At 56.1% G+C, this 56,421-nt stretch carries 57 protein-coding genes (2 of these 57 only partly in view); 35 read left to right on the top strand and 22 right to left on the bottom strand.

Going from position 1 to position 56,421, the window contains the following annotated elements:
* The 5 genes from AC236I_RS19555 to psiF all read left to right on the top strand — a co-directional run.
* Positions 1-760: the 3' portion of an MFS transporter gene (locus AC236I_RS19555; protein ID WP_015585052.1), read on the top strand. Its footprint begins 530 nt before the window's first position; 760 of the gene's 1,290 nt are visible here — the last part of the coding sequence; its start codon lies off the left edge, out of view; the stop codon is at positions 758-760.
* 65 nt (positions 761-825) lie between these two features.
* The gene (gene idnR / locus AC236I_RS19550) at positions 826-1,818 is read left to right on the top strand and encodes a DNA-binding transcriptional regulator IdnR (RefSeq protein ID WP_004858486.1); all 993 of its coding nucleotides are present in this window, start codon (positions 826-828) and stop codon (positions 1,816-1,818) included.
* Between the two features lie 229 nt (positions 1,819-2,047).
* Positions 2,048-2,308, top strand: a complete 261-nt coding sequence (gene iraP, locus AC236I_RS19545) for an anti-adapter protein IraP (protein WP_004858488.1) — start codon at positions 2,048-2,050, stop codon at positions 2,306-2,308.
* Positions 2,309-2,395: 87 nt separating this feature from the next.
* A complete protein-coding gene (phoA, locus tag AC236I_RS19540) occupies positions 2,396-3,826 on the top strand; it encodes an alkaline phosphatase (RefSeq protein WP_032717165.1) in 1,431 nt (476 codons plus the stop codon).
* Between the two features lie 91 nt (positions 3,827-3,917).
* Positions 3,918-4,238, top strand: coding sequence for a phosphate starvation-inducible protein PsiF (gene psiF, locus AC236I_RS19535; protein ID WP_004858496.1), 321 nt, complete (start codon positions 3,918-3,920; stop codon positions 4,236-4,238).
* Positions 4,239-4,313: 75 nt separating this feature from the next.
* Here psiF and proC read toward each other — a convergent pair whose 3' ends face one another.
* On the bottom strand, positions 4,314-5,123 hold the full coding sequence (proC, locus tag AC236I_RS19530) for a pyrroline-5-carboxylate reductase (RefSeq protein WP_004858499.1): 810 nt from the start codon (positions 5,121-5,123) through the stop codon (positions 4,314-4,316).
* 116 nt (positions 5,124-5,239) lie between these two features.
* Here proC and AC236I_RS19525 point away from each other — a divergent pair, with 116 nt between their 5' ends.
* Entirely contained in the window at positions 5,240-5,698 is a 459-nt protein-coding gene (locus tag AC236I_RS19525) for a YaiI/YqxD family protein (RefSeq protein ID WP_004858502.1), read from the top strand.
* On the opposite strand, the gene AC236I_RS19520 is transcribed toward AC236I_RS19525, so the two are convergent.
* On the bottom strand, positions 5,695-6,396 hold the full coding sequence (locus tag AC236I_RS19520) for a DUF2076 domain-containing protein (RefSeq protein ID WP_004858508.1): 702 nt from the start codon (positions 6,394-6,396) through the stop codon (positions 5,695-5,697). The two genes, AC236I_RS19525 and AC236I_RS19520, sit on opposite strands and share 4 nt — an antisense overlap.
* Before the next feature lie 334 nt (positions 6,397-6,730).
* Here AC236I_RS19520 and aroL point away from each other — a divergent pair, with 334 nt between their 5' ends.
* From aroL to ppnP, 4 genes are all read left to right on the top strand, one after another.
* Positions 6,731-7,288, top strand: coding sequence for a shikimate kinase AroL (aroL, locus tag AC236I_RS19515; RefSeq protein ID WP_004858511.1), 558 nt, complete (start codon positions 6,731-6,733; stop codon positions 7,286-7,288).
* 98 nt (positions 7,289-7,386) lie between these two features.
* The gene (locus AC236I_RS19510; RefSeq protein WP_004858514.1) at positions 7,387-7,578 is read left to right on the top strand and encodes a YaiA family protein; all 192 of its coding nucleotides are present in this window, start codon (positions 7,387-7,389) and stop codon (positions 7,576-7,578) included.
* A 251-nt stretch (positions 7,579-7,829) separates the two neighbouring features.
* Positions 7,830-8,507, top strand: coding sequence for an AroM family protein (locus AC236I_RS19505; RefSeq protein ID WP_004858517.1), 678 nt, complete (start codon positions 7,830-7,832; stop codon positions 8,505-8,507).
* Between the two features lie 87 nt (positions 8,508-8,594).
* Complete coding sequence (gene ppnP / locus AC236I_RS19500; RefSeq protein ID WP_002890284.1) at positions 8,595-8,879, top strand: pyrimidine/purine nucleoside phosphorylase; 285 nt, start codon at positions 8,595-8,597, stop codon at positions 8,877-8,879.
* A gap of 65 nt (positions 8,880-8,944) precedes the next feature.
* Here the strand turns inward: ppnP and rdgC are convergent, their stop codons facing one another.
* Positions 8,945-9,856, bottom strand: a complete 912-nt coding sequence (gene rdgC, locus AC236I_RS19495) for a recombination-associated protein RdgC (protein WP_004858522.1) — start codon at positions 9,854-9,856, stop codon at positions 8,945-8,947.
* A gap of 91 nt (positions 9,857-9,947) precedes the next feature.
* Between rdgC and mak the strand changes: the two genes are divergently transcribed.
* Complete coding sequence (mak, locus tag AC236I_RS19490) at positions 9,948-10,853, top strand: fructokinase (RefSeq protein WP_015585050.1); 906 nt, start codon at positions 9,948-9,950, stop codon at positions 10,851-10,853.
* Between the two features lie 48 nt (positions 10,854-10,901).
* On the opposite strand, the gene AC236I_RS19485 is transcribed toward mak, so the two are convergent.
* From AC236I_RS19485 to sbcD, 3 genes are all read right to left on the bottom strand, one after another.
* Positions 10,902-11,264, bottom strand: a complete 363-nt coding sequence (locus AC236I_RS19485) for a hypothetical protein (protein WP_004858526.1) — start codon at positions 11,262-11,264, stop codon at positions 10,902-10,904.
* A gap of 325 nt (positions 11,265-11,589) precedes the next feature.
* The gene (sbcC, locus tag AC236I_RS19480; protein WP_487608595.1) at positions 11,590-14,748 is read right to left on the bottom strand and encodes an exonuclease subunit SbcC; all 3,159 of its coding nucleotides are present in this window, start codon (positions 14,746-14,748) and stop codon (positions 11,590-11,592) included.
* A complete protein-coding gene (gene sbcD, locus AC236I_RS19475) occupies positions 14,745-15,947 on the bottom strand; it encodes an exonuclease subunit SbcD (protein WP_032716742.1) in 1,203 nt (400 codons plus the stop codon). Before sbcD ends, sbcC begins: the two co-directional genes overlap by 4 nt.
* A gap of 209 nt (positions 15,948-16,156) precedes the next feature.
* Here sbcD and phoB point away from each other — a divergent pair, with 209 nt between their 5' ends.
* From phoB to malZ, 5 genes are all read left to right on the top strand, one after another.
* Complete coding sequence (phoB, locus tag AC236I_RS19470) at positions 16,157-16,846, top strand: phosphate response regulator transcription factor PhoB (protein ID WP_004204861.1); 690 nt, start codon at positions 16,157-16,159, stop codon at positions 16,844-16,846.
* 21 nt (positions 16,847-16,867) lie between these two features.
* A complete protein-coding gene (gene phoR, locus AC236I_RS19465) occupies positions 16,868-18,163 on the top strand; it encodes a phosphate regulon sensor histidine kinase PhoR (RefSeq protein ID WP_004858536.1) in 1,296 nt (431 codons plus the stop codon).
* Positions 18,164-18,577: 414 nt separating this feature from the next.
* Entirely contained in the window at positions 18,578-19,897 is a 1,320-nt protein-coding gene (gene brnQ, locus AC236I_RS19460) for a branched-chain amino acid transporter carrier protein BrnQ (RefSeq protein WP_004858542.1), read from the top strand.
* 122 nt (positions 19,898-20,019) lie between these two features.
* A complete protein-coding gene (gene proY / locus AC236I_RS19455) occupies positions 20,020-21,393 on the top strand; it encodes a proline-specific permease ProY (RefSeq protein ID WP_004858545.1) in 1,374 nt (457 codons plus the stop codon).
* A 136-nt stretch (positions 21,394-21,529) separates the two neighbouring features.
* Positions 21,530-23,353 carry a maltodextrin glucosidase gene (gene malZ / locus AC236I_RS19450; protein WP_004858546.1) on the top strand — a complete coding sequence of 608 codons (1,824 nt, stop codon included), beginning with the start codon at positions 21,530-21,532 and terminating at the stop codon, positions 23,351-23,353.
* Here the strand turns inward: malZ and AC236I_RS19445 are convergent.
* A complete protein-coding gene (locus AC236I_RS19445; protein ID WP_004858549.1) occupies positions 23,344-24,246 on the bottom strand; it encodes a LysR substrate-binding domain-containing protein in 903 nt (300 codons plus the stop codon). The two genes, malZ and AC236I_RS19445, sit on opposite strands and share 10 nt — an antisense overlap.
* A 337-nt stretch (positions 24,247-24,583) precedes the next feature.
* Between AC236I_RS19445 and AC236I_RS19440 the strand changes: the two genes are divergently transcribed.
* From AC236I_RS19440 to AC236I_RS19430, 3 genes are all read left to right on the top strand, one after another.
* On the top strand, positions 24,584-25,225 hold the full coding sequence (locus AC236I_RS19440) for a hydrolase (RefSeq protein WP_004858552.1): 642 nt from the start codon (positions 24,584-24,586) through the stop codon (positions 25,223-25,225).
* A gap of 182 nt (positions 25,226-25,407) precedes the next feature.
* Positions 25,408-25,953 carry an antibiotic biosynthesis monooxygenase gene (locus tag AC236I_RS19435; protein WP_004858556.1) on the top strand — a complete coding sequence of 182 codons (546 nt, stop codon included), beginning with the start codon at positions 25,408-25,410 and terminating at the stop codon, positions 25,951-25,953.
* A 24-nt stretch (positions 25,954-25,977) separates the two neighbouring features.
* The gene (locus tag AC236I_RS19430; protein ID WP_160873222.1) at positions 25,978-27,846 is read left to right on the top strand and encodes an amidohydrolase; all 1,869 of its coding nucleotides are present in this window, start codon (positions 25,978-25,980) and stop codon (positions 27,844-27,846) included.
* An 89-nt stretch (positions 27,847-27,935) separates the two neighbouring features.
* On the opposite strand, the gene fba is transcribed toward AC236I_RS19430, so the two are convergent.
* From fba to acpH, 7 genes are all read right to left on the bottom strand, one after another.
* A complete protein-coding gene (gene fba, locus AC236I_RS19425; RefSeq protein ID WP_004858561.1) occupies positions 27,936-28,796 on the bottom strand; it encodes a class II fructose-1,6-bisphosphate aldolase in 861 nt (286 codons plus the stop codon).
* 17 nt (positions 28,797-28,813) lie between these two features.
* Positions 28,814-29,776 carry a carbohydrate kinase family protein gene (locus AC236I_RS19420; protein WP_004858562.1) on the bottom strand — a complete coding sequence of 321 codons (963 nt, stop codon included), beginning with the start codon at positions 29,774-29,776 and terminating at the stop codon, positions 28,814-28,816.
* Between the two features lie 62 nt (positions 29,777-29,838).
* Entirely contained in the window at positions 29,839-31,230 is a 1,392-nt protein-coding gene (gene ulaA, locus AC236I_RS19415) for a PTS ascorbate transporter subunit IIC (RefSeq protein WP_004858563.1), read from the bottom strand.
* A 168-nt stretch (positions 31,231-31,398) separates the two neighbouring features.
* Entirely contained in the window at positions 31,399-31,686 is a 288-nt protein-coding gene (locus AC236I_RS19410) for a PTS sugar transporter subunit IIB (RefSeq protein ID WP_004858566.1), read from the bottom strand.
* Complete coding sequence (locus tag AC236I_RS19405) at positions 31,680-32,135, bottom strand: PTS sugar transporter subunit IIA (protein ID WP_487608594.1); 456 nt, start codon at positions 32,133-32,135, stop codon at positions 31,680-31,682. Before AC236I_RS19405 ends, AC236I_RS19410 begins: the two co-directional genes overlap by 7 nt.
* Positions 32,136-32,563: 428 nt before the next feature.
* A complete protein-coding gene (locus tag AC236I_RS19400) occupies positions 32,564-33,166 on the bottom strand; it encodes a peroxiredoxin (protein WP_004858569.1) in 603 nt (200 codons plus the stop codon).
* 169 nt (positions 33,167-33,335) lie between these two features.
* Positions 33,336-33,917 carry an ACP phosphodiesterase gene (gene acpH / locus AC236I_RS19395; RefSeq protein ID WP_054829079.1) on the bottom strand — a complete coding sequence of 194 codons (582 nt, stop codon included), beginning with the start codon at positions 33,915-33,917 and terminating at the stop codon, positions 33,336-33,338.
* 252 nt (positions 33,918-34,169) lie between these two features.
* On the opposite strand from acpH, the gene queA reads away from it, so the two are divergent.
* The 8 genes from queA (at position 34,170) to AC236I_RS19355 (ending at position 42,344) form a co-directional block, all read left to right on the top strand.
* Positions 34,170-35,240, top strand: coding sequence for a tRNA preQ1(34) S-adenosylmethionine ribosyltransferase-isomerase QueA (gene queA, locus AC236I_RS19390; RefSeq protein WP_032689270.1), 1,071 nt, complete (start codon positions 34,170-34,172; stop codon positions 35,238-35,240).
* A 53-nt stretch (positions 35,241-35,293) separates the two neighbouring features.
* On the top strand, positions 35,294-36,421 hold the full coding sequence (tgt, locus tag AC236I_RS19385; protein ID WP_044347607.1) for a tRNA guanosine(34) transglycosylase Tgt: 1,128 nt from the start codon (positions 35,294-35,296) through the stop codon (positions 36,419-36,421).
* A 22-nt stretch (positions 36,422-36,443) separates the two neighbouring features.
* Positions 36,444-36,776, top strand: a complete 333-nt coding sequence (yajC, locus tag AC236I_RS19380) for a preprotein translocase subunit YajC (RefSeq protein ID WP_004099423.1) — start codon at positions 36,444-36,446, stop codon at positions 36,774-36,776.
* 25 nt (positions 36,777-36,801) lie between these two features.
* Positions 36,802-38,649 carry a protein translocase subunit SecD gene (gene secD, locus AC236I_RS19375; RefSeq protein WP_015585040.1) on the top strand — a complete coding sequence of 616 codons (1,848 nt, stop codon included), beginning with the start codon at positions 36,802-36,804 and terminating at the stop codon, positions 38,647-38,649.
* Between the two features lie 10 nt (positions 38,650-38,659).
* The gene (secF, locus tag AC236I_RS19370) at positions 38,660-39,631 is read left to right on the top strand and encodes a protein translocase subunit SecF (RefSeq protein ID WP_004858587.1); all 972 of its coding nucleotides are present in this window, start codon (positions 38,660-38,662) and stop codon (positions 39,629-39,631) included.
* Between the two features lie 113 nt (positions 39,632-39,744).
* Positions 39,745-41,136: a M24 family metallopeptidase gene (locus AC236I_RS19365; RefSeq protein WP_099144613.1), complete on the top strand. Its 1,392-nt coding sequence runs from the start codon at positions 39,745-39,747 to the stop codon at positions 41,134-41,136.
* Positions 41,137-41,223: 87 nt separating this feature from the next.
* The gene (locus AC236I_RS19360; RefSeq protein WP_064359859.1) at positions 41,224-41,601 is read left to right on the top strand and encodes a VOC family protein; all 378 of its coding nucleotides are present in this window, start codon (positions 41,224-41,226) and stop codon (positions 41,599-41,601) included.
* A gap of 47 nt (positions 41,602-41,648) precedes the next feature.
* The gene (locus AC236I_RS19355) at positions 41,649-42,344 is read left to right on the top strand and encodes a helix-turn-helix transcriptional regulator (RefSeq protein ID WP_032716748.1); all 696 of its coding nucleotides are present in this window, start codon (positions 41,649-41,651) and stop codon (positions 42,342-42,344) included.
* Between the two features lie 51 nt (positions 42,345-42,395).
* On the opposite strand, the gene AC236I_RS19350 is transcribed toward AC236I_RS19355, so the two are convergent.
* Positions 42,396-43,280: a nucleoside-specific channel-forming protein Tsx gene (locus AC236I_RS19350; RefSeq protein WP_004858604.1), complete on the bottom strand. Its 885-nt coding sequence runs from the start codon at positions 43,278-43,280 to the stop codon at positions 42,396-42,398.
* A 293-nt stretch (positions 43,281-43,573) separates the two neighbouring features.
* Complete coding sequence (locus AC236I_RS19345; protein ID WP_004858607.1) at positions 43,574-44,116, bottom strand: SadB/YajI family lipoprotein; 543 nt, start codon at positions 44,114-44,116, stop codon at positions 43,574-43,576.
* Between the two features lie 148 nt (positions 44,117-44,264).
* Between AC236I_RS19345 and nrdR the strand changes: the two genes are divergently transcribed.
* The 6 genes from nrdR (at position 44,265) to pgpA (ending at position 48,494) form a co-directional block, all read left to right on the top strand.
* Positions 44,265-44,714: a transcriptional regulator NrdR gene (gene nrdR / locus AC236I_RS19340; protein ID WP_004858609.1), complete on the top strand. Its 450-nt coding sequence runs from the start codon at positions 44,265-44,267 to the stop codon at positions 44,712-44,714.
* 3 nt (positions 44,715-44,717) lie between these two features.
* Positions 44,718-45,821 (top strand): bifunctional diaminohydroxyphosphoribosylaminopyrimidine deaminase/5-amino-6-(5-phosphoribosylamino)uracil reductase RibD, encoded by a 1,104-nt coding sequence (gene ribD / locus AC236I_RS19335; protein ID WP_015585036.1) that lies wholly within the window; start codon positions 44,718-44,720, stop codon positions 45,819-45,821.
* 213 nt (positions 45,822-46,034) lie between these two features.
* A complete protein-coding gene (ribH, locus tag AC236I_RS19330; protein ID WP_004858618.1) occupies positions 46,035-46,505 on the top strand; it encodes a 6,7-dimethyl-8-ribityllumazine synthase in 471 nt (156 codons plus the stop codon).
* Positions 46,506-46,527: 22 nt separating this feature from the next.
* Entirely contained in the window at positions 46,528-46,947 is a 420-nt protein-coding gene (gene nusB / locus AC236I_RS19325; protein WP_004858621.1) for a transcription antitermination factor NusB, read from the top strand.
* A 76-nt stretch (positions 46,948-47,023) separates the two neighbouring features.
* A complete protein-coding gene (gene thiL / locus AC236I_RS19320) occupies positions 47,024-47,998 on the top strand; it encodes a thiamine-phosphate kinase (protein WP_487608593.1) in 975 nt (324 codons plus the stop codon).
* Complete coding sequence (pgpA, locus tag AC236I_RS19315; protein ID WP_015585035.1) at positions 47,988-48,494, top strand: phosphatidylglycerophosphatase A; 507 nt, start codon at positions 47,988-47,990, stop codon at positions 48,492-48,494. The genes thiL and pgpA overlap by 11 nt, the downstream gene beginning before the upstream one ends.
* 49 nt (positions 48,495-48,543) lie before the next feature.
* Here pgpA and AC236I_RS19310 read toward each other — a convergent pair whose 3' ends face one another.
* The 4 genes from AC236I_RS19310 to xseB form a co-directional block, all read right to left on the bottom strand.
* Positions 48,544-49,518: an aldo/keto reductase gene (locus AC236I_RS19310; protein WP_004858633.1), complete on the bottom strand. Its 975-nt coding sequence runs from the start codon at positions 49,516-49,518 to the stop codon at positions 48,544-48,546.
* 67 nt (positions 49,519-49,585) lie between these two features.
* Positions 49,586-51,448 carry a 1-deoxy-D-xylulose-5-phosphate synthase gene (gene dxs, locus AC236I_RS19305; protein WP_048022748.1) on the bottom strand — a complete coding sequence of 621 codons (1,863 nt, stop codon included), beginning with the start codon at positions 51,446-51,448 and terminating at the stop codon, positions 49,586-49,588.
* A 16-nt stretch (positions 51,449-51,464) separates the two neighbouring features.
* Positions 51,465-52,364, bottom strand: coding sequence for a (2E,6E)-farnesyl diphosphate synthase (ispA, locus tag AC236I_RS19300; RefSeq protein WP_004858640.1), 900 nt, complete (start codon positions 52,362-52,364; stop codon positions 51,465-51,467).
* A complete protein-coding gene (gene xseB, locus AC236I_RS19295) occupies positions 52,365-52,607 on the bottom strand; it encodes an exodeoxyribonuclease VII small subunit (RefSeq protein WP_004858644.1) in 243 nt (80 codons plus the stop codon). It lies immediately after the preceding gene.
* A gap of 302 nt (positions 52,608-52,909) precedes the next feature.
* Here xseB and thiI point away from each other — a divergent pair, with 302 nt between their 5' ends.
* Positions 52,910-54,358 (top strand): tRNA uracil 4-sulfurtransferase ThiI, encoded by a 1,449-nt coding sequence (thiI, locus tag AC236I_RS19290; RefSeq protein ID WP_004858647.1) that lies wholly within the window; start codon positions 52,910-52,912, stop codon positions 54,356-54,358.
* Positions 54,359-54,424: 66 nt separating this feature from the next.
* Here the strand turns inward: thiI and yajL are convergent, their stop codons facing one another.
* Together yajL and panE are read right to left on the bottom strand one after the other, a co-directional pair.
* The gene (gene yajL / locus AC236I_RS19285; protein ID WP_004858649.1) at positions 54,425-55,018 is read right to left on the bottom strand and encodes a protein deglycase YajL; all 594 of its coding nucleotides are present in this window, start codon (positions 55,016-55,018) and stop codon (positions 54,425-54,427) included.
* Positions 54,981-55,892 carry a 2-dehydropantoate 2-reductase gene (gene panE / locus AC236I_RS19280; RefSeq protein WP_064368311.1) on the bottom strand — a complete coding sequence of 304 codons (912 nt, stop codon included), beginning with the start codon at positions 55,890-55,892 and terminating at the stop codon, positions 54,981-54,983. Before panE ends, yajL begins: the two co-directional genes overlap by 38 nt.
* Positions 55,893-56,090: 198 nt before the next feature.
* On the opposite strand from panE, the gene AC236I_RS19275 reads away from it, so the two are divergent.
* Positions 56,091-56,421 carry the 5' portion of a YajQ family cyclic di-GMP-binding protein gene (locus AC236I_RS19275; protein ID WP_004858653.1) on the top strand. 161 nt of this gene lie beyond the right edge of the window, so only the first 331 of its 492 coding nucleotides appear in the window; its start codon is at positions 56,091-56,093; the stop codon falls past the right edge of the window.

The following is a 56,421-nucleotide window of genomic DNA, read 5'->3' as shown; positions in this document are numbered from 1 at the left end:
TCCGGCGGTGCTATGGGCTATCTGCTGGTGGATTCTGGTGCGGGATAAACCGTCGGAAGTCTCCTGGCTGAATGCGCAGGAGAAGCAGGTTCTGCAACAGGCGATGGATAGCGAACAGAGCCATATCAAACCGGTGCGCAACTATGGCGAGGCGCTGCGTTCACGAAACGTAATCATGCTGTGCGCCGTCCATGCGCTGTGGAGTATCGGGGTTTATGGCTTCATGATGTGGATGCCGTCAATTCTGAAAAATGCCGCGCAGATGGATATCGTTGCCGTCGGTTGGCTGGCGGCGGTTCCCTATCTGGCGGCGATTTGTCTGATGCTGACGGTCTCCTGGCTGTCGGATAAATTCCAGAATCGTAAACTGTTCATCTGGCCGCTGTTGCTGATTGCCGCCGTGGCGTTTTTCGGCTCCTGGATGATCGGCAATCAGTCTTTCTGGTTCTCCTACGGGCTGCTGGTTATCGCCGCCGCCTGTATGTATGCGCCGTATGGTCCCTTTTTCGCGCTGATCCCGGAGCTGCTGCCGCGCAACGTGTCGGGGGTGTCGATGGGATTAATTAATAGCTTCGGCGCGCTCGGTGCGTTCCTTGGCGCCTGGCTGGTGGGATATCTGAATGGCATCATGGGCGGGCCTGGCGCGTCGTACACCTTTATGGCCATTGCGCTGCTGGCATCGGTGGTGCTGATGTACAACGTGCGGGCCAACGACGATCGAACGGCTGCGCTGATGACGACAAAAAAGCTTGCGGGTTAACAGAATCGAAGCTGCTGTGGTAAGGTTCTCTGCGAGCATATGAGTCGTTTGTCGCAGAGAACCCGATGAAAAACAACCGGATGACATTACAGGATATCGCGAACCTGGCCGGGCTTAATAAAATGACGGTCAGCCGTTATTTACGAGACCCGGGCCAGGTATCGCAGCGTAGCCGTGAATTGATCGCTAAGGTCATGGAAGAGAACAACTATATTCCTAACCGGGCGCCGGAAATTCTGCTCAATGCCCGCAGTAAAACCATCGGCGTGCTGATTCCCTCCTTTCGTAACCAGATATTCGCCGATGTGCTCGCCGGTATTGAATCCGTCACTTCTGCCCACCAGTATCAGACCCTGATTGCCAATTACGGCTACGATCCGCAGCGTGAAGAGCGCGAAGTGCTCAATTTACTCTCCTACAATATCGATGGGCTGATTCTCACCGGCAAGCAGCACACTGACCGCATGATCCAGTATGTCCGCGCCAGCGGTATCCCGGTCGCGGAGCTGATGGACATCGGCGGGCAGCCGCTCGATATCCAGGTGGGATTTGATAACGAGAAAGCCGGCTGGGATATGGCTCATGCGTTTCTCGAAAGCGGCAAACGAAAAATCGCCTTTTTTGGTTCGATGGACGATCCCCGCGATGTGAGTCGTTTCCGCGGGACTGAACAGGCGGTGGCGGCCTGTGGCCTGCAGGCGTATCACATCACGCCGCGTACCATCTCCTCGGTGGCGCTGGGCCGGCAGATGTTCCTGCAAATGCAGCAGTCGCACCCGGATATCGACGCGATTTTTTGTACCAATGACGATCTGGCGGTCGGCGTGCTGCTGGAGTGTCAGGCGCAGGGGATTGCGGTGCCGCAGGAGATAGCGATTGCCGGCTTCCACGGGCTGGAAATTGGTCGTGCGCGGCTGCAAAAAATCGCTAGCGTCATTACTCCTCGTTATGACATCGGTAAAACGGCGAGTGAAATCCTGATTGCCCGTCTGGCGGGGAAAGACGCGCCAGATAGCGTGAATTTGGCCTATCAGATATATTATGGCGATACGTTATAATTATTACCGGAATAGCAATATTCTTTTTTATTATTATCTATTGAATTTAGTTATGAAAGGTATTGTTCTTGCCTTGAGTTTATTCCTGGTGGCGATCGTCGAATGAGCAAAACGTTTCGCTTATTATATTGAGAGATAAACAACCATTTTTAAAAAATAATACTGGTATCCGATGGCGAATGTATGACATAACTAGCAAATAATGGAACCCGCATAAGGATACAGTGCTGTGAAGAATCTGATTGCTGAACTACTGGTAAACCTGGCGCAAAAGGAGGAAGAAGCGAAGGAACTGACGGTGCAGGTTGAGGCGCTGGAAGTTGTGGTGACGGCGCTGCTTCGCCATATGGCGCAGGATGCGCAGCAGGCACTAATTAACGATATTGAGCACGCTATTGAGCAGGCGAGCCCCGGTCCGCTGGTGGACGATCGCGACGCTCAGCTGCTGCAGCAATATATAAAAAAGCTGTTACGGCATCCGCGTAGTTAGTTCTTTTGACAGGACATGGATGCTGTCATTTTACTGTCATCTCGCTTTTATAAAGTCTCCCTCGTTTTGTTTTTTAAGTATTTTTACATGGAGACGACAAAAGTGAAATTAAACGCCCTCTTTATTGCCCTGTTACCTCTGCTGGGCTCCCCGGTTATTCATGCAGAAACCACGGCTGCCCCGGTTCTGGAAAATCGTGCCGCTCAGGGCGATATCACCACGCCCGGCGGCGCGCGCCGCTTAAGCGGCGATCAAACTGCCGCGCTGCAGGCTTCGTTAATCAACAAACCCGCAAAAAATATTATTTTGCTGATTGGCGACGGGATGGGCGACTCTGAAATTACGGCGGCGCGCAATTATGCCGAAGGCGCCGGCGGTTTCTTTAAGGGCATTGATGCGCTGCCGCTGACCGGTCAGTACACACATTATTCTCTGGATAAGAAAACCGGCAAACCGGATTACGTCACCGATTCCGCCGCGTCCGCGACCGCCTGGACCACCGGCGTAAAAAGCTATAACGGCGCGCTGGGGGTTGATATCCATGAAAAAGATCATCAGACCATCCTCGAACTGGCGAAAGCCGCAGGGTTTGCCACCGGCAATGTCTCCACGGCAGAGCTGCAGGATGCCACGCCAGCGGCGCTGGTCGCACACGTGACTTCGCGTAAATGCTATGGCCCGAGCGTCACCAGCGAAAAATGTCCCGGCAACGCGCTGGAAAAGGGCGGTAAAGGCTCAATTACCGAGCAGCTGCTGAATGCCCGCGCGGACGTGACCTTAGGCGGCGGGGCCAAAACTTTCGCCGAAACCGCGACGGCCGGTGAATGGCAGGGCAAAACGCTGCATGAGCAGGCCATTGCCCGTGGCTACCAGATTGTCACCGATGCCAGCTCGCTGGCCGCGGTCAGCGAAGCCAACCAGGGCAAACCGCTGCTGGGTCTTTTCGCCGACGGCAACATGCCGGTGCGCTGGGAAGGGCCGAAAGCCTCTTACCACGGAAATATTGATAAGCCGGCGATAACCTGCACCCCGAACGGCAAACGTGACGCTTCCGTTCCGACGCTGGCGCAGATGACCGAGAAAGCGATCGATCTTCTGAGCAGCAACGAGAAAGGATTCTTCCTGCAGGTTGAGGGCGCCTCCATTGATAAACAGGATCATGCGGCGAACCCGTGCGGTCAGATTGGCGAAACCGTCGACCTTGATGAAGCGGTACAAAAAGCGCTGGAGTTTGCCAAAAAAGAGGGTAACACGCTGGTCGTTGTCACCGCTGACCATGCGCACGCCAGCCAGATTATTCCGGCCGATTCCAAAGCTCCGGGCCTGACTCAGGCGCTGACGACCAAAGACGGCTCGGTGATGGTCATTAGCTACGGCAACTCGGAAGAGGAGTCGATGGAACATACCGGCACGCAGCTGCGCATTGCCGCCTACGGTCCGCATGCCGCAAACGTGGTGGGCTTAACCGATCAGACCGATCTGTTCTACACCATGAAAGCCGCGCTGGGCCTGAAATAAGCCGCTGCCGATGGTGAATTGTGGCCATCGGCTGGTTTTTTTCCCATCAGCGACCAGACTTACAGAGATTGACTGACAAAAGGATGGTGTGATGAAAATAACATTGTTGGTAACTCTGCTTTTTGGTCTTATCTTTGTGACGGCGGTGAATGCCGCGGAAAAAACGCCCACGCCCCAGCAGCAAAAAATGACGACCTGCAACAAAGAGGCCTCGTCGAAATCGCTGAAAGGGGATGAGCGTAAAGCATTTATGAGTCAGTGCCTCAAGAAAGATGCGCCGGCGCCGGAAAGTAAAGGGCTGACGCCTCAGCAGCAAAAAATGCGCGAGTGCAACGGTCAGGCGACCCAGCAGTCTCTGAAAGGGGACGATCGTAATAAGTTTATGAGTGCCTGCCTGAAGAAACAGGGATAAGCGGGCGCGGGTCGAAGCTGATGGGGTAAAAACGGGTGAGGAGACTCCTCACCCGATATCGACACGAGGCGGGGATCAGGAGCGGCTAAGCTTCTCTGATTTTTCCATGCATTTGACCATGGCCTCGATGACCGCAGAGCGGAATCCTTTCTCTTCCAGTACCCGCACAGCTTCGATGGTAGTCCCGCCTGGCGAGCAGACCATATCTTTCAGCGTCCCCGGATGTTCTCCGCTTTCGAGCACCATTTTGGCCGAGCCCATGACCGCCTGAGCGGCAAATTTGTAGGCCTGAGCGCGCGGCATACCGCCGAGAACGGCAGCATCTGCCATCGCTTCAATAAACATGAAGACATAGGCCGGCGCGGAACCGCTCACGCCCACCACCGGGTGGATCATCGGCTCAGCGATAATTTCAGCCTGACCGAAGCAGCGGAAAATCGTCAGCGCTTCGGCGACCTCTTCGCTGGTCACCAGCGCGTTAGGTGTCACTGAGGTCATCCCGGCGTTAACCAGCGATGGGGTGTTCGGCATCGCGCGTATGATCTTGCGATCGTGGCCCAGCGCCCGTGCCAGCTGATCGAGCGTGACGCCAGCGGCAATTGAGATAACCAGCGAGTCTTTATTCAGGCTGGAGGCGACTTCACTGAGCACTTTAATCATGATCCCCGGCTTGACCGCGCCGAAGATGATATCGGCGACCTGAGCGACTTCCTGTGCGCTCTGCGCGGCATTGATGCCGTACTGGTCGTGCAGGGCCGCCACTTTGTCCGGCGACGGGGTGTAGACCCAAATTTGCCCAGGCTGCACCTGTCCGCTGGCGATCAGACCGCCCAGAATGGCCTTACCCATATTGCCGCAGCCGATAAAGCCAATTTTCTTCTCCATCACCGTTCCCCTTTGCTTATTTTGTCGTGAGTTCTCTAGCTTATCACTCCAGCGCTTCCCCGGGGGACAAAAGCAGGTGACAATGATGCCTCCCTTTTTCGTCGACAGGAGCCGGAATGGCTATTTGGGTTGATGCGGACGCGTGTCCGAACGTCATTAAAGAGATTTTATTCCGCGCCGCCGAGCGTACACAGACCTCGCTGACGCTGGTTGCCAACCAGCCGCTGCGGGTGCCGCCGTCGCGGGTGATCCGCACGCTGCGCGTGCCGCAGGGATTTGATGTGGCCGACAACGAAATCGTCCGCCTGTGTGAACCGGGCGACCTGGTGATTACCGCCGATATTCCGCTGGCGGCGGAAGTGCTGGCCAAGGGCGGCGCAGCCTTAAATCCGCGCGGTGAGCGCTACAGCGATGCGACTATTCGCGAACGTCTGACGATGCGTGATTTTATGGAAACGATGCGGGCCAGCGGCGTACAAACCGGCGGCCCGGATAGTTTGTCGCAGCGCGATCGGCAACAATTCGCCGCCGCGCTGGAGAAGTGGCTGTCAGAGACAAAACGCCCGCAGGGTTAAACCCAGCTGTCGTCATCGCCGCCGAAATCGTCGTCGTTACCCATCCCGGCGTCGAAGTCAGAGTTCCAGGTGTTGTTATCCGCGAGGAACTGATTATCGTCCTGACGGAACGGATCCTCCGCGCCGGACAGTTCCTGCGTCTGGTTGAGGTCGGGCTGCGGTTTTTCTTCAATAATATTGACGATCTCCTGCGGATGCGAGCCGCTGAACATATTGGTCAACATATTGCCCAGCACCACGCCGCCTGCCACACCTGCCGCCGTTTGCAGCGCACCGGCCATAAAGCCGCCGCCGCTGCGCGCCGCCTGCGGCGCATAGTTTTGCTGCGGCATTTGCGGCGCATACTGCGGCTGTGCGCTGGCCTGAGGGCGACCATATTGTTCTGCCCCGGGAATGGGGTCGGAGCCGCGGCTCTGACCGCCGCCAAACAGCCCGGAGAGGAACCCGCCGCTGCTCGGTTTTGCCGCCTGTAGCTGCGTCACCTGGCTTTCCAGCGCCTGGATACGATCGTTGAGCTGCTTGATGGCGGCTTCCTGGATCAGTATCGTTTGCGCCATGTAATAGGGCGCGGCGGGCTGCTCTTTGATGTGTTGCGCAATCCGCTCCTCGGCGCTGGCATCGCGCGAAGCGCTCTGCGTTCCGGCCTCTTTCAGGCGGGAAAACAGTCCATCAATAAGGCGTTGTTCTTCAGATTGCATGGTACTTTCCTCTGTCATACTGGTCGTTTAGCGTCAGAGTGCGACCGAACATGCCATGTTGTAAATATGTTGATGCGTAAAGCTATGCATAAATGTGTTACCGTTTACGCCAGCCAGCGGCTGAAAAATAATCTTTTTGAATAAGTAAATCTGGAATCACACTTAATGCAATGATAGGTTTACGCGATAAATCCTTTTGTTGCCTGTGATGAGCAGGTTTTGCTAGAGCAATGTAACGTTTGTTTTACGCTTATTGCCGGCGATTTTGCCGGTACCATTGCTGACTATTCGTATTCATTTTCCCGCGATATGCGGAACCAGGGGGTCTTCGGTAATGACATTGCCAATCTTTCTCATCGGGCCACGCGGCTGTGGTAAAACGACAATCGGCCATGCGCTGGCGCGGGCGCGTCATTACCAGTTCACCGATACCGATCATGCGCTGCAGGAGCGCGAGCAGCGTACGGTCGCGACTATTGTTGAGCAGGAGGGCTGGGCGCGTTTTCGTGAGCTGGAGTCAGAGGCGCTGAAAGCGGCCGCGCGACCGGAGACGGTGGTGGCGACCGGCGGCGGCATTATTCTGGCTGAAGCTAACCGCCAGTTCATGCGCGAAAACGGCGTGGTGATTTACCTGCAGGTGCCGGTTTCGGCGCTGATCGAACGCCTTGAAGCCTATCCGAAAACCGAGCAGCGCCCGACGCTGACCGGCAAACCGGTGCGCGATGAAGTCGGCGAAGTGCTGGCGCAGCGGGAAGCGCTGTATCGCGCAACCGCGCATCATATTATTGATGCCACCGCGACGCCGGATGACGTCGTCGGACACATTCTGGCGACCTTACAGAATGTCTTCGCGCCGCAAGAGGCTCAATGCGTCGAGGCCGCAAGAGAGTAACGGGACGCCGGCCGCGCTGTGAGTTAAGACTTTACTGACGGTAAACGACGCAGGGGCCCCTATACTTAATAGCTCTGATGGCCGAAGAAGGAAGAGCTATGCCAACCCAACCTCCATATCCGAGAGAAGCGCGTATTGTTGCCGTTGCGAAAGGTCCCGCAGGCCAGGGGGAGACCTGGTATCAGCTGCGTGCCGATTTCCCGACTCCCGATTCACTGATCAGCGAACACCCCACGGAACAGGAAGCGCTGGACGCGAAACAGCGCTACGAAGACCCGGATAAATCATAATCTCGCCCGCCCGGTATTCTCTTTGCTCAGAGCAATTCCGGGCCTCCATCACATTTTTAATTCATCAGCGTTGCTGATGATTCCCTAAGGTACGGATTTTTCAGGCATGCGCCTGAGGCCACATCAATCTTTACATTCAACGGCGGCGGTAAGCTGCTACGCTTCTGGACGGTTGATTTTTAGTCAACGGGGGGGCGAAGTGGTGTGCAGTAAGCCTGTGCTGAAGCAGTGGTAGTGAAAAGGTACGTGATATGAGTACAACGATGGCTATTTTAACCGTTGGCGTGGTACCGGTGGCTGAAGTTTTGCCGCTTTTAACCGAACATATCAGGGAAGAGCAGATCACTCATATTAGCCTGTTAGGCAAAATGACGCGTGAAGATGTTATGGAAGATTATGCCCTTGATTCCGGCGATGAACGCCTGCTGACGTTATTGAATGATAACCAGCCGGCCGAGGTTTCGCGCCAGAAGGTCGAGCGTGATTTAAAGCATATTATCGCGATGCTCGACAGGCAAGAATATGATGTCATTCTATTTTTGAGTTCCGAAATGCTCAGTGGCCTCACGGCGCGCAATGCTATTTTACTGGAGCCGCAGCGGATTATTCCGCCGCTGGTGGCATCGATTGTTGACGGGCATCAGGTCGGGGTTATCGTTCCCGTTGAGGAGGTGCTGCCCATGCAGCAGCAAAAGTGGCTTTCGTTAGAAAACGCGCCTTACTACGCGTTGGCCAACCCGATCAGCGGCAGCGATAGTGATTTATTGAGCGCCGGACGGGCGCTGCTGGAGCAGGGCGCCGACGTGCTGGTGCTGGACTGCCTGGGTTACCACCAGCATCATCGCGACGTATTGCAAAAAGCGCTGGATGTGCCGGTTCTGCTGTCAAATGTGCTGGTTTCCCGGCTGGCTGCAGAACTATTAGTTTAACATGGTCCGATAGATTAATTTTACGTGACAGGGGCAAGGAGCGCCCCCTATATTGAGGCTTCAACAAAAGATCATAAGGGCTTGTTTATGCTTCAAAGCAATGAATACTTCGACGGAAAAGTGAAATCGATTGGCTTCACCAGCAGCAGCACCGGCCGCGCGAGCGTCGGGGTGATGGCAGAAGGGGAATATACCTTTGGTACCGCGCAGCCGGAAGAGATGACGGTGGTGAGCGGTGCGCTGAATGTGCTGCTGCCGGGGGAAACCGAGTGGAAAGTGTATGCCGCCGGTGAAGTGTTCAATGTACCAGGCAACAGCGAGTTTCATCTGCAGGTGGCTGAGCCAACCTCTTATCTGTGCCGCTATCTGTGATTCCTCGCCTTCCTGCCGCGGCAGGAAGGCATGTTGCCCGCTTTGTCGAGCGCATCCGGCGCTGATTAGCGCTGTGCTTCTCCGCCGAGAGCTTCCACCAGATTCTGAATCAATGCCGCCAGTTCGCCGGTCATCAGAATAAAGTCGGCGTCAAAACGCTGAGCGAAATCTTCCCGGTCAATATCTTCATTCTGGTCACGCAGTTCGTCGCAGAACTTCAGACGTTTGATTGAACCATCATCGCACATCAGGAACTGAATACGCTGCTGCCAGTCGAGCGCCAGTTTGGTCACGACTTTCCCGGCTTCAATATGCACGGCGATTTCATCGCTGACCAGATCCTGTTTCTTCGCCCGAATGACGCCGCCGTCTTCCAGCATGGCTTTCAGTTCGGCTTCATCCAGCAGCTGGAAACCCTGAGCGACGCTCCCGGAGCGGACCCATTCGGTCAAGGTCAGCTCGATCGGATTTTCCAGCGCCAGCGGAACGACCGGCAGAGAACCTAAGGTTTTACGCAGCAGCGCCAGCGTATCTTCCGCTTTCTTGGCGCTGGCGCAGTCGACCATGATCAGCCCGTTGACGGTATCGATCCACATCATTGTCTGGCTGAAACGGCTGAAGGCGCGCGGCAGCAGCGAGTGCAGCACTTCGTCTTTCAGCGAATCTTTCTCGGTTTTTTTCAGCTTACGGCCCTGATCGGCTTCCAGCTTGAGGATCTTTGCTTCCAGCGCCTGTTTGATCACCGGTGACGGCAGGATCTTCTCTTCTTTACGTGCGCAGATCACGATCTGACCATTTGCGGTATGCGTCAGCGCATCGCTGTGCGAACCCATCGGCGATACCCAACCGGTCTTCGCCATATCCTGGCTACCACAAGGGGTAAATGTCAGCCCGGCCAGCTGTTTTTCCATCTCCTCGGCACGCAATGAAATCTCGCGGCTGAGACGGTAAACCATTAAATTTTTGAACCACAGCATGATAATTTCCACGGCGTTGTCGTTAAATCCAGCGGGCATGATAGCGAATTGTCGCTATGCTTGCATTGTTAATCGGGGAGAGGAGCTTACAGTGCGTATTGGTATTGATCTGGGCGGCACAAAAACAGAAGTCATTGCTCTGAGTGACCAGGGAGAGCAGTTATTCCGCCACCGTTTGCCGACTCCACGCGAGGATTATCGGCAAACAATAGAGAATATCGCGACGCTGGTCGGGATGGCGGAGGACGCGACCGGGCAGCGCGGCAGCGTTGGCGTCGGGATCCCGGGGTCGATTTCGCCCTATACCGGGGTAGTGAAGAATGCCAACTCCACTTGGCTCAACGGTCAGCCGTTTGATAACGATCTGAGCCAGCGCTTAAACCGCGAAGTACGCCTGGCGAATGATGCCAACTGTCTGGCGGTTTCCGAAGCGGTAGACGGCGCCGCCGCCGGGGCGCAGACCGTGTTTGCGGTGATCATCGGTACCGGATGCGGGGCCGGCGTGGCGATACAGGGCCGTTCCCATATTGGCGGTAACGGCACCGCCGGGGAGTGGGGTCACAACCCGCTACCGTGGATGGATGATGATGAACTGCGCTATCGTGCCGAAGTGCCGTGCTATTGCGGTAAGCAGGGATGTATTGAAACCTTTATCTCCGGGACCGGTTTTGCCACGGACTACCAGCGTTTGAGCGGCCAGTCGCTCACGGGCAACGCGATTATGCAGCGGGTTAGCGAGCAGGATCCGCTGGCCGAGCAGGCGCTGAAGCGTTACGAGATGCGTCTGGCGAAGTCGCTGGCCCACGTGGTCAATATCCTCGATCCGGATGTGATTGTCCTCGGCGGTGGGATGAGCAACGTTGAACGCCTCTACCAGACGGTTCCTGAACTGGTGAAATCATGGGTATTCGGCGGGGAGTGCGAGACGCCGATTCGAAAAGCCGTACACGGCGACTCCAGCGGCGTGCGCGGCGCGGCCTGGCTGTGGCCGCTGTAAATCAGCGTGACCCCGTTGCCCTGGTCAGCTGGGGCAACGAGGAGTTAATCACAGAGCGGGGATCTCATCCAGGTGAGAGTAAATCGTCAGCCCTCTTTTTTTCCCTTCCTCGACATCAAGATCGGCGCCCCGGGACTCCCCCGGTATACGCAAAATCGCGTCGCAGCGGCTAATCAAACGATGGGCGACGGGATATAAAAACTCTTCGCTGATCGGATCGCCTGTTTCCTTTGAACCAGCGGCTTTGGCCAGAGGTAAAGCGAGCCACTCGCCAATCACGGGAATATGCCCTTTACGATAAATATTCAGCGCAACCTGTGCCATGGCGTTCAGGTTGGCAGCAATCAGTTCCGGGCGATCATTGGTGCCGCTGCGGACGGGACCCGCAACCAGGATAAGACAACTTTTCATCTCTCAGACCTTCTTAATATGTGAGCGGGAAGACGGGAAACCCGATGGATATCCGCAAAGGCGTTTTTACCTGGCGCGTATCTGTCGGGGACATTGCTTCTGCACGTTTGTGCACGAATGGCGGTGATAATAGATTTTTTCCGCTTTTAGTGGTTTAAACGTCATGTTGATGCCTGTTTATTCTCTCTTTAGAAAATAAAACGAAACTATCACGCATATTCATGCATGATCAAGATTATTCGTGAAATTGCGGCAAGGATAATGCACCGGAGAAGTGCGACCTTTCCGCGAAAGGAAAGGTCTGCGCAGGGGAAAGGCTCGGGGGTTACTCGATGGAAAACATTTTATCCAGCCGGCTGTAGCCAAGACCGTTGATTTTCTTAACTTTGATCTGCACCGGAATGCGCTCTTTCATTGCTTCAACGTGGCTTATTACGCCGATCACCTTACCGCTGGCATTCAGGGCGTCGAGCGCATCCAGCGCGGTATCGAGCGTTTCGCTATCGAGCGTGCCGAACCCTTCATCAAGGAACAGCGAATCGATGCGCGTTTTGTGACTCACCAGATCGGACAGCGCCAGCGCCAGCGCCAGGCTGACAAGGAAACTTTCACCGCCGGAGAGGGTCCGCGTATCGCGTACCGCATCCGCCTGCCAGGTATCAACCACCTCCAGCTCCAGTGCTTCGCTGGCCTTGCGCTGGAGCTGGTAGCGCCCGTGCAGGCGATTGAGCTGATGGTTCGCCAGCCAGACCAGGTTATCCAGCGTTAGCCCCTGGGCGAATTTGCGGAACTTATCGCCCTCTTTAGAACCGATTAGCGCATTAAGCCATGCCCAGTCCTCGAGCTGCTGCCCGGCAAGCGCGATCTCCTGATGTAATGCCTGCTGGCGTTGCTGGTTTCCGGCATTCTGTTTCAGCTGTTGGCGGATCTCTCCCTGGCGGGCGCTGTTTTCCCGCAGCTGCGGCGCCAGCTGGAGCAGACGGGCCTGGAGCTGTTCCAGCGGTAGGGTGAGGTCGACGTCTGTCGGCGGTCGCTGCTGATGCCGGGCGAGCGCGTCGCGAGCGCGCAGCGCCAGAGCGTTATTTTGCTGTACGGCATTTTCCAGCGCCTGTTTAAGCCGCTCCAGCCGCTGGCGCGTCTCTTCGTCAAGCAGAGCGGCGAGAAAGGCCTGCTGGTCGGCAAACGGGCTGCTGGAGAGGGCGGCAGCGAAGCGGGTTTGCGTCTCCCGCAGCGCTTCCTGCTGCTGGCTCTCCTGCTGGCTCAGCGTCCGCCACTGGCTTTGCAATGCCAGGCAGTCGTCATGCACCTGACGCCAGCCCGTCAGCGGCGCCGGATCGGCTATCTCGTCCGTTGACGGAAGGGGCTCCGGCTCTGTCGGTGGAAGTGTTTCCAGCAGCGGCGTCAGCTGTTGAAGCTGCTCCTGAAGCGCGACGGATTGGTTCTGTTGTTCCTGCCACAGGCGGCTCTCGGCTTCCCGCTGCGCCAGCCACTCCGCCGTCCGATCGGCCTGCGGAACGCTGAGCGCGAAGGGCGAGAGTTCTGTCTCCAGCTGCGCGCGCCGTTGTTCCTGCTCCTGCTGGAGCTGCCTGAGCTGTTGCTCGCCCGCCTGCTGCCGGGCCTGCCAGGCCAGTCGCTGCTGGTGCTGATACAGCTGCTGTTCGCTCTCTTGCTGGGCCGCCAGCCAGCCGGGAATATCATCCTGCGGCTGCAGGTCGCAATGGAGTCCGCTGACGGTTGTCTGCCATTGTGAGGTGAGCGCTTGCTCCTGCTGAAGGAGAGAGTCCAGCTCTTCTTTCTCTTTAACCTGTTGTTTAAGCAGTGCCTCAAGCTGGCCGCGCAGCTGGGCGCCTTCTTCCGCCAGCTGTTTGACTTCACGCTCCAGACTATCCCGGCGGGCCTGATTCACGCCGGGCTCCAGCGCCCGGTATTGTGCGACGGCCGGGTGTTCGCTGGAACCACAGAGCGGACAAGGGGCTCCGGGCTGCAGGCGAGCGCGCTCTTCCTCCAACCCGACAATGCGCGCTTCCAGCTCACAAATAGCCTTCACATCGCTGAATTGCTGATGTTTTTCTTTGTAGGCCAGGCGGCGCTGGGCCAGGGTTGTTTCCAGCTTTTCCTGTTCCTCGCGACGAGCCTGCTCAGTGGTTTGCAGCTGCTGCTGACGCTGGCGAAGCGGCAACAGGCGGCTATGCAGCGTCGAAAGCTGCTGGCGTAACGGGCGGGCGGCGGCGTGCTGCGCCAGGCTGGCGGTGACCTGGTCGGCATCCAGCGTCAGCGTCGCAGGCGGCAGCTCTGCCAGCTTGCGGGCGATTTCCGCCAGGCTCTGTTGCACGACGTTCTGTTGCCGGGCATCGCTCGCCTGCTGCTGGAAGACGGCCCGCCAGCCCGCCAGCGAGTTTCCCCACTGGCGATAGCGATCGTGTTCGTTAAGCCACAGGTTGAGGGCGTGATGGGCATCCTGCAAGCGGGTCATCTGCCGGCTGGCGGCAAGGCGGATCCCGGCGCGCAGCCGCAGCTTGTCCTGTAAGCGAGTATTCACTTCCTCCACCTGGCGGTGGGTTTGCGCCAGCGCGGCGCTTTGTTCCTGCTGTCGGGTCCACAGCGGACGAAGCTGCTCTGCCGGCTGCGCGTTGAGCAGCGCTGCAAGCTGCGGCTGGGCCTGATCCAGCGCCTGCTGCGCGTCCTGCAGCCGGACCTGAGCCTGCGAGGCTTCCGCGCTGAGCTCCTGCTGGCGCAGCAGCCACTGCTGCGCGGCCTGCAGGCGGGCTTGCTCCGAAAGCTGTAGACGCTCTTCATCAGTAAGTGCTTGCAAACTTTGCTGTAGCGCCTGCTGCTGCTCATCACTCAGCAGCAGAACGCCGGAGGCCTGGGCCTGAAGTTTCTCCAGTTCGTTGCGGGCAAGCTTATGCTTTTCAAACACCTGTGCTGAAATTTGGCCGTAGATTTCGGTGCCGGTCAGCTCTTCCAGCAGCTCAGCGCGTTCTTTTGGTTTGGCGTTGAGGAACGCGGCGAACTGGCCTTGCGACAGCAGCATTGAGCGGGTAAAGCGACCGTAATCCAGTCCGGTGAGCGAAGCGGTCAGTTCGAGCTTATCTTTGACTTTATCGGCAAGGATCTGCCCATCGTCGCAGCGGGCCAGCTCAACGCGCGGGGCCTGCAGGTTGCCCTCCGGCTGATTGCGGGCGCGGTTCTGGCTCCAGAAGGCGCGATAGGCCGTCCCTTTGACCTCGAATTCCACTTCCGCCAGACACTCGGCGGTATCGCGGGTCATCAGATCGTTTTGCGATTGCGACACGCTGCTCAGACGGGGCGTTTCGTGATACAGCGCGAGGCAGATCGCGTCCAGCAGAGTGGTTTTCCCGGCGCCGGTGGGGCCGGTGATGGCAAACAGCCCGTTGCTGGCGAACGGTTCTGCGGTGAAGTCGATTTTCCATTCGCCTTTTAACGAGTTGATATTTTTCAGGCGCAAACTCAGAATTTTCACAGGTGCTCCTCACCATTCAGACTATGCAGCGTTTCGTTGAACAGCTGCGTCAGGCGTAGCCGCTGCGCCTCTTCCAGCGTTTCCTGCGCCAGCCGGCGTTCAAACACCTCCTCGACCTGCAGTTCGCTCAGCGTCTCCCGCCGCTCTCCCGCCAGGATGCGTTCACGTTGGGCGCGGCTGCGGCGAACCAGCAGCACTTCCACCGGCAGATCTTCGGTCTGGGCCTGAATTTTTCGCTGAATATCATGGAGATATTCGTCACTGGTAATTTCAATATCCAGCCAGACGACCGGCTCCTGAGGGGCGTCCCGCCACTGGGTAAGCTGTTCGCTGATGCTGGAGAAATCGCCTTTCAGCACTGCCAGCGGCTGCGTCACCGGCACCGTCAGAGGAAGCACCTCCGCCAGGTGCCCGTCGCTGAAGGTCACCAGATTGACGCTTTTGCTTTTGCCCGTCTCATCAAAGCTGAGGGCGATGGGCGAGCCGCTGTAGCGAATATGGTCGCTGCCGCCGATCTTCTGCGCCCGGTGAATATGGCCGAGGGCAACATAATCAACGGGGGGAAAATGGCTGGCGGGGAACGCCTCCAGCGTGCCGATGTAGATATCGCGCACCGCATCGCTCTTGCTGGCGCCAACGGTGGTCAGGTGGCCGCTGGCGACGATCGGCAGCGGACGATCGCCGCGCAGGGCGCAGGCGGCTTCGTACTGCTGCTGATAATAGTCGCTGATAGCGTTCAACAGCAGCTGCTGTTTTTCGCCGCCGGAGTGTCCGGCCTGGCTGGTGACCAGCTCGCGCGGGCGCAGGAAGGGGACCGGGCAAAATATGGCGCCGGGCGTGCCGTCGCGCTGCGGCAGAATAAAGGGAGCATGGCCGGCGCTGGCCACCACCGTGGTTTTCAGAAAGGCCAGAATATCGCGGGATTCATTTAGCGTCGCCACCGAATCGTGGTTGCCCGCCAGCACCACCAGCTGGCAGCCGGTTTGCTGAAGCTGAACCACGAATCGGTTATACAGCTCGCGGGCGTAGCTTGGCGGTGAGCCGGTATCAAAGATGTCGCCGGCGACAATAATGGCATCGACCTCGTGCGCCTGCGCGCTGGTCAGCAGCCAGTCGAGAAAGGCCGAGTGTTCGGCGGCGCGGCTCTTGCTGTAAAAATTCTGGCCAAGGTGCCAGTCAGAGGTGTGGATGATGCGCATAAGTATTCCCTGGCGAAAAAGCATAGGCGCATTATATACCTGTCATCCCGCAGGTTGCCCCTTTAACGCCAGCAGGATCGATTGTTACTCCTTGTCATTATTAAAAATCCGCTATCATATGACGGTCATTTTCTTCATAAATCTGTCACAAAACTGACGCATAATGGCGCCGCACTCTATACTGATGGCTAAAAAATACAGGGTAAATAATGGCGAGAAGAATTCTGGTCGTTGAAGATGAAGCTCCGATCCGCGAAATGGTCTGCTTTGTTCTTGAGCAAAACGGCTTTCAGCCCGTCGAGGCGGAAGATTATGACAGTGCGGTGAATCAACTCAATGAACCCTGGCCTGATTTGATTCTCCTCGACTGGATGCTGCCGGGCGGATCGGGTCTCCAGTTTATCAAGCTGCTCAAGCGTGAGGCGATGACCCGCGATATTCCGGTCGTCATGCTCACCGCTCGCGGTGAAGAAGAGGATCGCGTACGTGGTCTGGAAACCGGTGCCGATGATTACATCACTAAGCCTTTTTCACCGAAAGAGCTGGTGGCGCGAATCAAAGCGGTGATGCGCCGTATTTCGCCGATGGCGGTGGAAGAAGTGATTGAAATGCAAGGGCTTAGCCTTGACCCTTCCTCCCACCGCGTGATGACCGGTGAAAGTCCGCTGGACATGGGGCCGACGGAGTTTAAATTGCTACACTTCTTTATGACTCACCCGGAACGCGTCTACAGCCGCGAACAGCTGCTGAATCACGTCTGGGGGACCAATGTGTATGTAGAAGACAGAACGGTGGATGTGCATATTCGCCGTCTGCGTAAAGCGCTGGAACATAGCGGCCATGACCGGATGGTACAAACGGTCCGCGGCACGGGATATCGTTTCTCCGCCCGTTTCTGAATCTCGACAGGAGTGTGAACCGTGCTGGAACGGCTGTCATGGAAAAGGCTGGCGCTTGAGCTTTTCTTATGTTGTATCCCGGCCCTGATTCTTGGGGCGGTGGTGGGTTATCTGCCGTGGTTTTTACTGGCGGCAGTAACCGGACTTCTCATCTGGCATTTCTGGAATTTATTACGTCTTTCATGGTGGCTATGGGTCGACCGTAGCATGACGCCACCGCCGGGAAGAGGCAGCTGGGAACCGCTGCTCTACGGCCTTCACCAGATGCAGATGCGCAATAAAAAGCGCCGACGCGAACTGGGTAGTCTGATCAAACGCTTTCGTAGCGGGGCTGAGTCTTTGCCCGATGCGGTGGTGCTGACGACGGAGGAGGGGGCCATCTTCTGGTGTAATGGCCTGGCCCAGCAGATCCTCAATTTGCGTTGGCCGGACGACAGCGGACAAAATATTCTCAACCTCCTGCGCTACCCTGAATTTGCTCATTACCTCAAAAACAGGGATTTCTCAAAGCCGCTCAATCTGGTCCTCAATACTGCTCGTCATCTGGAGATCCGCGTCATGCCCTACAGCGACAAACAGTGGCTGATGGTGGCGCGCGATGTCACGCAGATGCACCAGCTGGAAGGCGCGCGGCGCAACTTTTTTGCCAACGTCAGCCATGAGCTTCGCACGCCGTTAACGGTACTGCAGGGCTATCTGGAGATGATGCAGGAGCAGGTGCTGGAAGGGATGACGCGCGAAAAAGCGCTGCATACGATGCGCGAGCAAACCCAGCGCATGGAGGGGTTAGTCAAGCAGCTGCTGACGCTGTCGCGGATTGAAGCGGCGCCGACGCTGGCCATGAATGACAAAATCGACGTGCCGATGATGCTGCGGGTGGTGGAGCGGGAAGCCCAGACGCTAAGCCAGCAGAAGCAGACGCTCCACTTCCACGTCGATGAGACGCTGGTGGTACTGGGCAACGAAGAGCAGCTGCGCAGCGCGATCTCCAATCTGGTGTATAACGCAATCAACCATACGCCAGCGGGGACAGAGATTACCGTCAGCTGGCAACGGGCGCCGCATGGCGCGTTGTTCAGCGTCGAGGATAACGGTCCGGGGATTGCGCCCGAGCACATTCCGCGTCTGACCGAGCGATTCTATCGCGTGGATAAGGCGCGTTCGCGGCAAACCGGCGGCAGCGGTCTTGGGCTGGCGATCGTCAAACATGCGGTGAATCATCACGACAGTCGTCTGGAAATTGAGAGTACGGTAGGCCAAGGGACGCGTTTTAGTTTCTTACTCCCGGAACGTTTAATTGCCAAAAAAAGCGCCTGAACGCACCCTTGTCAACATGACTTGCCAATGACCAGCTTCGGCTGGTCATTTTCGTTTGCAGTCACTTTTTAGCCGCGTAATTAATGAACGCCTGCTGCTTTTTTGTTCGCATGATTAGCCGGAGGTTTTCCTTAGATATGGTCAATAATCCCGCTCGCAAAAATAGACTTAGCATAATCATCTGCTTTTGCGATCCCGCCTTGCATTAAAACGTTATAAGCGTTTAAATTGCCCCCCATGCAGTCGCAGACAGACTGTTTTTGCGTGGTAATTCAAAAAACAATTCTTTCCCACGCGTGTTCGGGAGCATATCCCGCTGATTTTTCCGGCAACCACCGCTGTATCCTCCCTCAGGGGAAGACACGGTATTTTCCGTTTGTTAACAACACCACATCCACAGGCAGTAATGAATTTATGACCCATCAGTTAAAATCTCGCGACATTATCGCGTTGGGCTTTATGACCTTCGCGTTGTTCGTTGGCGCAGGCAACATTATCTTCCCTCCGATGGTGGGTTTACAGGCTGGTGAACACGTCTGGACCGCCGCTATTGGCTTTCTGATTACCGCCGTGGGTTTACCGGTGCTGACGGTCGTGGCGCTGGCGAAAGTCGGCGGCGGCGTGGAAAGCCTGAGTACGCCGATCGGCAAAGTGGCCGGCATCCTGCTGGCCGTGGTCTGCTACCTGGCCGTTGGCCCGCTGTTTGCGACGCCGCGTACCGCAACGGTCTCTTTTGAAGTCGGGATTGCCCCGCTGACCGGCGACGGCGCGATGCCGCTGATGATTTACAGCGTGATCTATTTCGCGCTGGTGATCCTGGTTTCGCTCTATCCGGGTAAGCTGCTGGATACGGTGGGCAATTTCCTCGCCCCGTTGAAAATTATTGCGCTGATCATTTTGTCCGTTGCGGCAGTTATCTGGCCGGCTGGCCCGATCAGCAATGCGCTGGAAGCTTACCGCACCGCGCCGTTCTCTAACGGCTTCGTCAACGGCTATCTGACCATGGATACGCTGGGTGCCATGGTATTCGGTATCGTCATTGTTAACGCCGCACGCTCCCGCGGCGTAAGTGAAGCGCGCCTGCTGACTCGCTACACCGTCTGGGCCGGACTGATGGCCGGCGTGGGGCTGACGCTGCTGTATCTGGCGCTGTTCCGCCTCGGGTCTGATAGCGCGACACTGGTGGATCAATCCGCTAACGGCGCGGCGATTCTGCATGCCTATGTCCAGCACACCTTCGGTGGCGCGGGGAGCTTTATGCTGGCGGCGCTGATTTTCATCGCTTGTCTGGTCACTGCGGTGGGCCTGACCTGCGCCTGCGCTGAATTCTTCGCGCAGTATCTGCCGTTATCCTATCGCTCGCTGGTGTTTATCCTCGGTATTTTCTCGATGGCGGTCTCCAACCTGGGGCTGAGCCATCTGATTCAGATTTCGATTCCGGTACTGACGGCTATCTATCCGCCATGTATCGCCCTGGTGGTCTTAAGCTTTACCCGCAACTGGTGGCATAATTCGTCCCGCGTCATTGCGCCGGCCATGTTTATCAGCCTGATGTTTGGTATCATTGACGGCATTAAATCGTCGGCATTCGCGGACATGTTACCGGCCTGGACCTCGCGTCTGCCGCTGGCTGAACAGGGTCTTGCCTGGCTGATGCCTACCGCCGTGATGGTGGTTCTGGCGGTGATCTGGGACCGTGCGGCAGGACGTCAGGTGACCTCCAGCGCGCATTAACCGACGGTTTTAATCAGTGTTAAGCCACGGGACTTTGGGTCCCGTGGTTTTTTGTTTTTCAGGTAATCCTCTTTTGCGCCTGCTCCGGCGAAGGCCTGAAGAGAAAAACGGCATGGAATACGATGGAAAGTAGTAACAAACTTAAGCGCGGGCTAAGTACCCGGCATATCCGCTTTATGGCGCTGGGATCCGCAATTGGTACCGGCCTGTTCTATGGTTCAGCTGACGCCATTAAAATGGCGGGCCCGAGCGTCCTGCTGGCCTATATTATCGGCGGCGCGGCCGCGTATATTATTATGCGCGCGCTGGGCGAAATGTCGGTACATAACCCTGCCGCCAGCTCATTTTCCCGCTATGCGCAGGATTATCTCGGCCCGCTGGCGGGCTATATCACCGGCTGGACCTACTGCTTTGAAATTCTGATTGTCGCGATTGCCGACGTGACGGCTTTCGGAATTTATATGGGCGTCTGGTTTCCGACGGTACCGCACTGGATCTGGGTGCTCAGCGTGGTGCTGATTATCTGCGCCGTCAATCTGATGAGTGTTAAGGTCTTCGGCGAGCTGGAGTTTTGGTTCTCGTTCTTTAAAGTTGCCACCATCATCATCATGATTATTGCCGGTTTCGGCATCATTATCTGGGGTATCGGCAACGGCGGACAGCCCACCGGCATCCATAATCTGTGGAGTCACGGCGGCTTCTTCAGCAACGGCTGGCTGGGAATGGTGATGTCGCTGCAGATGGTGATGTTCGCCTACGGCGGGATAGAGATCATCGGTATCACCGCCGGTGAAGCGAAAGACCCGGAGAAATCGATTCCGCGCGCGATTAACTCGGTCCCAATGCGCATTCTGGTGTTCTATGTGGGCACGCTGTTCGTGATTATGTCCATTTATCCGTGGAATCAGGTGGGCACTGACGGCAGCCCGTTCGTGCTGACCTTCCAGCATATGGGCATTGCGTTTGCCGCCAGTATCCTTAACTTTGTGGTGCTGACCGCCTCGCTGTCGGCGATTAACAGCGACGTCTTCGGCGTCGGACGTATGCTGCACGGCATGGCCGAGCAGGGCAGCGCGCCGAAGATTTTCGCCAAAACCTCGCGTCGCGGGATCCCGTGGGTGACGGTGATGGTGATGACCGTTGCGCTGCTGTTTGCGGTCTATCTTAACTACATCATGCCGGAAAACGTCTTCCTGGTGATTGCGTCACTGGCCACTTTCGCCACCGTCTGGGTGTGGATCATGATCCTGCTGTCGCAGATTGCCTTCCGCCGTCGCCTGTCGCCGGAAGAGGCGAAAGCGCTGAAGTTTAAGGTGCCGGGTGGCGTCGCCACGACGGCCGTGGGTCTGGTGTTCCTCGTCTTTATTATTGCGCTGATTGGCTACCATCCGGATACCCGTATCTCGCTGTACGTCGGTTTCGCCTGGATTGTGCTGCTATTGGCTGGCTGGAAGTTGAAAACTCGCCGCGACCGCCAGCTGGCGCAGGCACAGTAACGCTCCCCCGCGCCTGCCGGATTTGGCAGGCGCGTTCTCCACCCCCATTATCCTCCCCCAATAATTCCTGTGATGATGAGTCATACGCCGGTGGGCTGTGGCAAGGTGTGCCCATTCTAAAGAGAGAGGAATGACGATGTTGAAGGCATGGCACCTGCCTGTGGCTCCGTTTATCAAGGAGCAGCAGGAACGACTCTTTATCACTTTATGGCTCAGCGGCGACGATCTGCCGCAGCGGGTGACGTTGCGTGCGGAAGAAGATAATGAAGAGCTCTCGCTGCCGATGCACCGACTGCGCCAGGAGCCGCATCCGGGCGTCGTGGCGTGGCGGGGCGAAATCAATCTTGCCAGCGGCCAGCCGCGTCGGCGCTACAGTTTTAAGCTGCTGTGGGCGGATCGTCAGCGCTGGTTCACGCCGCAGGGCTTTAACCGTTTTCCGCCGGCGCGACTGGAACAGTTCGCCGTCGATCTGCCGGATAGCGGCCCGCAGTGGGTGGCCGATCAGGTCTTTTATCAAATTTTCCCTGACCGTTTTGCGCGCAGCGAGACACGAGAAGCGGAACAGGATCGGGTCTATCATCATCACGCCGCCGGGCGCGATATTGTCCGGAAATCGTGGGATGAGCCGTTAACCGGCGAAGCGGGCGGGTCGACGTTTTTTGGCGGCGACCTCGATGGGATCAGCGAGAAACTGCCGTATCTCAAGCAGCTTGGCGTGACCGCGCTCTATCTGAACCCGGTATTCGTCGCCCCCAGCGTGCATAAATACGATACCGAAGATTATCGCCGCGTCGATCCGCAATTCGGTGGCGACGGTGCGCTGCTGCGTCTGCGCCACAACACGCAGCGAGAAGGGATGCGTCTGATTCTTGACGGTGTGTTTAACCATACCGGCGATTCGCACGCCTGGTTTGACCGCCACCAGCGCGGCAGCAGCGGGGCGTGTCACCATGCCGATTCGCCGTGGCGCGACTGGTTTACCATCTCTCCTGAAGGGGAAGCACATAGCTGGCTGGGCTACGCCAGCCTGCCTAAGCTGGATTATCAGTCCGCAAGCCTGGTGAATGAAATCTACGCCGGAGAAGACAGCATTGTCCGCCACTGGCTGAAAGCGCCGTGGAGCATGGACGGCTGGCGGCTGGACGTGGTGCATATGCTGGGGGAAGGCGGCGGGGCGCGCAACAACCTGCGCCATATTGCCGGTATTACCGCGGCGGCGAAGCAGACGCAGCCCGAATCCTTTGTCTTCGGCGAGCACTTTGGCGACGCCCGCCAGTGGCTCCAGGCGGACGCTGAAGATGCCGCCATGAACTACCGCGGTTTTACCTTCCCGCTGTGGGGATTCCTCGCCAATACCGATATCTCTTACGATCCGCAGAAGATTGACGCGCAGACCTGCGTCGCCTGGATGGATAACTATCGCGCCGGGCTGTCGCATCAACAGCAGCTGCGGATGTTTAACCAGCTGGACAGTCACGATACCGCGCGCTTTAAGTCGCTGCTGGGCAAAGATGTCGCACGCCTGCCGCTGGCGGTCGTATGGCTGTTTTGCTGGCCGGGCGTCCCCTGCATCTACTACGGCGATGAAGTGGGCGTCGATGGCAACAACGATCCCTTCTGTCGTAAACCCTTCCCGTGGGATCCTGCCCTGCAGGATACCGTGCTGCTGGGACTGTATAAGCGGATGGCGAAGCTGCGCAAAGCCAATAAGGCACTGCGATACGGCGGCTGCCAGGTGATTTATGCCGAAGAGAACGTGGTGGTATTTGCTCGCGTGTATAAGCAGCTGCGTGTGCTGGTGGCCATCAACCGCGGCGAAGCCTGCGAAGTCGTTGTCGAGGATTCGCCGCTGCTGGACGTTGGCGAATGGCAGGTGAAAGAGGGCGCCGGCACGTTGCATGATGGTGTGCTGAGCCTGCCTGCTATTTCCGCCAGCGTCTGGTTCAGCCGTCAGGAGTAGAGCTGGTTCAGGAACGGGTCGCGGAGAATCGCCTCCCGCCACCAGCGCTGGGCGAGGCCGTCGTTGTCGCTGCGCCAGGCGATATAGGTGAGATCTTTCTCGCGGCAGGAGAGGACCGGCTTTTCTATCAGCTCTCCGTTCTCCAGCCACGGCTGCGCGATATGGCGAGGTAAAAAACCGCAGCCCAGCCCGGCGCGCAGCAGCGCCACCTTACTGGCAAAATCGTCGACGCGAATTTGCGGCTGTTCGGCGAGGAGATTGCTGTTGAGCGGATGGCAATAGCGGGCGCTGTCGCTAATCACCACCGCGCGATGCAGGCTCAGCTGCTTGTTATTGAGCGGCTGCGTCGCCTCGGCGAGCGGGTGAACGGGAGCGACAACGAAGACATTATCCAGCGCACCGACCATTTTCCACGACCATTCGGCGGAGGTGGGCGGTTCGTTGATGGCGCCGAGCATAATATCTGCGCCGTTGCGGGTCAGCTCTTCCCAGGATCCGGCCAGCGTATGGTGGGTAAAGTTGAGCCGGGTTTGCGGATTTTGCGCGTAAAAAGCGTCGATCAGCGGCAGCAGACGTTCAAAAGGGAAAGAGGCATCGAGCGCGATAGCCAGATCCCGCTCCCAGCCGGCTTCCAGCTGTACGGCCTGTTTTTCCAGATCTTTTGCGGCGTTAATCAGCAAACGCCCCTTCTCGAGCACCATTCTGCCGGTATCGGTAAACTTCGCCCGATGACCGCTGCGATCCAGCAGGGTGATATCCAGATCGCTTTCCAGCTTCTGGATCATATAGCTCAGGGCGGCAGGGGTCTTATACAACGACTCTGCGGCGGTGGCGAAAGATCCGTGGGTATCTAACGCGTCCAGAATCAGCAGAACATCAAGGTTTAAGCGCATCCATTACTTACCGGTTAACAAGGGTGACTCAGTTTTACCGAAGCCGGATGGTCAATGCCAGTGAATAATTTAGAACCCTTTCGCGTAAATTTTTGATTAGTATTGCTAACCAAACAGCCAACTTTTTATATTTTGACCCGATGGTCTTGCTCTCTTTCCGCCTTCATACCTCTGAAATTTATCGCCCGTAGCTTATGTATTTAGCAATAGCACGGAGAATTTCTTTAATAACTCGTTAGAAATAACTGACTATACTCAGCAGGCTTTATCCGTCACGATTCAGACCCACAGCAACTTGTTTTATATCTCTTTAACTCATTGATTAAGAAGGTATATCATGTCTATTCGGGAACTGATCGATCCAACCAACTCGACCCTGATTTTTATTGACCATCAGCCGCAGATGTCGTTTGGCGTTGCCAATATTGACCGCCAGACGCTGAAAAACAACACCGTTGCCCTGGCTAAAGCCGGCAAAATTTTTAATGTTCCGGTTATTTATACTTCCGTTGAGACCAAAAGTTTTAGCGGCTATATCTGGCCAGAATTACTGGCGGTCCATCCGCAGGTTAAACCGATTGAACGTACATCGATGAACTCCTGGGAAGATGCCGCTTTTGTTGAGGCGGTCAAAGCCACCGGACGCAAAAAATTGATTATTTCTGCGCTGTGGACCGAAGTGTGCCTGACCTTCCCGGCGCTGATGGCTTTGGAAGAGGGGTTTGAAGTCTACGTGGTTACCGACACCTCCGGCGGCACCTCCGTTGACGCCCATGAACGGTCAATTGACCGCATGGTGCAGGCCGGTGCAGTTCCGGTCACCTGGCAGCAGGTCCTGCTGGAATACCAGCGCGACTGGTCACGCAAAGAGACGTATGACGCGGTCATGGATCTGGTTCGCGAACACAGCGGCGCTTACGGGATGGGCGTGGATTACGCCTACACCATGGTGCACGGTGCGCCGGAACGTAAAGCCTGAATACACTTCATCCTTCAGGCAGCCTCTTTGTTGGCTTCGTTGGCCCGCCCGGTCACTGACTTATGTCAGTTCCCGGGGACGTACAAGCTTGCCGCCTCGAGGCAGCATGAATGATTTTGTGTATTGTCATTGATGGAGAATAACGGCAATTTCCGCCATTCTCCGCAGCAAGGAGCCCGGTCATGACGCAACAGAAATCGGTGACCCTGGTAATAAGCCATACGCTCGATCCCGAGCACGGGGAACGCTATGAGCAGTGGTTAGGCAAAATTATGCCTGTCGCGGCAGAGTTTCCCGGCCATCTGGGCGCTAACGTGATTCGCCCGACCGCCGGGCAGAATTTGTGGAGCGTCATTATTCGTTTTGACACCATTGAACACCTCTATGCCTGGACGCAGTCAGAAACGCGTCGCGAACTGGTTGCGGAAATTGCGCCGCTGCTCAATGAAGGCGATCGCACGGAAGTGCGGACCGAACCCGCATTCTGGTTCACTCCACCGGCAGCGAATGTACGCCAGCCGCTACGCTGGAAGCAGTTTCTGATGACGCTGCTGGTGATCTTTCCCAGTACTAACCTGGTGCCCTGGCTGACCGGGATGTTCCTTCCCTCATTGCGGGGAAGCCTGCTGCTGCATTTGATAAATGATGCCTGTGTGGTCGCGCTGGTGGTCTGGTTCTGGATGCCCATCGTGACCCGTCTGTTTGCTGGCTGGTTAAAGAAAAACTGAGTCAGCCTCCTGAAGGAGAGCGTTATGTCGCAAACTGCCACACTGATCCTGACCAACGGCCGAATTCATACCCTCGACCGCACGAACCCGCTGACCGAGGCGATCGCGATCGCCAACGGCAAGATCCTCGCCACCGGCAGCCGCGATCGGATCATGAGTTTTGCTGCGCAAGGGACGCAGATCGTTGATCTACAAGGCCATACGGTGATCCCCGGCCTGAACGATTCCCACCTGCACCTGATCCGCGGCGGGCTGAATTATAATCTCGAGCTGCGCTGGGAGGGGGTTCCGTCGCTGGCGGACGCGCTGCGCATGCTGAAAGATCAGGCCGATCGCACGCCGTCTCCGCAATGGGTGCGCGTTGTCGGCGGCTGGAGTGAATTTCAGTTCGCCGAACGGCGCATGCCCACCCTCGAGGAGTTGAACGAGGCGGCGCCGGATACGCCGGTATTTGTCCTCCATCTCTACGATCGCGCGCTGCTGAACCGTGCGGCGCTGAAAGCCGTGGGTTACACCAAAGAGACGCCGGATCCGGCCGGCGGTGAAATCGTGCGCGATAGCCGCGGTAACCCCACCGGGATGCTGATCGCCAAACCTAACGCGATGATTCTCTATGCGACCCTGGCGAAAGGGCCGAAGCTGCCGCTGGAGCAGCAGGTCAATTCGACGCGCCAGTTTATGCGTGAGCTGAACCGGCTTGGCCTCACCAGCGCGATTGATGCCGGGGGCGGTTTCCAGAACTACCCGGAAGATTATGAAATTATTGAACAGCTGCATGCGCAAGAGCAGATGACCGTGCGTATTGCCTATAACCTGTTTACCCAGCGGCCAAAACAGGAGCTGGATGATTTCGAACGCTGGACCGATATGCTGAAACCGGGACAGGGGACCGACTTTTTCCGTGCCAACGGCGCCGGCGAAATGCTGGTCTTCTCGGCGGCGGATTTTGAAGATTTCCTGCAGCCGCGTCCGGACCTGCCGGAAGGGATGGAAGACGAGCTGGAGCGGGTGGTACGCCATCTGGTGGAACACCGCTGGCCGTTCCGCCTGCATGCCACCTATGATGAATCCATCAGCCGGATGCTGGATGTTTTTGAGAAGGTGAACCGCGATATTCCGTTTAACGGCCTGCACTGGTTCTTTGACCATGCGGAGACCATTACCGAGCGGAATATTGAACGCGTGAAGGCGCTCGGCGGCGGTATCGCGGTACAGCACCGAATGGCTTTCCAGGGCGAATATTTTGTCGATCGCTATGGCAAAGAGGCGGTTAAGCATACGCCGCCGGTGGCGAAAATGCTGGCGCTGGACGTGCCGGTGGGACTGGGGACCGATGCGACGCGTGTCGCGAGCTACAACCCGTGGACCGCACTCTACTGGCTGGTCTCCGGGCGTACCGTGGGCGGCATGGCGATGTATGACGACAGCAACCGTCTGCCGCGCGAGGTGGCGCTGGAGCTGTGGACCGCGGGCAGCGCCTGGTTCTCCAGTGAACAAGGTAAAAAAGGGCGTATTGAGAAAGATCAGCTGGCCGATCTGGTGGTGCTGTCCAAAGACTATTTCAGCGTGCCGGAAGAGGAGATCAAAGGCATTGAGTCGGTGCTGACGGTGGTCGATGGCAAAGTGGTTTATGCCGCTGGGCATTTTTCGCCGCTGGCGCCGCCGCCGATTCCTGTTCTGCCGGAGTGGTCTCCGGTGGTCAAGGTGCCGGGCCACTATCGTTCCGCTCCGCCTGCGGCGGCGAAAATCGGGGCGATAGTCCAGATGCACCAGTGCTGCGGCAGCTGCGGCGTGCACGGTCATCAGCATGATATTGCCCGTCAGTCGTCGGTGCCGGTATCGGACGAGCAGGCGTTCTGGGGCGTGATGGGCTGTTCCTGCTTTGCGTTTTAGCCTCTGACAGGTTAACGCGCTCCCCCGGCGAGGCCGCCGGGGGAGCGCGGAGCGCGACCACCTGATGACGCATCAACGATATGCCGGGCTTAGCCCCGGTTCTGAGAGCCAAATAGCTGGATCCGGCGGGCGACCATCTCGCGCACGGGCAGCAAGCCTTGGCGGATAACTTTGCGCGGATCGTTAATATCGTGACCGTTATCGGCGGCGAACAGCGCTTTCACGGCTTCGCACCAGGCGTACATATTCTCGGTGTTGACGTTAATTTTTGCCGTACCGCAGGCAATTGCTTTGCGCATATCGTCGTCAGCAATACCGGTCCCGCCGTGAAGTACCAGCGGTACTTTAACAAGCTCTGATATGGCTTTCATTTCGGCAAAGCCGAGTTTAGCCTTCCCTTTATAAAGCCCGTGTGTAGAACCGAGCGCTGCCGCGAGGCAGTCTACCTGCGTTTCGCTGACCAGGGTAAAGCACTCCTGCGGATCGGCATAGATAACCTCAGAATTCACGATGCCATCTTCACTGCCGGCAATGGTTCCCAGCTCGGCTTCAACGGAGATGCCTCTGCTGTGCGCCAGGTCGACCAGATGGCGGGTGATCGCCAGGTTTTCCGCAAACGGCAAATGGGAGCCATCAAACATAATCGAGCTAAAGCCGGCTTCAATGGCCGCTTCGCAGGCCTCGCGCGTGGTCCCGTGATCGAGATGCAATGCGACAGGAATATCAATCTGTAGATAGTCCATCGCATTGACCACGATGTCATGAATGCATTTCAGGCCCAGCATATGTTTTACCGTACCGCCGGAGACCCCCAAAATAATGGGTGAGCGGAGCTGTTGCCCGGTGCTTAATACGGCGCCAACCCATTCCAGATTATTAATATTGAACTGCCCTACGGCATAACCGTCCCGTAGGGCATGCTGAAGCATGTCCTTCATAGAAACTAACATAATCACCTCGGAATCAATTATTCATCAAAATACTGCGTTAAGTTTCTTTCGTAGCTGTTTAATGCATTATGAACAACGGCAAGATCCGGCATGGATTCACGAACACCTTTTTTCTCAATAGAGATTGCGGCGGTCAGGCTGGCAAAAAGAATAATATTATCGATATGCCATGAATAATGAACGCCGTAAGTGAAAGCACCATGAAAAACATCGCCGGCGCCGGTCGTATCGACGGCCTGACATTGCCAGGCGGGGACAATGTGCAGCATCCCGCTCTTTAAAAAGGCACAGCCTTTTTCTCCAAGAGTAATAAAAGCCTCACCCCGGCAGATTTTATTCAGTTCGAGAAGGGCTGTTTTTAGCTCTTTCTCAGTGCTCAGCGCGCGGTAGCTCATATAGTCTCTGGCGAAATGTTCACTGACGACGAAATAATCAGTCCAGGCCGCCAGTTTGATATTACTGGCACGTAAGGAGCCGCCATCCATGACCACGCGGGCCGCGGGGAGTTTTTTAATTAAATACTCGCTGATTTCCGCTTCATGACCATCAATTAACAGGGTCACCGGTTCTTCTGAAGCAATAAGGCGCTGTGCGAGATCGTCAAGTTTCAGTTTTTGATCGTAGGTCAACGAAGGTGGCGTTTGCATTTTACGGGTAATAATGGTTCGCGAGCCCGTTAAACGGTTAACCAGCACCGATGCCAGCGGGGTGATCATCTCATCGGAAAAGACGATGTGGCTGGTATCGACTCCGGCCTGAGCAAATTCATCGACGATACGCTGACCGTAAATATCCGCATTGAGATGACCGATGTAATAGACATCCTCGCCCCATAATCCCAGCAGCCATGCGGCATTTGCCGCCGGACCGCCGCCGCTTTCAATAAAGTCGTGGCAGAAGTTTTTGGTGTTTTCCTGCGGCCACTCATTCAGAAAGAAGAACTGATCAAAACATGAAAATCCTATGGACAATATAGCCATAACTACTCCTGATAATGTCGTCAGCTGCGGGAAGAATGCTTCCCGCAGGGAAAAATGAAACCCTATTCATTTTTCTTATTCGCCGTGAGCGCTTCGTAGCTGAGCGTATCTCCTACCACGCGCACTGAGCGGAAGCAGAAAGGCACCAGCAGAGCGATGAGCAGGGCGAGGCAAATCAAATAGATGGTTATCTGGCCAAACTGGGTAAACGCATTACCGATAATGATGCCCCATACCGCGAAATCGAAATCGGCAAAGGTGCTGTTCTCAAAGCCCAGGCTGCCTAAAGCCGGGAGCAACATCGCCGGCAGGAAGGCGAGGAAGATGCCGCCAATGAACGAGGCAATGACGCAGCCGCGCTTGCCGCCCAGCTTGTCGGCGAAGACGCCGGAGGTCCCGCCGCAGAAGAAATGCGGCACCATGCCGGGAATGATTAGCGCCATACCGAAGGCGCCCAGCAGCAGCATTCCCACCAGACCACCGATAAAGGAGCTGATAAAACCGACGACTACCGCCGTTGGACTAAACGTAAAGAACACCGCGCAGTCTACGGCCGGAATCGAATCGGGAATCAGCTTCTGGCTAATCCCCTGGAATGCCGGTACCAGATCGCCAAGGATCAGACGCACGCCGTTGTAGACGATGGCGACGCCGACGGCAAACTGCAGCCCGGTCAGGATAGAGAAGATCAGCATGTTCTGATCCGTGATTGTCCGCAGGTATTCGGTGCCGGCCACGGCGCTACAGACAAAGTAGATAACGAACATCACGATCCCGGTAGTGACCGTGGTATCGCGCAGAAAGCCCCATTTTTCAGAGATTTCGGTATCGGCGAAAGAGTTCGCCGGGTTGCCGGTTTTGCTGGCGATCCACGCGGAGATGTAATACCCCAGAGAGCCAAAATGCCCCATCGCAATGCCGCCATCTTCGGTGACCTGCTTGGTATAGCGCTGACCGATTGCCGGGGAGATCGCCGACCAGGAGCCGAGTAAGAACCCGCCAATCAGTACCAGCATCCAGCCGCGGAATTCTGCCGCCTGCAGTACCGCAGAGAACAGACAGGCGAGGAAGAATGAGTGGTGACCGGTAAGGAAGATATATTTATACTTAGTGCAGCGAGCAATAAGCAGGTTAAAAATAAAACCTAACAGCAATATACTCATGGTTTCAACACCCAGTACCTTCTGGGCGACGGAAACAATAGCCTCGTTGTTAGGAATAACGCCACGAATATTAAATCCGGCTTCGATAATTCCGCCGAGCGGATTGAGGTTGGCAACGATAACCCCTGCACCGGCGCTGAGCATTAAATAACCGAGGATGGGCTTTAAGGTACCGGTGAGAAGTTTATTTCCGGGGGAACGCAGTGCCACTAAACCGACAAATGCGATAATCCCCATCAGAAATGCGGGTTGGCTGAATATTTCTGATAAGAATGTAAGTATAGCCTGCATGATCGTATCCTTAGAGCCTATCCCATTAGGCTATTTTATTTGCCATTTTGGCCCTGGGCAGTGCTCAAAATCCTCACGTACTGCGTGTACGCTCCGGTTTTTCCGCGCTGTCCGTGTCCAAACTGGCTGCAACAATGTACGCCTGCTGGGGTAGGCTCTTAATAATGATTAAGAATGAGTTGCAGCAATTTTTGTCAGAGCGTCGGTAATATCTTCAGCAATTTTTGCTTTATGTACATAGCTGCGAATAATGGCGACCTGACAATGCGCAGGGAACTGATTGGCTAATTCTTTGATGGTGATATAGAGATCGGCTTTCTCTCCGACGGCATTAGCAAAATCAACAGAGGCGACGTCAGCTTTGATCCCTAATTCATCACATATTTTTTTGACATTGCTTGCGGCCATTAATGAACTGCCAATCCCGTTACCACAAACTGTTCTGATAACTAACATAATGACGACTCCATTTTATTGTGGATGAAATTGAATACGGCATTGATGTCATGCTCTTCGCGAAGGAACGACACAATATCTGATTCAATCAGTGTGGCGATTATCTGGATCATTTTTATATGGTTATCGGCGTCGGCGCCGGCGATACCGATAATGACGCTCACCGGGTCAAACTCTTCGTGACCAAAGTGAAGCGGCTGGCGGGTGGTGATTAAAGAAAAGCCGGTGCGGATGGCCCCCTTTTCGGGGCGCGCGTGGGGCATCGCCAGGCCGCTATCAATAACAATGGCGGGACCAAAATTCTTATAGACGTCGAGCATCGCGGTGATGTATTCGGGGCGACAAATTTGCTGGCGGGCAAGTAGCGTCCCGGATAATTCGATAGCCTGACTGGCGCTGGTAATGTTCTGATCAAGTGCGATTAACCGGCGATCAAAAATGATTTCCATAATCCAATCCTTAACGCATTTATTTTCTGAGTTAAATCATGACGAAATAGAACACAGGAAATCATGGTTCAGATCACATTTGAATTTTTAAACCTTGAAGTTGATCACAGCGAAATGATTTTTGCGTTATTTTTTTAGGGAAAATAACATTTATTATTATGTTAATTATCAATTAGTTATAATTTTGTATTCAATTATTGAAATAATATCAGGTGGGAAAGATTAAAAATAAGAGCGATTTATTTTTTAGAAGTGTTTTGCGTATCACAAATATCATGGCAGTTTTTTATCAAAGTTTGAGTTTGCTAACAAAAAAAGCCATCTGAAAAGCATGAGGGAGCGGCGACTGCGCGATAGAGCGCAAAATGTGCTGCGGCAGGAGATAAAAAAGGCCCGCATGCGCGAGCCTTTTTCTGAACATGGGCCGATTACAGGCTGGACACGTTCTCGGTCAGGTATTTAGCTACGCCTTCCGGAGAAGCGGCCATACCTTCTTTTCCTTTTTCCCACTGTGCCGGGCAAACTTCACCGTGCTCTTCGTGGAACTGCAGCGCGTCAACCATACGCAGCATTTCGTCGATGTTACGACCCAGCGGCAGGTCGTTAACCACCTGGTGGCGAACTACGCCGTTAGCGTCGATCAGGAACGAGCCGCGCAGCGCCACGCCTTCGTCCGGGTGTTCGATACCGTAAGCTTTCTGGATTTCACGTTTGATATCAGCAACCATCGCGTATTTAACCGGACCGATACCGCCCTGGTCTACCGGGGTGTTACGCCATGCGTTGTGAACGAATTCAGAGTCGAAGGAGACGCCAACGACTTCTACGCCGCGCTTCTGGAATTCTTCATAACGTTTGTCAAAAGCGATCAGCTCAGACGGGCAAACGAAGGTGAAGTCCATCGGCCAGAAGAACAGGACGGTTGCTTTACCGTTGGTGTGTTGTTTGAAGTTGAATTTCTCAACGATTTCGCCGTTACCTAAAACAGCTGCTGCGGTAAAATCCGGAGCCTGACGAGTGACCAGAACCATATGATTCTCCTGTTAATAATAAGGTTAATTGGAACGCAACGCGGGCAAGTATAGGGACAGGTTCATGCGAACTCAACGTGACGTTGACAATCAATGAGATAGGTTTTGCCTATCAATTTATATCGGAAAACGGTGTTCAGAATAGCCTTTCTGTGAGAAAGCGCAATCTTTATAGTTCGCGCCTGGTGGCCTGCGCCATCATTCGCGGATAAAAATGCCAGAACTGCTGCTCGAGTTTATCGTAGTGCGTATCCAGATCCTGCCAGGAGTCGCGCAGGGCATCAAGGCGCGGACGACGGCTGGCCATGCCGTTGAGGACGCGCTGAATAAAGTCCATATCTTCATAGCGTTCAAGCCAGCGCTCCGACCACAAATAGGCATTGAGATTCACGAAACGCGGCGGCGAATCGGGTAATACCGGCGTGACCTGTGACTGGGCATAGCGGACAAACTCGTTGAGCGGCATATCAGGTGAAATACGCGCCCAGTGATGCGACAGGAAGTGATCCCACATCACATCCAGCGTAATGGGCGCCACGCGGCGGGTCTGCGGGCGAAACCAGTCGCGGGCTGCTTTGACTTCCGGCAGATTATCGGTCATGACATCGATGCGCCGGTGCATAAAAATACCGTCGACAATGTCGGCCGGGTAGTCCGCCTGGGGATTGCCGCGAACGAAATCTGCCAGAAGATTGCCGGGCAGGGAGCTGTCGGCGAGATGGGCTAAGTGCAGGTGTGCAAGAAAATTCATATACCTTTTATCCTTCAAACTGCCTCTTTATTGGCTTCAGCTTCCCGGCTCATCTTTGAGCCTCGTCCTCTCGGACCGCCACTCCGCGGCGTTCAAATCTGTTCCTGACGAATTTGTCATTCAGCTGCCGCGTCGATGCATCTTGAATGGTTTTGTGTATAGATTATGTTATTCGTCCAGAGGGGTAAAGGTTGCAGGGAGGACGCCCCGGCACTAGACTACCCGCCTCTTTATTTAGTCTGAGCCACCGTCATGCGCGTTACCGATTTTTCCTTTGAATTACCCGAATCCCTGATTGCCCACTACCCGCAGCCGGAGCGCAGTCGCTGTCGCCTGCTGTCGTTAGACGGTCCGACGGGAGCGCTGACGCATGGGACTTTCACCGATTTACTCGACAAACTTAACCCGGGCGATCTGCTGGTCTTTAACAATACCCGGGTGATCCCGGCGCGCCTGTTCGGCCGAAAAGCCAGCGGCGGCAAGATTGAAGTGCTGGTCGAGCGCATGCTGGATGACAAACGTATTCTGGCGCACATTCGCGCATCTAAAGCGCCGAAGCCGGGCGCCGAGCTGCTGTTGGGCGATGATGAAAGCATCAACGCCACGATGGTGGCACGTCACGACGCGCTGTTTGAAGTCGAATTTAACGATGAACGTCCGGTACTGGATATCCTCAACAGCATCGGCCATATGCCGCTGCCGCCGTATATCGATCGTCCGGACGAAGACGCCGACCGCGAACTGTATCAAACCGTCTACAGCACCAGGCCGGGGGCCGTAGCCGCGCCGACCGCAGGCCTGCACTTTGACGATATGATGCTGGAGAAGCTGCGCGAGAAAGGGATTGAAATGGCGTTTGTGACGCTGCACGTTGGCGCGGGGACATTCCAGCCGGTGCGCGTGGAGACCATTGAAGATCACATCATGCACTCCGAGTACGCCGAAGTGCCGCAGGAGGTCGTTGATGCGGTGCTGGCGGCGAAAGCGCGCGGCAACCGGGTCATCGCGGTAGGCACCACCTCCGTCCGTTCGCTGGAGAGCGCGGCGCAGGCGGCGAAAAACGACCTGATTGAGCCGTTTTTCGGCGACACGCAGATTTTTATCTATCAGGGGTATCAGTACAAAGCGGTTGATGCGCTGGTGACCAACTTCCATCTCCCTGAATCAACTCTGATTATGCTGGTTTCCGCCTTTGCTGGCTATCAGCACACCATGAATGCCTACAAGGCTGCGGTAGAACAAAAATATCGCTTTTTTAGCTACGGGGACGCGATGTTTATCACGTACAATCCGCAGGCTATTTTTGAGCGTGTCGGGGAATAACTCCGCGACATGAGTGTTTAACGTCAGACTGTTTTTCTGACGCAGGAGTTAAAATGAAATTTGAACTGGATACCACCGACGGACGCGCCCGCCGCGGCCGCCTGGTGTTTGATCGCGGCGTGGTTGAAACGCCAGCCTTTATGCCCGTTGGTACCTACGGCACCGTAAAAGGGATGACGCCGGAAGAAGTTGAAGCCACCGGCGCGCAAATTATCCTCGGCAATACGTTCCACCTGTGGTTACGTCCGGGCCAGGAAATCATGAAGCTGCACGGCGACCTGCATGATTTTATGCAGTGGAAAGGGCCTATCCTGACCGATTCCGGCGGCTTCCAGGTGTTCAGCCTCGGCGATATCCGCAAAATTACCGAGCAGGGCGTCCACTTCCGCAACCCGATTAACGGCGACCCCATTTTCCTCGATCCGGAAAAATCGATGGAGATTCAGTACGATCTCGGTTCCGATATCGTGATGATCTTCGACGAATGTACGCCGTATCCGGCGGACTGGGATTACGCTAAGCGCTCGATGGAAATGTCGCTGCGCTGGGCGCAGCGCAGCCGCGACCGTTTTGACTCTCTTGGCAATAAAAATGCGCTGTTCGGCATTATCCAGGGCAGCGTTTACGAAGATTTACGTGATATCTCCGTTAAAGGTCTGGTAGATATCGGCTTTGATGGCTACGCTGTCGGCGGTTTGGCTGTCGGTGAGCCGAAGGAAGACATGCACCGTATCCTGGAGCACGTTTGCCCGCAGATCCCGGCCGACAAACCGCGCTATCTGATGGGCGTCGGCAAGCCAGAAGATCTGGTTGAAGGGGTGCGTCGCGGTATCGACATGTTCGACTGCGTCATGCCAACGCGCAACGCGCGTAACGGCCACCTGTTCGTCACCGATGGCGTGGTGAAGATTCGTAATGCGAAGCATAAAAGCGACACCGCGCCGCTGGATGCCGAGTGTGATTGCTATACATGTCGCAATTATTCACGCGCTTACTTGCATCATCTCGATCGTTGCAACGAAATATTGGGCGCGCGCCTCAATACCATTCATAACCTTCGCTACTATCAGCGTTTAATGGCTGGTTTACGTAAGGCTATCGAAGAGGGTAAATTAGAGGGCTTCGTGGCCGATTTTTACCAACGTCAGGGGCGACCTGTTCCTCCTTTGAACGTTGATTAATTTTAATAATGAGGGAATTTGAATGAGCTTTTTTATTTCTGATGCGGTAGCAGCAACCGGTGGCGCGGCGCAGGGTAGCCCGATGTCTCTGATTCTGATGCTGGTGGTGTTCGGTCTGATTTTCTACTTCATGATCCTGCGCCCACAGCAGAAGCGCACCAAAGAACATAAAAATCTGATGAACTCTATCGCCAAAGGCGATGAAGTGCTGACGAATGGCGGCCTGGTAGGTCGCGTCACGAAAGTGGCTGAAAGCGGATACATTGCTATCGCGCTGAACGATACCACTGAAGTGGTTATCAAACGTGACTTCGTCGCTGCCGTTCTGCCGAAAGGCACCATGAAGGCACTGTAATCCACTTTTCCCTAAGGGAACTGCCGTGTTAAACCGTTATCCTTTGTGGAAGTACATCATGCTGGTCGTCGTTATTATCGTCGGCCTGATGTATGCGCTCCCCAACCTGTATGGTGAGGATCCGGCCGTTCAAATCACTGGCGCGCGCGGTGTCGCCGCCAGTGAGCAAACGCTGATCCAGGTCCAGAAAACGTTACAAGAAGAAAAAATTACCGCTAAGTCTGTGGCACTGGAAGAGGGCGCAATCCTTGCGCGCTTCGACACCACCGATGTCCAGCTGCGCGCACGTGAAGTGCTGGTGGACGTGTTAGGTGATAAATACGTCGTGGCGCTGAACTTAGCTCCGGCGACTCCTCGCTGGTTAGCGGCTATCCATGCCGAGCCGATGAAGCTGGGTCTTGACCTGCGCGGCGGCGTACACTTCCTGATGGAAGTGGATATGGACACCGCGCTGGGAAAACTGCAGGAACAAAATATCGACAGCCTGCGCAGCGAGCTGCGTGAAAAAGGCATCCCTTACTCCACCGTGCGTAAGGAAGACAATTATGGTCTGAGCATCGCTTTTCGCGATAGCGCCGCACGCGATCAGGCCATCTCCTGGCTGAGCCCGCGTCACCGCGATCTGGTTATCTCCACGCAGGGCGCTACTGGCCTGAAAGCGGTGATGACCGATGAGCGCCTGAAAGAAGCCCGCGAATACGCCGTGCAGCAGAACATCAACATTCTGCGTAACCGTGTTAACCAACTGGGTGTTGCCGAGCCGCTGGTACAGCGTCAGGGCGCCGACCGTATCGTGGTTGAACTGCCGGGTATTCAGGATACCGCTCGGGCGAAAGAAATTCTTGGCGCTACGGCGACGCTGGAATTCCGTCTGGTTAACAGCAACGTTGACAGCGCCGCAGCCGCTTCCGGCCGTGTCCCTGGCGACTCTGAAGTGAAAGATACCCGTGAAGGTCGGCCGGTTGTGCTGTACAAGCGCGTGATTCTGACCGGTGACCATATCACCGACTCCACTTCCAGCATGGACGAGTTCAACCAGCCGCAGGTTAACATCTCGCTGGACAGCGCCGGCGGCAACATCATGTCTAACTTCACCAAGGACAACATCGGCAAACCGATGGCGACCCTGTTCGTGGAGTACAAAGACAGCGGTAAGAAAGATGCCAACGGTCGTGCCATTCTGGTGAAAGAGGAAGAGGTGATTAACATCGCCAACATCCAGTCTCGCCTGGGTAACAGCTTCCGTATTACCGGTATCAGCAACCCAAATGAAGCGCGTCAGCTCTCTCTGCTGCTGCGTGCGGGTGCGCTGATTGCGCCGATTCAGATCGTTGAAGAACGTACCATCGGCCCGACTCTGGGTATGCAGAACATCAAGCAGGGTCTGGAAGCGTGTCTGGCCGGTCTGGTGGTGTCTATCCTGTTCATGATTTTCTTCTATAAGAAATTCGGTCTGATCGCGACCTCTGCGCTGGTGGCTAACCTGGTGCTGATCGTCGGTATCATGTCCCTGCTTCCTGGGGCCACGCTGAGTATGCCGGGGATTGCGGGTATCGTGTTAACCCTTGCGGTAGCGGTCGATGCTAACGTACTGATCAACGAACGTATTAAAGAAGAGTTGAGCAACGGACGTTCCGTTCAGCAGGCGATTGATGAAGGTTACCGGGGCGCATTCAGCTCGATCTTCGATGCGAACATTACGACGTTGATCAAAGTTATCATCCTGTACGCGGTCGGTACCGGTGCAATTAAAGGGTTTGCGATTACTACCGGTATCGGTGTGGCAACCTCGATGTTTACCGCTATCGTCGGCACCCGTGCCATCGTGAACCTGCTGTACGGCGGCAAGCGCGTTAAAAAGCTGTCTATCTGAGGAGTGCGTTGTGGCACAGGAATATACTGTTGAACAATTGAACCACGGCCGTAAAGTCTATGACTTTATGCGCTGGGACTACTGGGCTTTCGGCATTTCAGGTTTTCTGCTGATTGCCGCCATTGTGGTGATGGGCGTGCGCGGTTTTAACTGGGGTCTGGATTTCACCGGCGGTACGGTGATCGAAATTACCCTCGAAAAACCGGCCGAACTGGACCAGATGCGCCAGGCGCTGCAGAAGGCGGGCTTTGAAGAGCCGCAGGTGCAGAACTTCGGCAGCAGCCGCGACATTATGGTACGTATGCCGCCGGTACATGATGCCAACATCAGTCAGGAGCTGGGCAGCAAGGTCGTTAACGTGATTAACGAATCGACCAGCCAGTCCGCGACGGTTAAGCGAATCGAGTTCGTGGGGCCGAGCGTCGGGGCTGACCTGGCGCAAAGCGGCGCGCTGGCGCTGCTGGCGGCATTAATCTGTATCCTGGTGTACGTTGGTTTCCGTTTCGAGTGGCGTCTTGCCGCCGGGGTCGTTATCGCTCTGGCGCACGACGTGGTCATTACGATGGGCATCCTCTCGCTGTTCCATATCGAGATTGACCTGACTATCGTCGCCTCGCTGATGTCGGTTATCGGCTACTCGCTGAACGACAGCATCGTGGTATCTGACCGTATCCGTGAAAACTTCCGTAAGATCCGCCGCGGTACGCCGTATGAGATCTTCAACGTGTCGTTGACCCAGACGCTGCATCGTACCTTGATCACCTCCGGAACCACGTTGGTGGTGATCCTGATGCTGTATCTCTTTGGTGGCCCGGTTCTGGAAGGCTTCTCGCTGACCATGCTGATCGGTGTCTCCATCGGTACGGCCTCGTCTATCTACGTGGCGTCCGCACTGGCGCTGAAGCTGGGCATGAAGCGTGAGCATATGCTGCAGCAGAAGGTAGAAAAAGAAGGGGCGGATCAGCCGTCAATTCTGCCGTAAATCCGGCGCGTTCAGATAAAGCAATCCCGGTCGCAAGGCCGGGATTTTTTTATTACAGCCCGGCCAAATTTCGCTACTCTCCACTCATTAGCTTAATGAGATGGAGATCCCCCATGTCCGCCATAGTCCTTTCTGCCGTCGCCGAACCCACCGTCTGGCACGATGTGCCTTCCGTTACGCTCAGCGATCAAACGCTACGCCAGCGTAAAGCCAGGGTACTTGCGCAAATGCGCCGGCATGACTACGACACGCTGATCGTGTATGCCGATAAAGAGCACGGCGGAAACTTCGAATATCTCACCGGCTTTATCCCTCGTTTTGAAGAAGCATTGCTGGTACTGCATCGCGAAGGGGAGGCGGTGCTGGTGCTGGGCAATGAAAACCTCAAGCTGGCGGCCTTTGCCCGGCTGGAAAACCGGGTGATCCATGCGCCGTGGTTCTCGTTGCCGAATCAACCCATGAGCAATGAAAAGAGTCTGCCTCAGCTGCTGCAGGATGCCGGTATTAGCAGCGGGAAAACGCTGGGCCTGGTAGGCTGGAAGCTATTCACCGGCAGCGCTGACGACCGTTCACAGATGTTCGATCTGCCTGCTTTTATCGTTGACGCCATTCGGCAGGCTGCAGGGCCGCAGGCGGTTGTGGTCAATGCCACGGCAATATTTATCGCGCCAGATGGCGGAGTGAGAACGGTAAATTCAGCCAATGAGCTGGCGCATTATGAATATGGCGCCAACCTGGCGTCGACGGCGATCCTCACGGCTTTGAATGCCATCGAGCCGGGGAAAACGGAAAAACAGATCGGCGCGCTGCTGGCAGCAGAAGGCCAGCCCAACAGCGTGGTGATGATTGCCGCTACCGGCGATCGTTTCGCCGATGCCCGTCTCTATCCTGGCGATAAGGTTATCCGTCGCGGCGATAAGTTTTCGCTCACTACCGGGTTTAAAGGCGGCTTAAGCAGCCGGGCAGCCTATGTAGTCGGCGATGAAACGGAGCTGGCGCCGGAGGTGGCGGACTACCTCGATGTGGTGGCGAAGCCCTATTTCCGGGCGGTAGTCAGCTGGCTGGAGAACCTGCGTATCGGTATGCGCGGCGGTGAGATGTATGATCTTATCGAGCGGGTGTTACCGAAAGCAGAGTATCACTGGCATTTGAACCCCGGCCATCTGGTCGCCGACGAAGAGTGGCTGTGTTCTCCTGTAGGGCCGGACTCTCAGGCCAGTATCCGCAGCGGCATGCTGCTGCAAATCGATATTATCCCCTCACGGGCGGGCTATGCCGGGGCCAGTATTGAAGATACCGTAGCGGTTGCGGATGAGGCGCTACGTGAGGAGCTGGCGGAGAACTGGCCGGCTCTCTGGCAGCGCATCGTTACCCGGCGGGCCTATATTCGCCAGCAGCTGGGGATTGTCCTGCCGGAGGAGGTGCTGCCGTTTTCCAACACCGTGGGCTATCTCCGTCCCTGGCTGCTGGATAAGCAGCGGGCCCTGGTTTGCTCGGCGGGTTAATCGCAGACGGCGATCGCTCCTGACAGTACGCTGTCAGGAGCCCTGCCATACACTCCTCCTGAACCCAAACAATGGACAGGAGGATGTATGAACAACGTAATTAACTGGTTTGAAATTCCGGTCGCCGACATGGATCGTGCCGTGGCGTTTTACGAGCCGGTGCTGCAGGTGACGCTGCGTCGGGAAAATATGGATTGTGCCGAAATGGCCGTTTTTCCGTATCAGGATCCGGCCCCCGGCGGCGCGCTGGCGAAGTTTGACGGGGTTAAACCTGCCGATCAGGGATGTATTATCTATCTTCATACTGACAATCTGGCCGCCACGCTCGACCGCGTGAATTCCGCTGGCGGGAGCTGCGTCTTTGGCCCGCTTGAGCTGTCGAACGATATTGGTACCATCGCGATGTTTATGGATAGCGAAGGTAACCGGATTGGCCTCCATCAACCTAAACACCTGTCCCATTAATGCGTTTGACGCCTGCGGGACGGGCCTGACCATGAGATAAGCTAAAAATGAGCCGACGCGCCGACCGCCTTTTTCAAATCGTGCAGATCCTGCGGGGGAGAAGATTAACCACCGCCGGACTGCTGGCGGAGCGGCTCGGCGTATCGGAGCGCACCATCTACCGGGATATCCGCGACCTGTCGCTCTCCGGCGTGCCGGTGGAGGGGGAGGCCGGAAGCGGATATCGCCTGCTGGCAGGCTACAGCTTACCGCCTCTGATGCTGACGACCCAGGAGTCGGAAGCGCTGGTGGCCGCGATTCGGCTGCTGCAAACCTGGGGGGGCGAATCGCTGTCCCAGGCGCTGGAGTCGGCTCGGGAAAAGATGCTCGCGATTTTACCTGAGGAGAGTCGGCGTAAGGCCGAACAATCGCGGCTATTTGCGCCGGATTTTGGCGCCCAGGGCTACAGTAAGGCACAGTTTGATCTGGTGCATCGGGCGGTTTCCGGTCAGCGGGTGCTGGCGCTGCACTACCGCGACGAAGCGGGAAAGGTGTCGCAGCGCGAAGTGCTGCCGCTGGGGCTCTTTTTCTGGGGCGAACGCTGGCTGCTGGTGAGCTGGTGCGAGCTCCGCGACGATTACCGCTGCTTTCGTCTCGATCGCTGCCTGGACGTGGCTGCTACCGGGCGCCTTTTCAGCGAGCGGGCCGATCGTTCATTGAGTGATTTTCTGCGTAAGGTGAGGTGCGAGGAGCGTGAGCCATAATGCGCGTCAATCGATATCCCCGGCGCAGAGGCCGGGGACCATCAGGCAGGATTAGAAGTTGTAACCCACCACGAAGTAACCACCCCAGCCGGTAGAGCGTACGTTGAAGTCGCCATCGCCGAAGTTGAGCTTCGCATCATCGGCCCACTGACCGCCGTTATGCCAGTAACGGGCCACAACGGAGTAGTGCCAGTGCGCGTAGTTCAGCGCCAGGATGTGGCTGGAGGCGATGGAGTTGCTGGTGCGCGCGTGCTTGCCGTTCATGTCATAGAAGTTGTCATCGCCCAGATCGGAACCCCAGTCAAAGTTGGTGAAGCCGATGTAGCTCAGCGAGCCGCCCCACAGGTCGGTCAGCGGGACAAAGTATTTCACTTTGAAACGGTAGCCGTCCCATTCGTTTTCGTTGGATGCGCCATAGTTCTGCCACTGATATTTCGCATAGACGTTCAGAGACAGGCTCATCGGCAGACCGGTATCGATATCGGTACCCAGACCCATATACCAGGTGCTCTGCTCCTGAGAATCGTTACGACCCATATCGTAGATATAGTTGTTCGCGAAATACCACTCTTTGAACGGGCCGAAGCTGAGATCGGTGTTGGTCAGCTTATCGATAGAGAAACGCGGTTCGATTTCCATAAACAGCGGAGAACCGTTGTTCCAGATACCTTTTGCCGTGCTGTTGCCACCAAAGAACACCGGCGCATCGATATAGCCATAGAAATCAAACCAGTCTTTTTTAGCAAACGCTTCGTATTCCAGATAGGTATCGTTACGGATTTGCGGTCCAAAACGGGTGTGGTAGCTACCCACCACGTTTACACTCTGGTGCCACCAATCAGACAGGTACTGCGGTTTTTCGTTTTCTGCCGCGCCAGCAGTGAACGATGTGGACAGCGCCAGTACGGCGCCTGCTGCCAGTAATGTTTTTTTCATAATGATGCCACTGTTTAAATTAAGCCAAAAGGCGTTAAGAACGTTGCCGAAGCGTTTCTAAATATTTCGTCTTTCTGTGGGGGTCTATTATAGAAATCATTGCTCACAAAAATACGTGTTGTTTCACATAACGTAAACATACGTAATCGATTGCGTTCACGATTCTATGCATTTCCTGACAGAATGCCACTGAAATTCATCCATACAGTCAATTTTTACTGAACTGTTTAGAAAAATTGTAAATGGATTTCTGGACGGGGGGCCCGGGTGTCGGCGACACCCGGTGAAGGAGATTATTGTGCGGTGGCGGGCTGGATATCGTGAATGCGCAGGAAGCCGAGCTGTTCCGGCGTGATGCCGTTCAGACGTAGCGGAATATCAACGTCGCTCGGCGCCAGGATGCTGGCGGGGGCGCTAATCAACCGATCGTGCACGTTAACTTCCTGATAATTCTGCGTGGTGCCGCTGATTTGCCCCCAGGCAACGGTGGCGCTAAACGCCGGTAGCGGGTCGTTTGATTCCCCCTGAATACGCAGCGTCAGGCGGGTACCGTCGGCGTCGGCGGCAATATCACGCAGCGACATACGCAATGTGCCGATTTGGCTTTCGAGGCGCGCCGGAGTCCTGGCGCCGGGCAAAAGATAAACGCCGCTGGTGGATTTCGCATTCAGAGCGTTTTGCTGGCTAATTTTCACCGTCTGCTGATTAAGCTGAGTCATCTCTTTGCTCAAGGTGCTTACGCTTTCATGCATTTGACGGACTTCGCTTTGCTGCGCGCAGGCGCTGAGTGTGAACAGCGTGGTCAGCATCGCCAGCTTCAAATAACGTCTTGTCATGGTCATGGATTCCGTTTTCAGGGGATACTTTATGGTAGATCGTCTCCGTCCACGAGCCATAGATCCTTTGTCTCAAAAGCTCTTTCTTTGTTGTCGGGGCACTTCGCGGTAAACTACCCGTCAGTTTAACTTCCTGTCAGGACGCGCTATGCATTGCCCTTTCTGTTTCGCCGTAGATACCAAAGTGATCGACTCTCGTCTGGTGGGTGAGGGCTCTTCTGTGCGTCGTCGTCGGCAGTGCCTGGTTTGTAACGAACGTTTCACCACCTTCGAGGTGGCAGAGCTGGTGATGCCGCGTGTGGTCAAGAGCAACGATGTGCGGGAGCCCTTCAATGAAGATAAGCTGCGCAGCGGAATGCTGAAAGCGTTGGAAAAACGGCCGGTCAGCGCCGATGATGTGGAAATGGCGCTCAATCATATCAAAACCCATTTACGCGGTACCGGTGAGCGCGAAGTCCCGAGCAAAATGATCGGCAACCTGGTGATGGAGCAGCTGAAAAAGCTCGATAAAGTTGCCTATATCCGCTTTGCTTCCGTCTATCGCAGTTTTGAAGATATCAAAGAGTTCGGCGAAGAGATCGCCCGCTTACAGGACTAAGCCATGCATGATGAAATGTACATGGCGCGAGCGCTTAAGCTGGCGCAGCGCGGGCGCTTTACGACCCATCCCAATCCGAATGTCGGCTGTGTGATCGTCAAGGACGGCGAGATTGTCGGCGAAGGTTTTCACTATCGTGCCGGCGAGCCGCATGCGGAAGTTCATGCGCTGCGCATGGCCGGCGAAAAAGCCCGGGGCGCCACTGCCTATGTGACGCTGGAACCCTGCAGTCATCACGGCCGAACGCCGCCGTGCTGCGACGCGCTGATTGCCGCGGGCGTTACCCGCGTCGTGGCCGCCATGCAGGACCCTAACCCGCAGGTGGCCGGGCGCGGCCTGTATCGCCTGCAGCAGGAAGGAATTGACGTCAGCCACGGCCTGATGATGGGCGAAGCCGAAGCGCTGAACAAAGGCTTTCTTAAGCGGATGCGCACCGGTTTCCCTTACATACAGCTAAAAATGGGCGCTTCGCTGGATGGTCGCACCGCGATGGCCAGCGGCGAAAGCCAGTGGATTACCTCGCCGCAGGCGCGACGCGACGTGCAGCGCCTGCGTGCGCAAAGCCATGCGATCCTGACCAGCAGCGCGACCGTCCTGGCAGACGATCCGGCATTAACCGTACGCTGGGAAGAGCTCGATGCCGATATTCGCGCCCGCTACCCGCAGGAAAATCTGCGTCAGCCGCTGCGTATTGTGATCGATAGCCATAATCGCGTTACTCCTGAGCACCGCATCGTGCAGCAGGCGGGAGAGACGCTGTTTGCCCGCACTCAGGCCGATGATCGCAGCTGGCCGGAAAGCGTGCGAACGCTGATGGTGCCGGAACATAACGGCCATCTCGATCTGGTGTTACTGATGATGCAGCTTGGCAAACAGCAGGTTAACAGCATTTGGGTGGAAGCGGGCCCGACGCTCGCCGGCGCGCTGTTGCAGGCCGGACTGGTGGACGAGCTTATCGTCTATATTGCGCCTAAACTGTTAGGCAGCGACGCACGCGGGCTATGCGTGCTGCCGGGGCTTGAGAAACTGGCCGATGCCCCCCATTTCAAATTCAACGAGATACGCCAGGTAGGCCCCGATCTTTGCCTGCATTTAGTGGGCGCATGATCTCCCCCTGGCAAGGGAAAACAGCATCGCTACGCGAAATCATTCAAGATGCGTCGAGGCAGCCAACCCGAGAACCCCCCGCTTGCTTACAGCGGTAAGCGACCGGGATCGACAGGCGCAGCCAACGCGGAGGCAGTTTGAAGGATGAAGTGTATAAATTATTATGATAGAATCCGCCCCCCTTGCGGGGCTATATGAACCCGAAGGAAGAGTATGAACATTATTGAAGCTAACGTTGCTACCCCGGACGCTCGCGTCGCCATCACCATTGCGCGTTTCAACAACTTTATCAATGACAGCCTGCTGGAAGGTGCTATTGACGCACTCAAGCGCATCGGTCAGGTAAAAGATGAAAATATTACCGTTGTTTGGGTTCCAGGCGCGTATGAGCTGCCGCTGGCGGCTGGCGTGCTGGCTAAAACCGGTAAATATGACGCAGTGATTGCTCTGGGTACGGTGATTCGTGGTGGTACCGCGCACTTTGAATATGTGGCTGGCGGAGCAAGCAATGGCCTCGCACATGTCGCGCAGGACAGCGAAATCCCGGTAGCCTTTGGTGTTCTGACGACAGAAAGCATTGAACAAGCCATCGAACGCGCTGGTACCAAAGCCGGTAACAAAGGCGCAGAAGCTGCGCTGACCGCGCTGGAAATGATTAACGTATTGAAAGCCATCAAGGCCTGAATTTTTTTGTAAGGGGAATTCCGTGAAACCTGCTGCTCGTCGCCGCGCCCGTGAGTGTGCCGTCCAGGCGCTTTACTCCTGGCAGTTGTCCCAGAACGACATCGCTGATGTTGAATACCAGTTCCTGGCGGAACAGGATGTCAAAGATGTCGACGTTCTGTATTTCCGCGAACTGCTGTCCGGAGTGGCGACTAACAGCGCATACCTCGACGGCCTGATGAAGCCGTACCTGTCCCGCCTGCTTGAAGAGCTGGGTCAGGTGGAGAAAGCGGTACTGCGTATCGCCCTGTTCGAGCTGTCTAAACGTGACGATGTTCCGTACAAAGTTGCGATTAACGAAGCTATCGAACTGGCGAAAACCTTTGGCGCCGAAGACAGTCATAAGTTTGTTAACGGCGTGCTGGACAAAGCAGCCCCGGCAATTCGTCCCAACAAAAAGTAAACTCCAGGCCGGGTCTCGCGGGATGTCATCCACGCAAGGTCCGGCCTTATTCTTTTCTTTTGCTGAGGCATAACGTATGGCATGCGGCGAATTTTCCCTGATTGCCCGTTATTTTGATCGCGTAAAAAGCATGCGTCTCGATGTGGAAACCGGCATCGGCGACGACTGCGCTCTCCTGAACATTCCCGAGAAAAAAACGCTGGCAATCAGCACCGACACCCTGGTGGCGGGCAACCATTTTTTACCTGATATCGATCCTGCCGATCTGGCTTACAAGGCGCTGGCGGTCAATCTGAGCGACCTCGCGGCGATGGGCGCCGAACCGGCGTGGTTGACGCTGGCGTTAACGCTACCGGAAGCGGATGAAGCGTGGCTGGCAGCGTTCAGCGACAGCCTGTTCATGCAACTCAACTATTACGATATGCAGCTGATCGGCGGTGATACCACTCGCGGTCCGCTGTCGATGACCCTGGGTATTCACGGTTTTGTCCCGCCTGGGCGCGCTTTGAAGCGTTCCGGGGCGAAACCTGGCGACTGGATATACGTCACCGGCACCCCCGGCGACAGCGCCGCAGGATTGGCCATTTTGCAGGATCGTCTGGTGGTGGCGTCAGCCGCTGATGCCGACTACCTGCTGGCGCGCCATTTGCGCCCGATGCCGCGCGTATTGCAAGGACAGGCGCTGCGCGATCTGGCCAGCTCGGCCATTGATCTGTCCGACGGTCTGATTTCCGATCTGGGGCATATTCTGAAGGCCAGCGGCTGCGGCGCGCGGATCGATCTTGACGCAATGCCGTTATCCGATACGCTGCTGCGCCATGCAGAGAGGGAGCAGGCGCTGCGCTGGGCGCTCTCTGGCGGTGAAGACTACGAACTGTGCTTTACCGTGCCTGAACTTAACCGCGGCGCGCTTGATGTGGCTATCGGCCAGCTTGGGGCGCGCTTTACCTGCATTGGACAGATTAGCGCCGAGGCGGACGGTTTGCAGTTGATGCAATCCGGTAAACCGGTCCAGCTGGATTTACAGGGGTACGATCACTTTGGTGCGTAGTAAAGATATCGCAAAAAGCCGCCTCAATATGCTGAATCCCTGGCATTTGCTGGCGACCGGTTTTGGCAGCGGGTTAAGCCCCGTGGTGCCTGGCACAATGGGCTCGCTGGCGGCGATTCCGTTCTGGTATCTGATGACCTTTCTTCCCTGGCAGCTCTATTCGCTGGTGGTGATGATGGGCATTTGTATCGGGGTTTATATCTGCCATCGCACGGCGAAAGATATGGGTACCCACGATCACGGGAGCATCGTCTGGGACGAGTTTGTCGGGATGTGGATCACCTTGATGGCGCTACCGACGCTTGACTGGCAATGGGTCGCCGCCGGGTTTGTGATCTTCCGCATTTTTGATATGTGGAAACCGTGGCCGATTCGCTGGTTTGACCGCAATATCCACGGCGGGATGGGGATCATGGTCGATGATATCGTCGCCGGCGTGATTTCGGCGGGCGTGCTGTATGTCATAGGCCATCACTGGCCGATTGGTCTTTTCTGAGCTCACTCCTCGGGTGAGTTTGCCCGGGCCAGTGGCCCGGGCGGCCCGCTTATTTAAAACCCACAATCGGATGCGGCTGGTACGGCGCTTCCAGCTTTTCTACCTGTTCAGGCGTCAGCGTTAAATCCACCGCGCCCAGCAGGTCGTCGAGCTGCTCCTGTCTGGAGGCTCCGACGATTGGCGCCGCGACGCCGGGTTTACTCAGCAGCCAGGCCAGCGCCACCTGGGCGCGATTGGCGCCGAGTTCTTCCGCCACTTCAGCAAGATTCTGCGCAATCTGCGCATCGTTTTCATCGGTTGCGCTGTAGAGCGATTTGCCAAACTCATCAGAGACCAGGCGGGCAGTGGTTTCGCCCCACGGACGGGTGAGGCGACCCCGCGCCAGCGGACTCCAGGGGATGACCGATACGCCAGCACGATGGCACAGCGGCAGCATCTCATTCTCTTCTTCACGATAGATCAGGTTGTAATGATCCTGCATGGTGACAAAGCGCGCCCAGCCGTTGCTCTCCTGAAGCTGCAGCGCCTGCGCAAACTGGCGGGCGTGCATCGATGAGGCGCCGATATAGCGTGCTTTCCCGGCCTTAACAACCTCATTTAGCGCTTCCAGGGTCTCTTCAATCGGCGTGCTGTAGTCCCAACGATGGATCTGCAGCAGGTCGACATATTCCATACCTAAGCGGCGCAGGCTGTCATCGATAGAGCGCAGGATCTGCGCACGCGAGAGGCCCTCCGGCAGATCCCCGACCTGGTGATACACCTTTGTGGCCACCACTACTTCGTCACGGCGGGCGAAATCGCGCAGCGCACGGCCGACAATCTCTTCACTGCTGCCGTCAGAGTAGCTGTTGGCGGTATCAAAAAAGTTGATGCCGCCTTCCAGCGCACGTTGAATGAGCGGACGGCTGCTCTCTTCAGGTAGGGTCCAGGCGTGCTTGCCCCGATCCGGCTCGCCAAAGGTCATACAGCCGAGGCAAAGTCGGGAGACCCGCAGGTGGGTTGCTTCAGGTGTGATGTAGTGCATGAACGGCTCCTGCTATCAACATAAAGGGTATCCTTTAAGCATAGCAGGCGCCGTTAGCGGAGAGGGTTCAGGCCAGCCAGGCGGTGATTTTGGCTTCGATACCGGCGGCATCAAGGCCGAGGTCGGCGCGCACTTCTTCCTGGGTTCCCTGGGGAATAAAGAAGTCCGGCAGGCCGATATTCAGCACCGGAACCACACGACGATGAGCCATCAGCAGCTCATTCACGCCGCTGCCCGCACCGCCCATAATGGCATTTTCTTCCAACGTCACCAGCACATCGTGATCGGCGGCAAGCTGCAAAATAAGCGCATCATCGAGCGGTTTGACAAAACGCATATCGACCAGCGTGGCGTTGAGCTTGTCTGCCACCTGCGCCGCTTCCGGCAGCAGAGTGCCGAAGTTGAGTATCGCCACTTTTTCGCCCGTGCGTTTCACCACGCCTTTGCCGATCGGCAATGAAGCCAGCGGCTCCAGCGTGGCGCCGGTGCCGGTCCCGCGCGGGTAGCGAACCGCGCTCGGCCCTTGATTGTAGTGATAGCCGGTGTAGAGCATCTGACGGCACTCGTTTTCGTCGCTCGGCGTCATGATCACCATATCCGGAACACAGCGCAGGAAGGAGAGATCGAATGCTCCCTGATGCGTTTGTCCGTCGGCGCCGACGATTCCCGCGCGGTCGATGGCAAACAGAACCGGCAGCTTCTGGATAGCGACATCGTGGATCACCTGATCGTAGGCGCGCTGCAGGAAGGTGGAGTAAATGGCCACCACCGGCTTGTAGTCGCCGATCGCCAGGCCGGCGGCGAACGTCACCGCGTGCTGTTCCGCAATCGCCACATCGAAATACTGGTCAGGGTATTTTCTGGAAAACTCGACCATCCCCGAGCCTTCGCGCATAGCCGGCGTAACGGCCATCAGCTTGCTGTCTTTCGCCGCGGTTTCGCACAGCCAGTCACCAAAAATTTTCGAGTAGGAGGGCAGGCCGCCGCTGCTTTTCGGCAGGACCCCGCTGGTATGGTCAAATTTCGGCACCGCGTGGAAGGTAATCGGGTCTTTTTCCGCCGGCTCATAGCCGCGACCTTTTTTGGTCATAATATGCAGGAACTGCGGTCCTTTCAGGTCGCGCATATTTTTCAGCGTATTGACCAGACCGAGGACATCGTGACCGTCAACCGGGCCGATGTAATTAAAGCCCAGCTCTTCAAACAGGGTTCCGGGAACGACCATCCCTTTGAGATGTTCTTCGGTGCGTTTGAGCAGCTCTTTAATCGGCGGCACGCCAGAGAAGACCTTTTTGCCGCCTTCGCGCAGCGTGGAGTACAGTTTTCCGGAGAGCAGCTGCGCCAGATGGTTATTCAGCGCGCCGACATTTTCGGAGATCGACATTTCGTTGTCGTTCAGCACCACCAGCAGATCGGGTTTGATATCGCCCGCATGGTTCATGGCCTCAAACGCCATACCTGCGGTAATGGCGCCGTCGCCAATGACGCAGACCGCACGTCGCTGTTTGTCTTCTTTCGCCGCGGCAATCGCCACCCCGATACCCGCAGAAATGGAGGTTGATGAGTGGCCGACGCTCAGCACGTCATATTCACTTTCGCCGCGCCACGGGAACGGATGCAGCCCGCCTTTCTGCCGAATGGTGCCGATTTTATCGCGGCGCCCGGTCAGAATTTTATGCGGGTAGGCCTGGTGGCCCACGTCCCAGATCAAACGGTCAAAAGGCGTGTTATAGACGTAGTGAAGCGCCACGGTCAGTTCGACCGTGCCGAGGCCGGAGGCAAAATGCCCGCTGGAACGGCTGACGCTGTCCAGCAGGTAGCGCCGGAGTTCGTCGCACAGTTTCGGCAGGCTGTCTTTCGGCAACAGACGCAACTCCTGGGTGGAATCCACCAGTGCCAGGGTTGGGTATTTGGCAATATCAAAACTCATCAGAGACTCTTATTGTTTATTTATCGCGCTGAATTATGTAATTCGCGAGCGCTTCCAGTGCCGTAGTATCCAGAGATTGCGCGGCCAGCTCACTCAGCGACTGACGGGCATCTTCAATCAGGTCGTGCGCTTTTTTACGCGCTTGTTCAAGTCCCAGAAGCGCAGGATAAGTACTTTTGCCTAGCTGCTGGTCAGCTCCCTGACGTTTGCCAAGGGTCGCAGTATCCCCTACCACGTCAAGAATGTCATCCTGGACCTGGAAGGCGAGACCGATATTTTGCGCATAGCGATCGAGCGCCGGCAGGGCCGCACGACCGCGTTCACCTGCGCTCAGCGCGCCCATGCGCACCGCGGCGCATATCAGCGCGCCGGTTTTGTGGCGATGAATACGCTCCAGCGCCTGCAGGTCAACCTGGTGGCCTTCGGCTTCCAGATCCAGCGCCTGTCCGCCGCACATACCGGCGACTCCGCTGGCGTGGGCCAGCGTCGAAACCATCGCCAGACGATCGCTGTCCGGCACTTCAGGCATCGGCGCATCACTCAGTATAGAAAATGCCAGCGTTTGTAGGGCGTCTCCGGCAAGAATTGCGTTCGCTTCGCCAAATTTAATGTGGCAGGTCGGCAGACCGCGGCGCAGATCGTCATCGTCCATGGCGGGCAGATCGTCATGCATCAGAGAGTAAGCATGGATGCATTCAACGGCGGCGGCCGGTGCATCCAGCGTTGTCCGGCTGACGCCGAACATTTCGCCGGTAGCATAGACGAGGAACGGACGCAGGCGTTTACCGCCTAATAGTGCGCCGTACTGCATGGCTTCAACCAGTGGAGTGTTCTGAAAAGGCAGCGGAGCGAGGAAACGGCGTAGCGCGTCGTTGGCCTGCTCAACGCAAGCGTGTAATTGTTGCGAGAAGTCCATTTATTCAGCATCCGGTGTAAACGGCGTCAGCGGGCTATCCTCGCTGTCGGCCAGCAGAATCTGGACGCGCTGTTCGGCCTGCTGCAATCGGGCCTGCCCCTGACGCGCCAGCTGTACGCCGCGCTCAAATTCGCTGAGCGCCTCTTCTAACGGCAGCGCGCCGCTTTCCAGACGATTAACAATCTGCTCCAGCTCGCCCAGGGCGGTTTCAAAGCTGGCCGGGGCCTCATTTTTCTTTGGCATAGTGAATATAGACTCTTGTAATGTCGCGACACCAATATGGTAACGAAGTCACGTGGTTAAGCAAATATACACCTCATCCTTTCGCGGAATCGTTGCCGAAAGCGCGCAAACGGGTGGCTGACAAGTGGGTTATGCCCCCGTCGCGCGCGGGCATCCTGAATGATTTTATGTAAAACGCGCAATGCGAGGCGCAATGTACTCAATGGTGATATACTGCGCTCCCTGGATGCAGGCACCGCGGTGCACTGCAGTACAACTTTTGCTTAAAGCCCCGTCGGGCTTGCCAACGAACTATTGTCGCCATGAAGTTTATCATTAAATTGTTCCCGGAAATCACCATCAAAAGCCAATCCGTGAGATTGCGCTTCATTAAGATCTTAACCGGGAACATTCGTAACGTTCTCAAAAACTATGATGAGACGCTTGCCGTCGTTCGTCATTGGGATCATATCGAAGTTCGCGCGAAAGACGAAAATCAGCGTCCGGTTATTCGCGATGCGCTGACCCGAATCCCGGGTATCCACCATATTCTGGAAGTCGAAGACGTCCCGTTTACCTCACTGCACGATATTTTTGAGAAAACGCTGCCGCTGTGGCGCGAAGCGCTGGAAGGCAAGACTTTCTGCGTGCGCGTAAAACGTCGCGGCAAGCATGAGTTTACCTCTATCGAAGTGGAACGCTACGTCGGCGGTGGCCTGAACCAGCATATCGAAACGGCGCGCGTGAAGCTGACTGACCCGGACATTACGGTCAATCTGGAAATTGAAAACGATCGTCTGCTGCTGGTAAAAGGGCGCTACGAAGGCATCGGTGGTTTCCCGATCGGCACGCAGGAAGATGTGCTGTCGCTGATTTCCGGCGGCTTCGACTCCGGCGTTTCCAGCTACATGCTGATGCGTCGCGGCTGTCGCGTGCACTACTGTTTCTTTAACCTTGGCGGCGCCGCGCATGAAATTGGCGTTCGTCAGGTGGCGCACTACCTGTGGAACCGCTTCGGCAGTTCGCACCGCGTTCGTTTCGTGGCGATTAACTTCGAACCGGTCGTGGGGGAGATCCTCGAAAAAGTCGACGATGGTCAGATGGGCGTGGTGCTGAAGCGCATGATGATCCGCGCGGCGTCGAAAGTCGCCGAGCGCTATGGCGTGCAGGCGCTGGTGACCGGCGAAGCGCTGGGCCAGGTGTCCAGCCAGACCCTGACCAACCTGCGTCTGATTGATAATGTCTCCGACACCCTGATTCTGCGTCCGCTGATTTCGCACGATAAAGAGCACATCATCGACCTGGCCCGTGAAATCGGCACCGAAGATTTTGCCCGCACCATGCCGGAATATTGCGGTGTGATTTCGAAGAGCCCGACCGTGAAAGCGGTGAAGGCGAAGATTGAAGCAGAAGAAGAGAACTTCGACTTTAGCATCCTCGATAAAGTGGTGGCGGAAGCGAATAACGTGGATATTCGCGATATCGCCCAGCAGACTCAGCAGGACGTGGTGGAAGTTGAAACCGTGACCGGCTTTAGCCCGAACGACGTCATTCTGGATATTCGTTCCGTAGACGAACAGGATGAGAAGCCGCTGAAGGTTGAAGGCGTTGACGTTGTGTCATTGCCGTTCTACAAGCTGAGCACCCAGTTCGGCAATCTCGACCAGAGCAAAACCTGGTTGCTGTGGTGCGAACGCGGCGTGATGAGCCGTCTGCAGGCGCTGTACCTGCGTGAGCAGGGCTTTGAGAACGTGAAGGTTTACCGCCCGTAAACCGCGAACAATCACGGTCATCCCGGATAAGGCTCTCTGCCTTGTCCGGGCGACCGCCTCGGCAAATCAGGCTTCGTAGTAGTTATAAATTCCCGCCGCCATGACCAGCTGTGACGCAACCTCATGGGCTTTTTCACGCCCGACCAGCAGGTCGATCATTTTGAGTGCAAAATCGATGGATGTTCCAGGCCCCTGGCTGGTGAGCAGGTTGACCCGCGGATCCCAGACCACGCGCTTGTCCTGCCACTGCTCTTCAGGGATGCGATCCTTGAGGGCCGGAAAACCGGTCATGTTGCCGATCGGGAAAAGGTTATGCGGCACCAGTACGGTCGCCGCCGCCGCGCAGATGGCGGCGACAATGCGTCCGGAAAGATGAAACTGGCGGACCGTTTCTACCAGCAGCGGGCTGTCACGGAAATATTCCGCGCCTTTTATCCCGCCGGGAAGAACGATAATGTCATAATCGCCGTCGGCGACCGCTACCAGCGGCGCATCCGCCAGCAGCTTGACGCCTCGCGAGCAGACGATGGTCAGGCTGCCATCGCTGGCGACGCTGGCCGTGGTGACCTGCACGCCGCCGCGGACCAGTAAATCCATTGTGGTGACCGCTTCGGTCTCTTCGCTACCAGGGGCGAGGCAAATCAGTGCCGACGCGCTCATATTCATTCTCCTTACGCTTTACCAGTTCAAACAAACGGGCGTTTTCCGGTACGGCAAGGCCGTGAGCGCGGGCGCGCTTCAGTAGAAAACCGGTGATATAGTCGATTTCCGTACGACGCTGCGCGCGGATATCCTGCAACATCGAAGAGATATTTTCTGCCGTACTTTCAATTACCTGATGGACATAAAATAACAGGTTTTCCGGTGAAGTATGAATACCTTCGCGCTCCATGACCGCAGCGACCTCCCGGCAGATGACCTCAACTTCCTGCGGGTAGTCGCGCAAATCGCCGTTGCGGCACTCTTTCAGCGCCGTCAGCGGGTTAATTACGCAGTTGACCGCCAGCTTGCTCCACGTTGCCGGGCGGATATTATTATGCCAGGCGACGTCCGGCAGGACGCGTTGCAGGGTATCAGCCAGGTCGCTGTAATCCTGCGGATAGTCTTTCGCCGGGCCGATATGCGTCGTGCCGTTGGCGACGTGCACAATGACGTTGCCGTCGCGGCGTGCGGCCTGGGTTGTCGAGCCCTGCAGCAGCGGCTGCTGCACGCCTTTCAGTTCATCAATGGTCCCCATCCCGTTATGGATAAGCAGGATCGGAGACGCGGCGGGTAGAGTGTGCGCCAGATTTTTTACCGCGGTGGAGACCTGCCAGGCTTTTAGCGTCACCAGCAGCAGGTCGCTGCTGGCGAGAAAGTCAGGATCGTTGGCGGTTAACGACTCATTAAAAATCGTCCCGTCAGTCTCGATCAGATTGACGCTACAAAAGGGTTGTGGGACGCGTAACCAGCCCTGGACATCGTGTCCGTGTTTGCATAACGCGGTTAGCCACAGCTGCCCCAGCGCACCGCATCCGAGTACGGTTACTTTCATTGTTCCTCCTCACCTGCGACTACCCCAGGCATTTATAGCTAAAGTATATACTCGTTGCGCTACCGGCTGCAGCCCACACCGCGGTGGCCTGGCGGGCATTGCGCATCTGAACATCGGCTATGCTTGCGGGATAACCAGTTGAGTTATGTCGCGTTGCGGGTATTATGCAACGCAAAAGAAACAGAAGGAGAGGAAAAGATGCCATCTTTCGATATTGTCTCTGAAGTCGATCTTCAGGAAGTTCGAAACGCCGTAGAGAATGCGACCCGTGAAGTGGAGTCGCGTTTTGATTTTCGTAACGTTGAAGCGAGCTTCGAACTGAACGAAAAAAACGAGACCATCAAGGTCCTCAGCGAATCTGATTTCCAGATTAACCAGCTGCTGGATATTCTGCGCGCGAAGCTGTTAAAACGCGGCATTGAAGGCAGTTCTATCGAAGTGCCGGATGAGTTCGTACACAGCGGGAAAACCTGGTTTGTCGATGCGAAGCTGAAGCAGGGGATTGAGAGCGCGACGCAGAAAAAAATCG

The organism is Klebsiella sp. Sb-30 (genome assembly GCF_057652795.1).
The sequence above is the reverse complement of the archived record's forward strand: the minus strand, read 5'-3'. Positions and strand labels throughout refer to the sequence as shown.

Excerpts from the sequence above, each read along its gene's own strand:
- idnR (WP_004858486.1), top strand. The coding sequence starts at position 826 with ATGAAAAACAACCGGATGACATTACAGGATATCGCGAACCTGGCCGGG.
- phoA (WP_032717165.1), top strand. The coding sequence starts at position 2,396 with ATGGAGACGACAAAAGTGAAATTAAACGCCCTCTTTATTGCCCTGTTA.
- psiF (WP_004858496.1), top strand. The coding sequence starts at position 3,918 with ATGAAAATAACATTGTTGGTAACTCTGCTTTTTGGTCTTATCTTTGTG.
- proC (WP_004858499.1), bottom strand. The coding sequence starts at position 5,123 with ATGGAGAAGAAAATTGGCTTTATCGGCTGCGGCAATATGGGTAAGGCC.
- AC236I_RS19525 (WP_004858502.1), top strand. The coding sequence starts at position 5,240 with ATGGCTATTTGGGTTGATGCGGACGCGTGTCCGAACGTCATTAAAGAG.
- AC236I_RS19520 (WP_004858508.1), bottom strand. The coding sequence starts at position 6,396 with ATGCAATCTGAAGAACAACGCCTTATTGATGGACTGTTTTCCCGCCTG.
- aroL (WP_004858511.1), top strand. The coding sequence starts at position 6,731 with ATGACATTGCCAATCTTTCTCATCGGGCCACGCGGCTGTGGTAAAACG.
- AC236I_RS19510 (WP_004858514.1), top strand. The coding sequence starts at position 7,387 with ATGCCAACCCAACCTCCATATCCGAGAGAAGCGCGTATTGTTGCCGTT.
- AC236I_RS19505 (WP_004858517.1), top strand. The coding sequence starts at position 7,830 with ATGAGTACAACGATGGCTATTTTAACCGTTGGCGTGGTACCGGTGGCT.
- ppnP (WP_002890284.1), top strand. The coding sequence starts at position 8,595 with ATGCTTCAAAGCAATGAATACTTCGACGGAAAAGTGAAATCGATTGGC.
- rdgC (WP_004858522.1), bottom strand. The coding sequence starts at position 9,856 with ATGCTGTGGTTCAAAAATTTAATGGTTTACCGTCTCAGCCGCGAGATT.
- AC236I_RS19485 (WP_004858526.1), bottom strand. The coding sequence starts at position 11,264 with ATGAAAAGTTGTCTTATCCTGGTTGCGGGTCCCGTCCGCAGCGGCACC.
- sbcD (WP_032716742.1), bottom strand. The coding sequence starts at position 15,947 with ATGCGCATCATCCACACCTCTGACTGGCACCTTGGCCAGAATTTTTAC.
- phoB (WP_004204861.1), top strand. The coding sequence starts at position 16,157 with ATGGCGAGAAGAATTCTGGTCGTTGAAGATGAAGCTCCGATCCGCGAA.
- brnQ (WP_004858542.1), top strand. The coding sequence starts at position 18,578 with ATGACCCATCAGTTAAAATCTCGCGACATTATCGCGTTGGGCTTTATG.
- proY (WP_004858545.1), top strand. The coding sequence starts at position 20,020 with ATGGAAAGTAGTAACAAACTTAAGCGCGGGCTAAGTACCCGGCATATC.
- malZ (WP_004858546.1), top strand. The coding sequence starts at position 21,530 with ATGTTGAAGGCATGGCACCTGCCTGTGGCTCCGTTTATCAAGGAGCAG.
- AC236I_RS19445 (WP_004858549.1), bottom strand. The coding sequence starts at position 24,246 with ATGCGCTTAAACCTTGATGTTCTGCTGATTCTGGACGCGTTAGATACC.
- AC236I_RS19440 (WP_004858552.1), top strand. The coding sequence starts at position 24,584 with ATGTCTATTCGGGAACTGATCGATCCAACCAACTCGACCCTGATTTTT.
- AC236I_RS19435 (WP_004858556.1), top strand. The coding sequence starts at position 25,408 with ATGACGCAACAGAAATCGGTGACCCTGGTAATAAGCCATACGCTCGAT.
- AC236I_RS19430 (WP_160873222.1), top strand. The coding sequence starts at position 25,978 with ATGTCGCAAACTGCCACACTGATCCTGACCAACGGCCGAATTCATACC.
- fba (WP_004858561.1), bottom strand. The coding sequence starts at position 28,796 with ATGTTAGTTTCTATGAAGGACATGCTTCAGCATGCCCTACGGGACGGT.
- AC236I_RS19420 (WP_004858562.1), bottom strand. The coding sequence starts at position 29,776 with ATGGCTATATTGTCCATAGGATTTTCATGTTTTGATCAGTTCTTCTTT.
- ulaA (WP_004858563.1), bottom strand. The coding sequence starts at position 31,230 with ATGCAGGCTATACTTACATTCTTATCAGAAATATTCAGCCAACCCGCA.
- AC236I_RS19410 (WP_004858566.1), bottom strand. The coding sequence starts at position 31,686 with ATGTTAGTTATCAGAACAGTTTGTGGTAACGGGATTGGCAGTTCATTA.
- AC236I_RS19405 (WP_487608594.1), bottom strand. The coding sequence starts at position 32,135 with ATGGAAATCATTTTTGATCGCCGGTTAATCGCACTTGATCAGAACATT.
- AC236I_RS19400 (WP_004858569.1), bottom strand. The coding sequence starts at position 33,166 with ATGGTTCTGGTCACTCGTCAGGCTCCGGATTTTACCGCAGCAGCTGTT.
- acpH (WP_054829079.1), bottom strand. The coding sequence starts at position 33,917 with ATGAATTTTCTTGCACACCTGCACTTAGCCCATCTCGCCGACAGCTCC.
- queA (WP_032689270.1), top strand. The coding sequence starts at position 34,170 with ATGCGCGTTACCGATTTTTCCTTTGAATTACCCGAATCCCTGATTGCC.
- tgt (WP_044347607.1), top strand. The coding sequence starts at position 35,294 with ATGAAATTTGAACTGGATACCACCGACGGACGCGCCCGCCGCGGCCGC.
- yajC (WP_004099423.1), top strand. The coding sequence starts at position 36,444 with ATGAGCTTTTTTATTTCTGATGCGGTAGCAGCAACCGGTGGCGCGGCG.
- AC236I_RS19365 (WP_099144613.1), top strand. The coding sequence starts at position 39,745 with ATGTCCGCCATAGTCCTTTCTGCCGTCGCCGAACCCACCGTCTGGCAC.
- AC236I_RS19360 (WP_064359859.1), top strand. The coding sequence starts at position 41,224 with ATGAACAACGTAATTAACTGGTTTGAAATTCCGGTCGCCGACATGGAT.
- AC236I_RS19355 (WP_032716748.1), top strand. The coding sequence starts at position 41,649 with ATGAGCCGACGCGCCGACCGCCTTTTTCAAATCGTGCAGATCCTGCGG.
- AC236I_RS19350 (WP_004858604.1), bottom strand. The coding sequence starts at position 43,280 with ATGAAAAAAACATTACTGGCAGCAGGCGCCGTACTGGCGCTGTCCACA.
- AC236I_RS19345 (WP_004858607.1), bottom strand. The coding sequence starts at position 44,116 with ATGACAAGACGTTATTTGAAGCTGGCGATGCTGACCACGCTGTTCACA.
- nrdR (WP_004858609.1), top strand. The coding sequence starts at position 44,265 with ATGCATTGCCCTTTCTGTTTCGCCGTAGATACCAAAGTGATCGACTCT.
- ribD (WP_015585036.1), top strand. The coding sequence starts at position 44,718 with ATGCATGATGAAATGTACATGGCGCGAGCGCTTAAGCTGGCGCAGCGC.
- ribH (WP_004858618.1), top strand. The coding sequence starts at position 46,035 with ATGAACATTATTGAAGCTAACGTTGCTACCCCGGACGCTCGCGTCGCC.
- thiL (WP_487608593.1), top strand. The coding sequence starts at position 47,024 with ATGGCATGCGGCGAATTTTCCCTGATTGCCCGTTATTTTGATCGCGTA.
- AC236I_RS19310 (WP_004858633.1), bottom strand. The coding sequence starts at position 49,518 with ATGCACTACATCACACCTGAAGCAACCCACCTGCGGGTCTCCCGACTT.
- dxs (WP_048022748.1), bottom strand. The coding sequence starts at position 51,448 with ATGAGTTTTGATATTGCCAAATACCCAACCCTGGCACTGGTGGATTCC.
- ispA (WP_004858640.1), bottom strand. The coding sequence starts at position 52,364 with ATGGACTTCTCGCAACAATTACACGCTTGCGTTGAGCAGGCCAACGAC.
- xseB (WP_004858644.1), bottom strand. The coding sequence starts at position 52,607 with ATGCCAAAGAAAAATGAGGCCCCGGCCAGCTTTGAAACCGCCCTGGGC.
- thiI (WP_004858647.1), top strand. The coding sequence starts at position 52,910 with ATGAAGTTTATCATTAAATTGTTCCCGGAAATCACCATCAAAAGCCAA.
- yajL (WP_004858649.1), bottom strand. The coding sequence starts at position 55,018 with ATGAGCGCGTCGGCACTGATTTGCCTCGCCCCTGGTAGCGAAGAGACC.
- panE (WP_064368311.1), bottom strand. The coding sequence starts at position 55,892 with ATGAAAGTAACCGTACTCGGATGCGGTGCGCTGGGGCAGCTGTGGCTA.